This window comes from Bacteroides muris (ex Afrizal et al. 2022) (assembly GCF_004793475.1).
In the GTDB taxonomy this organism is placed as follows: domain Bacteria; phylum Bacteroidota; class Bacteroidia; order Bacteroidales; family Bacteroidaceae; genus Bacteroides; species Bacteroides muris.
Map to the genome: position 1 here is coordinate 1 of NZ_SRYZ01000003.1, position 57,671 is coordinate 57,671.

The 57,671-nt window shown below is 45.0% G+C and carries 51 protein-coding genes, 1 tRNA gene and 1 pseudogene (1 of these 53 running past the window's edge); 23 read left to right on the forward strand and 30 right to left on the reverse strand.

The annotated features are described in order from the left end of the window. Positions 1-83 precede the first annotated feature (83 nt). Positions 84-521, forward strand: a complete 438-nt coding sequence (locus E5355_RS02085; protein WP_136008985.1) for a PepSY-like domain-containing protein — start codon at positions 84-86, stop codon at positions 519-521. A 315-nt stretch (positions 522-836) separates the two neighbouring features. Here the strand turns inward: E5355_RS02085 and E5355_RS02090 are convergent, their stop codons facing one another. The 3 genes and pseudogenes from E5355_RS02090 to E5355_RS02100 all read right to left on the reverse strand — a co-directional run bounded on the left by E5355_RS02090 (position 837) and on the right by E5355_RS02100 (position 1,851). After that, positions 837-1,595 (reverse strand): alpha/beta hydrolase, encoded by a 759-nt coding sequence (locus E5355_RS02090; RefSeq protein WP_246866877.1) that lies wholly within the window; start codon positions 1,593-1,595, stop codon positions 837-839. Next, positions 1,570-1,656: pseudogene (locus E5355_RS19755) on the reverse strand (peptide-methionine (S)-S-oxide reductase); the annotation flags it as partial. The pseudogene E5355_RS19755 and the gene E5355_RS02090, both read right to left, overlap by 26 nt. A 122-nt stretch (positions 1,657-1,778) precedes the next feature. After that, positions 1,779-1,851 (reverse strand) — tRNA-Arg (locus E5355_RS02100). A gap of 212 nt (positions 1,852-2,063) precedes the next feature. Here E5355_RS02100 and asnA point away from each other — a divergent pair. Both asnA and ung read left to right on the forward strand, forming a co-directional pair. Continuing rightward, positions 2,064-3,101 (forward strand): aspartate--ammonia ligase, encoded by a 1,038-nt coding sequence (gene asnA, locus E5355_RS02105; RefSeq protein WP_136008986.1) that lies wholly within the window; start codon positions 2,064-2,066, stop codon positions 3,099-3,101. 104 nt (positions 3,102-3,205) lie between these two features. Then, positions 3,206-3,868 (forward strand): uracil-DNA glycosylase, encoded by a 663-nt coding sequence (gene ung, locus E5355_RS02110; protein ID WP_136008987.1) that lies wholly within the window; start codon positions 3,206-3,208, stop codon positions 3,866-3,868. A 3-nt stretch (positions 3,869-3,871) separates the two neighbouring features. Here ung and E5355_RS02115 read toward each other — a convergent pair whose 3' ends face one another. From E5355_RS02115 to E5355_RS02125, 3 genes are all read right to left on the reverse strand, one after another. Beyond that, positions 3,872-6,649: a putative LPS assembly protein LptD gene (locus E5355_RS02115; protein WP_136008988.1), complete on the reverse strand. Its 2,778-nt coding sequence runs from the start codon at positions 6,647-6,649 to the stop codon at positions 3,872-3,874. 79 nt (positions 6,650-6,728) lie between these two features. Beyond that, on the reverse strand, positions 6,729-7,265 hold the full coding sequence (locus tag E5355_RS02120; protein ID WP_136008989.1) for an HD domain-containing protein: 537 nt from the start codon (positions 7,263-7,265) through the stop codon (positions 6,729-6,731). Between the two features lie 36 nt (positions 7,266-7,301). Next, positions 7,302-9,026, reverse strand: a complete 1,725-nt coding sequence (locus tag E5355_RS02125; protein WP_136008990.1) for an ArnT family glycosyltransferase — start codon at positions 9,024-9,026, stop codon at positions 7,302-7,304. A gap of 186 nt (positions 9,027-9,212) precedes the next feature. Between E5355_RS02125 and E5355_RS02130 the strand changes: the two genes are divergently transcribed. Further along, positions 9,213-9,587 carry a GtrA family protein gene (locus E5355_RS02130; RefSeq protein ID WP_136008991.1) on the forward strand — a complete coding sequence of 125 codons (375 nt, stop codon included), beginning with the start codon at positions 9,213-9,215 and terminating at the stop codon, positions 9,585-9,587. On the opposite strand, the gene lepB is transcribed toward E5355_RS02130, so the two are convergent. The 7 genes from lepB to E5355_RS02170 form a co-directional block, all read right to left on the reverse strand. Then, positions 9,584-10,630: a signal peptidase I gene (lepB, locus tag E5355_RS19625; protein ID WP_210434509.1), complete on the reverse strand. Its 1,047-nt coding sequence runs from the start codon at positions 10,628-10,630 to the stop codon at positions 9,584-9,586. The two genes, E5355_RS02130 and lepB, sit on opposite strands and share 4 nt — an antisense overlap. Before the next feature lie 91 nt (positions 10,631-10,721). Then, complete coding sequence (locus E5355_RS02145; RefSeq protein WP_136008992.1) at positions 10,722-11,360, reverse strand: hypothetical protein; 639 nt, start codon at positions 11,358-11,360, stop codon at positions 10,722-10,724. Between the two features lie 13 nt (positions 11,361-11,373). Beyond that, positions 11,374-12,177: a hypothetical protein gene (locus E5355_RS02150; protein ID WP_136008993.1), complete on the reverse strand. Its 804-nt coding sequence runs from the start codon at positions 12,175-12,177 to the stop codon at positions 11,374-11,376. Beyond that, a complete protein-coding gene (locus E5355_RS02155; protein WP_136008994.1) occupies positions 12,143-12,490 on the reverse strand; it encodes a hypothetical protein in 348 nt (115 codons plus the stop codon). The genes E5355_RS02150 and E5355_RS02155 overlap by 35 nt, the downstream gene beginning before the upstream one ends. Positions 12,491-12,579: 89 nt before the next feature. Beyond that, on the reverse strand, positions 12,580-12,957 hold the full coding sequence (locus E5355_RS02160) for a hypothetical protein (protein ID WP_136008995.1): 378 nt from the start codon (positions 12,955-12,957) through the stop codon (positions 12,580-12,582). A gap of 28 nt (positions 12,958-12,985) precedes the next feature. Further along, positions 12,986-14,182, reverse strand: coding sequence for a 6-bladed beta-propeller (locus E5355_RS02165; RefSeq protein ID WP_168354257.1), 1,197 nt, complete (start codon positions 14,180-14,182; stop codon positions 12,986-12,988). A gap of 14 nt (positions 14,183-14,196) precedes the next feature. Then, the gene (locus tag E5355_RS02170) at positions 14,197-14,655 is read right to left on the reverse strand and encodes a hypothetical protein (protein ID WP_136008997.1); all 459 of its coding nucleotides are present in this window, start codon (positions 14,653-14,655) and stop codon (positions 14,197-14,199) included. Between the two features lie 444 nt (positions 14,656-15,099). On the opposite strand from E5355_RS02170, the gene E5355_RS02175 reads away from it, so the two are divergent. Continuing rightward, entirely contained in the window at positions 15,100-16,071 is a 972-nt protein-coding gene (locus tag E5355_RS02175; RefSeq protein WP_136008998.1) for a glycosyltransferase family 2 protein, read from the forward strand. Positions 16,072-16,293: 222 nt separating this feature from the next. Further along, complete coding sequence (locus E5355_RS02180) at positions 16,294-16,584, forward strand: hypothetical protein (protein ID WP_136008999.1); 291 nt, start codon at positions 16,294-16,296, stop codon at positions 16,582-16,584. 150 nt (positions 16,585-16,734) lie between these two features. Here the strand turns inward: E5355_RS02180 and E5355_RS02185 are convergent, their stop codons facing one another. Then, positions 16,735-17,691 (reverse strand): transporter, encoded by a 957-nt coding sequence (locus tag E5355_RS02185; RefSeq protein WP_136009000.1) that lies wholly within the window; start codon positions 17,689-17,691, stop codon positions 16,735-16,737. Between the two features lie 189 nt (positions 17,692-17,880). Here E5355_RS02185 and E5355_RS02190 point away from each other — a divergent pair, with 189 nt between their 5' ends. The 3 genes from E5355_RS02190 (at position 17,881) to dnaA (ending at position 21,761) form a co-directional block, all read left to right on the forward strand. After that, on the forward strand, positions 17,881-19,116 hold the full coding sequence (locus E5355_RS02190; protein WP_136009001.1) for an N-acetylmuramoyl-L-alanine amidase family protein: 1,236 nt from the start codon (positions 17,881-17,883) through the stop codon (positions 19,114-19,116). Positions 19,117-19,129: 13 nt separating this feature from the next. Beyond that, positions 19,130-20,023 carry an MlaD family protein gene (locus E5355_RS02195; protein ID WP_136009002.1) on the forward strand — a complete coding sequence of 298 codons (894 nt, stop codon included), beginning with the start codon at positions 19,130-19,132 and terminating at the stop codon, positions 20,021-20,023. 349 nt (positions 20,024-20,372) lie between these two features. Continuing rightward, a complete protein-coding gene (dnaA, locus tag E5355_RS02200; protein WP_136009003.1) occupies positions 20,373-21,761 on the forward strand; it encodes a chromosomal replication initiator protein DnaA in 1,389 nt (462 codons plus the stop codon). Between the two features lie 41 nt (positions 21,762-21,802). Here the strand turns inward: dnaA and E5355_RS02205 are convergent, their stop codons facing one another. Beyond that, positions 21,803-22,537, reverse strand: a complete 735-nt coding sequence (locus E5355_RS02205) for an NADPH-dependent oxidoreductase (RefSeq protein ID WP_136009004.1) — start codon at positions 22,535-22,537, stop codon at positions 21,803-21,805. 417 nt (positions 22,538-22,954) lie between these two features. Between E5355_RS02205 and E5355_RS02210 the strand changes: the two genes are divergently transcribed. From E5355_RS02210 to E5355_RS02240, 7 genes are all read left to right on the forward strand, one after another. Further along, the gene (locus tag E5355_RS02210) at positions 22,955-25,492 is read left to right on the forward strand and encodes an adenosylcobalamin-dependent ribonucleoside-diphosphate reductase (protein WP_136009005.1); all 2,538 of its coding nucleotides are present in this window, start codon (positions 22,955-22,957) and stop codon (positions 25,490-25,492) included. A gap of 131 nt (positions 25,493-25,623) precedes the next feature. Then, entirely contained in the window at positions 25,624-28,317 is a 2,694-nt protein-coding gene (locus tag E5355_RS02215; RefSeq protein ID WP_136009006.1) for a 4-alpha-glucanotransferase, read from the forward strand. Positions 28,318-28,530: 213 nt separating this feature from the next. Then, on the forward strand, positions 28,531-28,896 hold the full coding sequence (gene folB / locus E5355_RS02220) for a dihydroneopterin aldolase (RefSeq protein WP_136009007.1): 366 nt from the start codon (positions 28,531-28,533) through the stop codon (positions 28,894-28,896). Between the two features lie 285 nt (positions 28,897-29,181). After that, positions 29,182-30,891: a tetratricopeptide repeat protein gene (locus E5355_RS02225; protein ID WP_168354258.1), complete on the forward strand. Its 1,710-nt coding sequence runs from the start codon at positions 29,182-29,184 to the stop codon at positions 30,889-30,891. Between the two features lie 395 nt (positions 30,892-31,286). Beyond that, entirely contained in the window at positions 31,287-32,366 is a 1,080-nt protein-coding gene (locus tag E5355_RS02230) for a DNA cytosine methyltransferase (RefSeq protein ID WP_136009009.1), read from the forward strand. Between the two features lie 2 nt (positions 32,367-32,368). Then, positions 32,369-33,406, forward strand: a complete 1,038-nt coding sequence (locus tag E5355_RS02235; RefSeq protein ID WP_136009010.1) for a restriction endonuclease PLD domain-containing protein — start codon at positions 32,369-32,371, stop codon at positions 33,404-33,406. A 3-nt stretch (positions 33,407-33,409) separates the two neighbouring features. Next, complete coding sequence (locus tag E5355_RS02240) at positions 33,410-35,311, forward strand: Z1 domain-containing protein (RefSeq protein ID WP_118408973.1); 1,902 nt, start codon at positions 33,410-33,412, stop codon at positions 35,309-35,311. Between the two features lie 65 nt (positions 35,312-35,376). Here E5355_RS02240 and mobV read toward each other — a convergent pair whose 3' ends face one another. From mobV to E5355_RS02270, 5 genes are all read right to left on the reverse strand, one after another. Further along, on the reverse strand, positions 35,377-36,684 hold the full coding sequence (gene mobV / locus E5355_RS02245) for a MobV family relaxase (RefSeq protein ID WP_136009011.1): 1,308 nt from the start codon (positions 36,682-36,684) through the stop codon (positions 35,377-35,379). 267 nt (positions 36,685-36,951) lie between these two features. Beyond that, positions 36,952-37,923 (reverse strand): toprim domain-containing protein, encoded by a 972-nt coding sequence (locus E5355_RS02250; protein ID WP_136009012.1) that lies wholly within the window; start codon positions 37,921-37,923, stop codon positions 36,952-36,954. A 251-nt stretch (positions 37,924-38,174) separates the two neighbouring features. Continuing rightward, positions 38,175-39,416: a primase-helicase family protein gene (locus tag E5355_RS02260; protein WP_124076355.1), complete on the reverse strand. Its 1,242-nt coding sequence runs from the start codon at positions 39,414-39,416 to the stop codon at positions 38,175-38,177. Positions 39,417-39,693: 277 nt separating this feature from the next. Next, positions 39,694-40,077 (reverse strand): hypothetical protein, encoded by a 384-nt coding sequence (locus tag E5355_RS02265; protein ID WP_124076353.1) that lies wholly within the window; start codon positions 40,075-40,077, stop codon positions 39,694-39,696. 12 nt (positions 40,078-40,089) lie between these two features. Next, complete coding sequence (locus E5355_RS02270) at positions 40,090-41,310, reverse strand: site-specific integrase (RefSeq protein WP_124076351.1); 1,221 nt, start codon at positions 41,308-41,310, stop codon at positions 40,090-40,092. Positions 41,311-41,574: 264 nt separating this feature from the next. Between E5355_RS02270 and E5355_RS02275 the strand changes: the two genes are divergently transcribed. Continuing rightward, positions 41,575-42,183: a hypothetical protein gene (locus E5355_RS02275; RefSeq protein WP_136009013.1), complete on the forward strand. Its 609-nt coding sequence runs from the start codon at positions 41,575-41,577 to the stop codon at positions 42,181-42,183. A 55-nt stretch (positions 42,184-42,238) separates the two neighbouring features. Beyond that, positions 42,239-42,934 (forward strand): porin family protein, encoded by a 696-nt coding sequence (locus tag E5355_RS02280; RefSeq protein ID WP_136009014.1) that lies wholly within the window; start codon positions 42,239-42,241, stop codon positions 42,932-42,934. 193 nt (positions 42,935-43,127) lie between these two features. Here E5355_RS02280 and E5355_RS02285 read toward each other — a convergent pair whose 3' ends face one another. From E5355_RS02285 to mtaB, 4 genes are all read right to left on the reverse strand, one after another. Continuing rightward, the gene (locus E5355_RS02285; protein WP_136009015.1) at positions 43,128-43,646 is read right to left on the reverse strand and encodes a methylglyoxal synthase; all 519 of its coding nucleotides are present in this window, start codon (positions 43,644-43,646) and stop codon (positions 43,128-43,130) included. 203 nt (positions 43,647-43,849) lie between these two features. After that, positions 43,850-44,866, reverse strand: coding sequence for a glycosyltransferase family 2 protein (locus E5355_RS02290; RefSeq protein WP_136009016.1), 1,017 nt, complete (start codon positions 44,864-44,866; stop codon positions 43,850-43,852). After that, complete coding sequence (locus E5355_RS02295) at positions 44,859-45,758, reverse strand: lysophospholipid acyltransferase family protein (RefSeq protein ID WP_136009017.1); 900 nt, start codon at positions 45,756-45,758, stop codon at positions 44,859-44,861. The genes E5355_RS02290 and E5355_RS02295 overlap by 8 nt, the downstream gene beginning before the upstream one ends. A 44-nt stretch (positions 45,759-45,802) precedes the next feature. Then, the gene (mtaB, locus tag E5355_RS02300; protein ID WP_136009018.1) at positions 45,803-47,119 is read right to left on the reverse strand and encodes a tRNA (N(6)-L-threonylcarbamoyladenosine(37)-C(2))-methylthiotransferase MtaB; all 1,317 of its coding nucleotides are present in this window, start codon (positions 47,117-47,119) and stop codon (positions 45,803-45,805) included. Between the two features lie 85 nt (positions 47,120-47,204). On the opposite strand from mtaB, the gene E5355_RS02305 reads away from it, so the two are divergent. Continuing rightward, positions 47,205-48,878, forward strand: a complete 1,674-nt coding sequence (locus tag E5355_RS02305) for a long-chain fatty acid--CoA ligase (protein WP_136009019.1) — start codon at positions 47,205-47,207, stop codon at positions 48,876-48,878. A 157-nt stretch (positions 48,879-49,035) separates the two neighbouring features. Continuing rightward, a complete protein-coding gene (locus E5355_RS02310) occupies positions 49,036-49,248 on the forward strand; it encodes a hypothetical protein (RefSeq protein ID WP_136009020.1) in 213 nt (70 codons plus the stop codon). A 268-nt stretch (positions 49,249-49,516) separates the two neighbouring features. Here E5355_RS02310 and rplI read toward each other — a convergent pair whose 3' ends face one another. Genes rplI through rpsF form a run of 3 tightly spaced genes read right to left on the reverse strand, consistent with a single transcriptional unit; the run spans position 49,517 to position 50,598 of the window. After that, complete coding sequence (gene rplI, locus E5355_RS02315) at positions 49,517-49,963, reverse strand: 50S ribosomal protein L9 (protein ID WP_136009021.1); 447 nt, start codon at positions 49,961-49,963, stop codon at positions 49,517-49,519. A 15-nt stretch (positions 49,964-49,978) separates the two neighbouring features. Next, on the reverse strand, positions 49,979-50,251 hold the full coding sequence (rpsR, locus tag E5355_RS02320; protein WP_004288442.1) for a 30S ribosomal protein S18: 273 nt from the start codon (positions 50,249-50,251) through the stop codon (positions 49,979-49,981). Positions 50,252-50,253: 2 nt separating this feature from the next. Next, the gene (rpsF, locus tag E5355_RS02325) at positions 50,254-50,598 is read right to left on the reverse strand and encodes a 30S ribosomal protein S6 (protein ID WP_005657357.1); all 345 of its coding nucleotides are present in this window, start codon (positions 50,596-50,598) and stop codon (positions 50,254-50,256) included. A 159-nt stretch (positions 50,599-50,757) separates the two neighbouring features. Between rpsF and E5355_RS02330 the strand changes: the two genes are divergently transcribed. Together E5355_RS02330 and E5355_RS19305 are read left to right on the forward strand one after the other, a co-directional pair. Next, on the forward strand, positions 50,758-51,204 hold the full coding sequence (locus E5355_RS02330; RefSeq protein WP_005830183.1) for a MarR family winged helix-turn-helix transcriptional regulator: 447 nt from the start codon (positions 50,758-50,760) through the stop codon (positions 51,202-51,204). A gap of 191 nt (positions 51,205-51,395) precedes the next feature. Further along, on the forward strand, positions 51,396-51,572 hold the full coding sequence (locus E5355_RS19305) for a hypothetical protein (protein ID WP_168354259.1): 177 nt from the start codon (positions 51,396-51,398) through the stop codon (positions 51,570-51,572). Between the two features lie 91 nt (positions 51,573-51,663). Here E5355_RS19305 and E5355_RS02335 read toward each other — a convergent pair whose 3' ends face one another. The 3 genes from E5355_RS02335 to E5355_RS02345 form a co-directional block, all read right to left on the reverse strand. Continuing rightward, positions 51,664-52,365: a response regulator transcription factor gene (locus E5355_RS02335; RefSeq protein ID WP_005830176.1), complete on the reverse strand. Its 702-nt coding sequence runs from the start codon at positions 52,363-52,365 to the stop codon at positions 51,664-51,666. A 1-nt stretch (position 52,366) separates the two neighbouring features. Further along, positions 52,367-53,914 (reverse strand): sensor histidine kinase, encoded by a 1,548-nt coding sequence (locus tag E5355_RS02340; RefSeq protein ID WP_136009022.1) that lies wholly within the window; start codon positions 53,912-53,914, stop codon positions 52,367-52,369. A gap of 300 nt (positions 53,915-54,214) precedes the next feature. Beyond that, on the reverse strand, positions 54,215-56,371 hold the full coding sequence (locus tag E5355_RS02345) for an elongation factor G (RefSeq protein ID WP_136009023.1): 2,157 nt from the start codon (positions 56,369-56,371) through the stop codon (positions 54,215-54,217). A gap of 312 nt (positions 56,372-56,683) precedes the next feature. Here E5355_RS02345 and E5355_RS02350 point away from each other — a divergent pair, with 312 nt between their 5' ends. Further along, positions 56,684-57,671, forward strand: the start of a protein-coding gene (locus E5355_RS02350) for a beta-galactosidase (RefSeq protein ID WP_136009024.1). The gene runs 2,333 nt beyond the window's last position; only the first 988 of its 3,321 coding nucleotides appear in the window; its start codon is at positions 56,684-56,686; its stop codon lies off the right edge, out of view.

The window sequence follows — 57,671 nt, forward strand, 5'->3', positions numbered from 1 at the left end:
GCGTCCGACTTATACCCCAAAATTCGATGTTTTCAAATTTTTGTCATGTACTTAAGTATTTATTATTAAAAAAATAGAGAAGTATGAAAAAGTTAGTTATAATGTTGGTTTGCATGTTTGCAGTGCACACAATGGTAATGGCGGATAATGATAAGCCGATAGAGGTGAGCCAGTTACCGGCGAAGGCGCAGACATTTATCAAGACTTACTTTAAAGACCATAAGGTGGCAATGGCTAAATTAGAGTCGGGAATGTTTTATAAAAGCTATGATGTGGTGTTTACGAATGGGGAGAAGGTAGAATTTGATAAATCGGGAGAATGGAAGGAGGTACGATGCAGACAAAGTGGAGTTCCTGCACAGATTGTACCGGAAGCGATACGTAACTATGTAAAGACCAATTATCCGGATGCAAGAATTCTTCAGATTGAGTACGATGACAATGAGTATGAGATAAAGTTGTCTAATCGTTGGGAAATTACATTTGACTCTAAAATGAGGGTGATTGACATTGACGATTGATGACAAGAAAGATTTAGAATATGTAGATTATAAAGTATCAAGAAGCTGAAAACAGTGGCTGTACTATATTTCAATTGCCCGGAGTCAACGAAGCCCCGGCTGCACTTTTGCAGTTTTTTAATCAGTGTGTCCGGAGAAGGACGCTCAACCTTCTCCGGAGCTGAAAATACTGATTTATAAGGAAACGGCGCTTCCTGCCGAAAGGCGACTCAGGCTATGACGCTTTCAGGATTTTGGCAGACCTCACCATGGTATAGGTAGTCCTCTTAGTAGAATGGCGCATATCATTCAGCTTACTGAAAAATAGAGTTTTTTTCAGAGAGGTTTGTTCGGCAGAGAAATTCCAACCGCAGAACGGAAGAACAACGTTTTCAGTCCGTCATAAAATCCCGGAAGAGCAACCGTTCCATGCGTCTCTTCCGGGAACTTTTTTGATACCACCCGCAAATGCCGCTTCTCCATACGAGGAACTGCACTCCCTATAAAATCATCTGTCAGGGGAAAGTGAATCAGCTTCCTATCAGGACGCGGCTGAGTGGCAAACGCAACATACAGTTGCTTTCCTGAAAAGTCAACCTTATCTACCTGCCGTTCTACCTGTTTCTGAAAATATCCTTTATCCCACCATAAACTGGGGTCTATGGCAATGTATGTATCAAATGCACCGGGATAATTCAGCAAAACATGCAGCGTGAACAACCCGGCATAAGAATGTCCGGCCAACAAGTGTTGTCCATTCACCGGCAAGTTTTGTTCCACTGCGGGGCGTAGCTCCTCCGTCAGAAAACGGCAAAATTGTCCTGCCCCACCCCCTTCCGGTTTATCGCCCGGACGGACAGTTCCGTCACGCCGGGCAGCAGAACAGGTTGGCGTTAAGTCTCTGGTTCTGTTTGTATTCAGGACAGCCACAACGATACAGGGCGGTAAGGAAGAAACTTTGGAGGTGGAAAACAAGCGAGTAAAACCTACCACCGAATGAAAAAAAGAATCACCGTCCAGCAAATAAAGAACCGGATAACTTTCCTCTTTTTCACCCGGGCGGGTTGCAGGTACATACCTGCTGATAGGTAGGATTGGCTATATTTCCATTGACATATCCCACCTGAGTAGCCTCCACACCTTCTATTTGTTTCATACCTCTAACTCTATGGAAATTATAACAAGAAAGAGAACCGTATGGTTGACTTTTCTGGATGTATTGTATAAAAAAGAACTCCCTTTGCAAAGTATTCATGCAAAGGGAGTTCCTTTCTTGTGTGACCCCGGTGCGATTCAAACGCACGACCTTCAGAACCGGAATCTGACGCTCTATTCACTAAGCTACGGAGCCAAATGTGGATGCAAAAGTATAAAAAAATTAGCTAATTCCTAACATTCAAACGCTTTTTATATCAAATCAAGGAATATCTTCATTATTACTTTGAGAAGAGCAACCGCAATTATACAAACATTTTGTTCTTTTTTTCCGCAAAATAAAAACAAGTATCAATATTATTTCTATCTTTGCCAAACAATTTAACAGAAGTTACACTAAATAAATTTATGAGTTACCTGATAACACCTGAAGGTTACAAACCTTTATTGGACTTAAAACAGACTGAATTAGGGATTAAACAAATTAAAGAGTTCTTCCAATTGAACCTTTCTTCCGAACTGCGTTTGCGACGCGTGACAGCTCCACTGTTCGTATTGAAAGGAATGGGTATCAATGACGACCTCAATGGAGTGGAACGTGCTGTGACTTTCCCTATCAAAGATTTGGGCGACGCCAAGGCTGAAGTGGTGCACTCTCTCGCCAAATGGAAACGCCTCACGCTTGCCGAATATCATATCGAACCGGGATATGGCATATACACAGACATGAATGCCATCCGTGCCGATGAAGAACTGGGCAATCTGCATTCCCTTTATGTAGACCAGTGGGACTGGGAACGCGTCATTACTGCCGAAGACCGCAATGTGGAATTCCTCAAGGAGATAGTAAACCGCATCTATGCAGCCATGGTGCGCACAGAATATATGGTATATGAAATGTATCCGCAAATCAAGCCTTGCCTGCCCCGGAAACTTCACTTCATTCATGCCGAAGAACTGCGCCAATTGTATCCGGACTTGAAACCCAAATGCCGCGAACATGCCATTTGCAGAAAATACGGTGCAGTGTTCATCATCGGTATCGGATGCAAGCTGAGTGACGGAAAGAAGCATGACGGACGTGCTCCGGACTACGACGACTATACCAGCAAAGGGCTGAACGACCTCCCCGGACTGAATGGCGACCTCTTGCTATGGGACCACATCCTGCAACGCAGCATCGAACTTTCCTCCATGGGTATCCGTGTAGACAAGGAAGCCTTGCTTCGCCAGCTCAAAGAGGAAGGAGAAGAGGAACGCCTGGAACTTTACTTCCACAAACGCTTGATGAATGATACACTGCCGCTTTCCATCGGTGGCGGTATAGGACAGTCCCGCCTCTGCATGTTCTATCTGCGCAAGGCGCATATAGGTGAAATACAAGCCAGTATCTGGCCGGAGGATATGCGCAAAGAGTGCAAAGAACACAATATACACCTGATTTGATATGCATTTATCCCGTCATATAATGTAAAGTTCAACCCGTCAAAAGGTTGGACTTTATTTTTTATTTTGTACTTTAGCATCCTAAACTACTAACAGTTCCAATTATGAATGTTCAAATAGAAGAAAGCTGGAAAGCACATCTGCAATCAGAATTTGAGAAAGATTATTTCCGTACATTGACTGATTTTGTACGGGACGAATATGGAAAATATGCAATATATCCTCCGGGAAAGCTGATATTCAACGCATTCAATCTATGCCCTTTCGACAAAGTGAAAGTCGTAATAATCGGTCAAGACCCCTATCATGGTCCGGGACAAGCACACGGACTTTGTTTCTCCGTAAATGACGGTGTCCCCTTCCCACCTTCCCTACTCAATATTTTCAAGGAAATAAAAAATGACATTGGCACTGATGCCCCCACTACCGGCAATCTGACACGCTGGGCAGAGCAAGGCATATTGCTGCTCAATGCTACCCTCACAGTACGTGCACACCAGGCCGGTTCTCATCAAAACCGCGGTTGGGAAACATTTACAGATGCGGCCATCCGCATTCTCGCCGAAGAAAAAGAGCATCTTGTATTCATTCTTTGGGGGGCCTATGCCCAACGCAAAGGAGCATTCATCGACCGCAACAGACATCTGGTACTTACCTCCGCACATCCGTCTCCCCTATCCGCCTATAACGGTTTCTTCGGGAACAAGCATTTCAGCAAAACAAATGACTACCTGAGAGAGCACGGAGAAAAGGAAATCGTTTGGTAAGGATTAATACCATTGAATGTTACTTTGAGTCTGACTTCTCTGTTCCCATTTCAAATCCTGCAGAATGCTTGCATTGGCACGGATAGTAAAGTTATAGTACTTCCAGCGTCCGAAAGGTGATAGGGCAGCCGTCATACTGAAACAGTGCAGGTCACGTGTGATGTTGAAAGCGGTCTGCGTTATCTCCTTCGCATTGAAGTCATAACCGGAATTGAAGCTGACAGCCCATTTGTTGGTAAGCTTGACGTTACCGTTTATATTAAGGGAGTTCAGGCTGAATTTGTACGGATAGCGCATGTTCTTACGATTAATGGGCTTACTAGTATCTTCCGTAATATTAAAACCGGTACTGAAATTGATTGACCAAGGCATCTTGAACACCTGATAGCCATCAGCATCGGCAGCAGCCTTTTCCTTCTTCTTCTTCGGAGTGCCATCTTCAGTAGTTTCTCCCTCCATGTCACTGTCTCCCTCCGCCGAGGCATTCTGGTCTTGGTCCTGCTCCTCGTCATCCTTCTGACCGGTGAAGAAGTTCCTTATTTTCTTCCACGAATCATTGTTCACAGTCCAACTGAACGACGTACCATATCCAGACCAACGGCCAAAACGACCATAAGACCATTCCGTACGGTTACCGGGCACTACCCTTCCGTTCTCGTCAAACTCGTAAGCATAGGTAGCAAAGGTAGAGCTCATGCTCAACGTATAGCTCTTGCTCAACTTCAGACGGAGATTAAAACTCAAGTCACTCCAAGGACGCACCTGGGCGGCCGTGTTGTAACTGATGCCCATACTCAAATCGTCAATCAGACTCACCTTGCGGATAGAGTCATTCTTATCCTTGAACTTCATTTCAAGGTTGTTGGAAACATTGAAGCTGATAAGCCCCTGCTTTCCCCCACTTGGCGGACTGAACACCTGACCGGCATAATAGGAATACTGCACGGTATCACGAATACCGTTCTGGTCTTTTATATAAGAGTCATAATAGCCAAAACGGGAGGAAGTGAAATCGGGCGCAGCGCTGAAACTGACGGAGGGAGTGATGACGTGACGTATCTGTATCTCCTTCTTCTTCATAAACAATGGCTTGTACATACCATAAACTTTGGTATTGATGCCCAGACTGGCACTGTAGTCGTATACACGGTGAAAGCCGTAGGTTGTATCATTCACCTCCTTACCTTGCTCACCGTCCCAGTCCTTCTTCACCTTGCGGGTGTACCAACGCTCCGTATAGTTTACGGTAGGTGTCACATTGAAGTACTTGAACAAGGTAAATGTGGCACTTACCGGAATCTCATGCTGCATACCGTTCTCCCAATCGCGTATCAGGTTCTTCTTGAACAACAGATTGTCCTTCGTCTTGATGCTGTTCTTCACACGGCCGGTATAGCGAACGGAAATCTTCTCATACCACTTTTCATCTCCCACTGCATGCTTACGTTTGAAAGGGAAAATGGTACTCAAGGAAATGGTCATGTCCGGCAAAGTCACCGCGATAGAAGAGTCACGCATGGTCTGGGCAATATTACCTGAAGCGGAGATGCTCAGATGCTGGTCGGGAAAGTTACGCGAATAGCTGACACTGGAAGTCTTGGTATTCTGTGACATTGCCTGGGAGTTGTACATATTGCCGATATTGGTACGCTCATAACTACTGGTAGCAAAGTTGACACTGGCGGAAAAAGTAGAATTGGGGCTCGCTTTCGGATCCTGCCGATGAGACCACACCACCTTGAAGTCTTTGGCAACGGAGTAGTCGGGCAAGCCTTTGTCACCTGTCTTGGTCACCTGATAGCTTGCCTGTAGCAAACCGGAATATTTGTAACGCTTCGCATAGTTCGACTCCATATTCAGCGCCCAAGAACCTTTCGTAAAGATGTCCGCCCTCAGTTTCAAATCCATTTGGTCACTGATGGCGAAGTAGTATCCGCCATCCGTCAGACCGAAGCCACGATTGGAATCATCCATATAGGTAGGCATCAGAAAACCGGACTGGTAACTGCTCGAGAAAGGGAAAAAGAAAAACGGCACGGCAAGAGGAAGGGGTACATCCTCTACTACCAGATAGGCTGGTCCCGTCACCACATTCTTTTTCGGACGTACCTTGGCGTATGTCATCTGCATATAAAAGTGGGGGTGGTCATGATGGTCACAAGTCGTATAACGACCGCTTTTCATATAGAGTTCATCATTATTCCCCTTCTTGGCATTATTACCGGTCACATATCCCTCGCCCTGCTGGCTGACAACATTGCTGATAAGACCTCTTTTACTCTTGAAGTTATAGCGGATAGTATCGGTTTCGTAGGAGGTGTCTCCGTCTTTGAAGACCGGTCTTCCCTTGGATGTTCCCACTGAATCTACCACACCACGGGCAAAAACCGTACTGTTGTCCATATCCATGGAGATGATATCAGCCTCCAGGTCAGCACCCGGATAGCTAACCTTTCCCTGACCGTAAAGATGGGCAAACCCACTCTGTGTAAATACAATGGAGTCATTGGCTTCATAGGCTACGGGAGCATCCAATGCATCCTTCTTGGGAGGCTCAGCCGCTACCGTATCTTGTTGCAACGAATCGGCAGGAAGCCCCTTTCCCCCTTGCAGGGAGTCTCCCATCTGCAAACTATCCCCTACTTGCAACGTATCTGTCCGCTGAATATTCGGAAGGACTACCTTCCCTCTACGATGCTGAGAAACAGCCCCACCGGAGAAAAGAAGTAAGACGAATAGTAGTATGAATGATATGAATGTATTTGCTTTCAATGGCGTCATTAACTAATAGTTTACGCTTGGAGGGGCAAAAGTACGTAATTTATACGGATAATTTCCCTTTTTAAAGAAATTTAGATTGCTACAAGAACAGTTCGCACCAATTATCAAAGCGACGTACCCCTTTTTCACCATAACGTTCCAAACTTTTACGGGCTTTTTCCACACTTTTCTCCTTTTCCAAATGAGTTTTTGAATAAAACTTATCGGCAAAACAGATAACTTGTTCTTCCAAACTAACCGGAACCATTTCGCGATGCGGCACAGGTAAATCCTGTGCAATGATTCCCTCCAATGAAAGTCCGGCACCCGTATGACGTTCACAAACCAAAGCATGGCGGGGATAGCCTTCACCACGCATCAAGTCGGCTCCCAAATAACCGTGACAAATATAAGGCTTGTCACCAAAACAATAAATGCCTGGCGCATCTGTAAGAAAAATGCCTATATCGTGCAACATGGCAGCCTCATACAGAAAATCCTTATCCAATGAAAGTTCCGGATGGCGATTGGCAATCCACAACGACTTGTCGGCTACGGAACGGCTGTGCGTCAACAGTATATGCCGCAACTCATTCTCTTCCAGATAATATTTGTTAATGATATCTATCGGATTCATTTTAAATTATAAGTTGTAATTATGAGTTATAAATCGTCAATTATCAAACGCCCTGAATTTATACATGCAGATTTCATTACGTATATCACAACTGCGTCTGTCTGTACGGAATATCTTTTCCAGATTATACGCCTGCTCCAACTCTTTCAACATATTCTCCTCCTCTTTTACGGGAACCAACAAATATCCCTCCCCACTGGCCGGATGTTCCTTTTCAATATGCCGCATGCGGTCATTCAGATAAAAGTTGACGCCATAGAAACTCATTTTCGAGTAAGAATAGACCACACCTTCCGGAACATACGCATTGACCCTCTCAGCCAGATGTTTATCTGATTTCACAGCCAGCACCGTAGGCTGATAAACCGAATCCAATGATACGAAAAGGCAAAGCATACATCCTGCTATAGCATATAATAATGACCGGCTATCCGCACGCTTTATCACCATGCGTAATGTGCAGACAGTGGCTACTACGGGAAGTGCCACCAGGAGCCACTTTGGAACAGACAAAGCCACATCCTCCAACGCATGCATAAAGGCTACATTCTCAGCGGCATGGCGTCCGCTTCCAAAAATACTGTCGGGAACCAGGCCCAGACGAACTACGACAAAAACAAGCGTAAGCAACAAGCCCAAAGAAACAAAGATGATTGCACAAATCCTAAGAGCCCGTGCCCCCTTTTGTACTAAAGCCAACAGATACTCAGCTATCAGCACTGCCATAAACGGATAGATGGGAAGTAGATAAACACTCCGCTTACTCTTGGGGATGCAGTAGAAGACAAAGATTATCAGAATGACCAACCACGTGAACAGTTGTACCGGAGACTGGTTGCGGAAAGCAGTCCAGCCCTTCTTCAACCGCAACAGCAGGGTCTCCCCTTCCGGCAGGCAACGCATGTTTTTCCACTTCAAGCCAAACAAGGAAATTACCAAGACCAACGTCCAGGGAATCCATCCCCAAATCAAAGTCAGGAAATTATACCATATAGGATTTTCATGGGACTCGTAGGACATTTTGCCCATAAACCGCCCGGTATTCTCCTCCAGAACCAAATCGAGGAACGGTTGTCCACCTTGTCTGTAAGCTACGTATACCCAAGCAAAATAAGGAACAAAAGAAAGCAGGCCGATACCTGCCAACGAGAAAAACGCTTTCCAGAAGGAACGTCCGCGCAACAACTGATAAACGCCGATACATGCACAAGGGAATATGAAACCTACCGGTCCTTTGGTCAACGTAGCACATCCCATCAGCAGTACCGCAAGCCAGGGCACTCCGCGGCATCCCTTCTCATCCCAGCGGAACAGCAGGCAAAGGGAAATAACGATGAAGGCGACCTGAACCATATCGACCCGGCAAGCGACAGCAGCCCGATGCACCTCGAAAGAAGACAAAAGAAGGATAGAAGTCAGAAACGCCGTTTGGAGGTTTTTACGTTTTGCCACAAAGGCAAAGAACACCAACTGCATGGCTAAAAAAGCCAATGCAGACGGGAAACGGGCGGAAAACTCCGTCACTTCTCCAAAAAGGGAAGAGATGGCAGCTATTGACCAGTAGAAGAAAGGGGGTTTATAAGCAATATCAGTACCATAGTTCACCGGAAGTATCCAATTTCCACTCTCCAGCATAGAAAAGGCAACAATCGCCTCTCGCGGTTCTCCCTTGGAATAAAAAATGGTTTCTCCCAAAAAGGGAACAACCACAAGCACACTCAGCAGCGCAATAAACCAGAACGCCTTCTTTCTGTCCGACATACCTTATTTGTTTTTTATGTTTTCTGGGCGCAAAGATAGCGCAAACCGAAAGCAGATGCAAATTTATTTGCAATTTGCTAAGATGCAACTTATTTCATACGGCAAAATTACAAATAATTCGGAGACAATACCTAACTTTGCTCCCCTAATGATAATAGTAACAGAGAGTAGATATTTAATGTCAAGATGAAGCAGCTGAAACAACTACCGGAATTTGTACGCTTCGTAATGGTGGGCATCCTTGCAACAACTCTGCACTACGGATTGTATTTTGTGTTGCAACAGGTTATCAATGTAAATATAGCCTATACACTGGGATATGCCCTCAGCTTCATCGCCAATTTCTATCTGACCGCTTACTTTACCTTCGGCCGCAAGCCTTCATGGAGAAAAGCGTTCGGATTCGGAGGAGCACATCTGTTCAACTATCTGTTGCACATAGGATTATTAAATGCCTTTCTCTGGATGGAGCTCCCCAAGCCCTTAGCCCCCGTTCCGGTTTTCGCCATTGTCATTCCGGTCAACTTCCTGCTGGTGCGGTTTGTTTTCAAGCCCCGCTAGTCGGAAGCCATTCTCCCCACAATATCTTCCCAGCAGATGCATCCGAACCTCCGGCTATCATAAGAATTGCTTCTGAAATCTCCCATGACAAAATAGTGTTTGGGAGCAACCACTATATCCGAAAAAACATCATAAGAAGAATACTTTGAACCGGTATCTTTCAAGGCCTGCCCATTGACGTACACTTTTCCATCCTGCATTCTTAAAGTATCTCCGGGCATACCGATAATCCGCTTTATATACAAGTTATTCCCTTTTCCGCGCTTAAAGATAACAACATCCAGCCTTTCCGGTTCTCTAAATCCGACCATGCGTCTATACCCCCAGTCCCTAACGGTATCTTTCTGCATCACGCCAGGTATAAAGCAGAGCAGGTTCAGTAAAGGAGTTTCAATAAATCTTCTGGGCATCAACGCGCCATACGAAGCTTTGTCGCACCATATCCATTCCTGAGGTTTCAGAGTGGGCAACATACTGCAAGAAGCTACCTTGACAGGTTCCCCGACAAGCATCTTTATCAACAGTACCAACAGCAAAGCCACGACAAAATATCGTGAAAAATGCCGGGCGGACATATTCTTTTGTTCAAAGTATAATCCTGACAATAAGCGGAAATGCCTGTACCCGTCCCTCCAGGAACGAAGGTGGGGATGTCGTTCCCGTCCGTCAGGATATAATATGGTGGGGACTTCGCATAGGGAATGACGGCAGAGCGCAGCCTTCACCACCATTTCGGATGCAAATTCCATTCCTGTTGCAGTGACACCCCACTGCTCATAGGCACTTCTTCTGAAGCCACGCAAGCCGCAATGAAAATCCTGTATCGGGATATGGAACAAGACACGCCCCATGAAAGAGAGGACCGGATTTCCCAGATAACGGTGAAGAAAAGGCATGGCATCCGGCTTTATGCCTCCGGAAAAACGGTTTCCCATCACCAAATCGTACCCTTCCGACAATTTTTCGGTGAACAGGGAGAGGGCGGAGAAATCATAGCTGTCGTCCGAATCTCCCATAATGACATAAGTTCCAGAAGAACTCATGCGCCTTTCTTATGCAAGAGCCCAAAGTCTTTTCTTCATTCAGGCAGGGCATTACGACAGAAAAATCCACATTCTTCATAGGGTACTATTTTCAAGGTTTTACAATTCTGTAAACGGCAAAAGTATTGTTTTGCAACACCTTCTCGAAGCGGTACCTGTTTTCTCTGAAAGTGGAGTGAGGATATTGCAGGTAAGTCTGGCGAAAAAGAAACTCGACATACCAATCTGCAGTAGCCTGCATATCATCCAACTTCCCGGACAGATTGCACGACAGACGTCCGGTATATAGATAAATGGCGCGACTTTCTCCACAGGCCACCACATCATCGGGAGATGAATGAAGGTTCAGATATCCGAACACCTCGCGGGCATCTTCCGATTCTATGTCGGGATTAAGGGAAGTATAAACAGGCGCTTCCGCCTTGACCACAGTCGCCACATTGCATAGCATGTTCACACACAAGAGGCCCGAAACAACCGCAAAGGCCCGCTTCCCCCAGCAGGCTCCGCCATATTCCACAGCCCATTCCATTCCCTTCAGGAAGAAGAGAAGGGCGAACGGAAAGACATGTGTCCAATAGCGTATCTCATTATAGGGCCACACAATCAGGAGAAGGCATACGGGCAGGAAATAAGCAATCTCCACCGGATAGCGGCGTATGCAGCAAGCAAGCCCCACTCCCGTGAAGAGCCAGAAAGCGATACAAAAAGAGAAGTGAGGAAAGGCCATCAATATGCCGGGATTAAAGAAGAAGCTTTGCAAATTCTGCCATATCACCGCCAGTGTGACATACTCCAAGTGATGAAAGTGGCTGAGATAGCCGCTGGGGAAACAATAATTCCAACATAAAAAAAAACAGCGCAGCAGAGAGATATGGCAGCATAAGCCTCCGGCCGCGGCACCCGCTCCGGAGCTGCGCCACCATCAAGGAGGCGAACAAGACATATCCTTCAGTGCGTATCTGTGCCGTAAAGAGTAGCAGCACTCCCAACAGCAGAGGAAGTGCACCGGAACGGCATTGCCCGTTGCCATAGCAACGATGTATGCCCCAAAGCGAAGCGGCGATAAAAAACAAGAAAAACAGTTCGCACGATACATAATTGCAAAAGTACAGGTAGAAAGTATTGAACCCCAACAAAATGACGGCAGCCAAAGGCAGCAGCCCATTCTTCTCCCTTTGCCTGAACAGCAAATAGAAAACCGCCAACGCACCTATAAAGAAAACGGTTTCTGTGATTTTGAACGCTTGATAGTCCATCCCGAAACATTTCAAAGGTACAGACAGAAGAAGGGGACTTCCCCAAGGATAAAGCACCGGAGAATAGCGTTGGTAGGTAGACATATCTATCATCTGCTGCATGTCATGCAGCACTTTTTCCGCATCTCCCTGCCACACGCACAAGGCCTGACGGAGATAAAGCGGAAAATCTCCATTGAACACACATCCCGCCGTAATGAAGCGGGACGTGCAGTACACAAGGGCCACGGCCACCGGCACAAGCAGCAAGCACTCAATCGATCTCTTTCGGGATAAGCCTGTAATCATAATCGGCATTCTTGAGTTTTTCTATGGAATAGAACTTGATTCCGCTGTCCTTGTTCCCAAGGAACAAGAAGGTGTACACCGGCACTCTTCCGTCACACGCCTCCTTGGTCAGCGACAAGTTTCCACCCAAACAGAATACCAACGTATTGTCTTTGGTATATTCCGGATTCAGCAACATGGTTTGCAGTTTGTTGTAGGTCTTCAGCTTGGGATTTGCCGGCATGGCTATCACGTACTTATAGCTGTCTTTCCATACGGCATCCAAGTCCACGGATTCAACATGCGTCTCGGTGGCAGTCGCGGCTATCAGCATGGTGTAATCCCTCTTTGGCCGATTTTGTGAAAACATGCACACACTGCACAACATAAAAACACAACTCATAATGATTCTTTTCTTCGTCTTCATAATTCGTCTGAATAATAATGGTTAATAATTGATTTAAAATATTCTTCCGACAGCATCGGAACCACCTTGTCGGGAATAAACAGATGCTTCACTTCCAGGTTCTCTTCGAGCACGAAACAATAAGGAAAATGCACATGCTCGGCAGGCAAGCCGATTGCATCTTGCGGCACATTGCAAAAGGCCAACGGCACCTCCAGCCTTTGCAGCAAAATCTTCAGGGCATTGTTGTTGTCATACGAGCCCATCACCAATATGTGATCCTTCCACTTACCTCCTTCTTTGCTGTGCTTTCTCCACAAATGCCGCAGAGGTTCTAAGTTTGCCCACCAACCATACGTTAGTACCCAGCAAAAACAGAATGACAATCCATCCAATCCATTTATAAAATGTACTATTCATGTATCAATGTCTCAAATGATAAAAAAACAACACAGGATTGCTATCTTCTGTCAATCCATCATATAGTTTTTCCAATGTTTCATCCTGTATCAACGGACTATTATATACTCTCTTTTTCAATGATAAAACCCTATTAGCAGACTGTTGAACCACATAGGTGTTATCTCCCAGACGGGCCAAGGGTGTATTCAGAGTAGAATAAAATTCAAACAGCGGATTCGTGTACTTTCCCGAGCATCTAAGCATAGAGCCCGTCTTACGATTATGAACGACAAAAGGATGCCAATAGATTTTAGGAACGGAGAAAAAGAACACTGACACATCTTTACAGAAAACGTAATCGCCAAGGGTGACTGTCCTATTTAAAAGTTCTATATAAGTATTATCATTTATATCCTTGGTTATTTCCAGATACCCTCCTCCCACAATATCAAGCTGATAGAGTTTCGTACAACCGTTTGTTCCTACTTTATAGAATGATTCCGTCCAAGGTCTATTCAAATAAACATCATCCCCATATTTTCGGAACGGGAACATTCCATTGTTTATCCGAAACAATTTGGTTTGATAAGTGGGAAGTGCCCTATATTGGATTTCCTGCTTCTCCGAATTAGTGGCAACGTACAGCATCGGACGCGTTTCTTCCTCACTCAAACCGCTGTTAGTAAAACCTGCAATCAGCTGTTCATCGACTTCCTCAATGGCTTCAAAATGATTCGTACCCGTTCCTAAACGAACCGTCTTTTTCAAATCGCCAACAAAATCATAGTACAGCAACTTAGCGGCCCAATCCACTATAACCAGATGCTTCTTGTCGGCAGACAAAGCTATGTTGCATAATCGTATATACTCTTCCGGTCCTTCCCCCTCCTGTCCTATTTTCCGGACAAAGCGCCCTTGCATATCAAAGCAAAAGACACTCTTTGCCATTTCCCTATCCATTACAAAAATGTAATCGTCCGTACAAACCATTTGATTGACAACACCAATCAAGCACCTTTCATCTGTCTGCAAACGGACAAACTTCACATCATCCATCAGGCTGTCAAAAGGAACAGCCGGAATTTTATTGAGGTCGATAGTCAATTCTATGGCTGTGGTATCTTCCACATGCTCCATCGGCTCTTCAGAAAGATTACGGCCTCTTTTTTGGCATCCTATAAGGGTTGCCAAAAGCAATATATAAATAACTGTCCTCATAGCTCTTACAACGGTTATTGCACACAGGGGTTGGTAATGGAGCATACAACAACATAAGCAGGATCTCCACAATAATATTTCGTTGCCTCAAATTCTTCTGTCACTTCGATATACTCTTCACTGAAAGAACCAGAATAATTCGTAGTATCGGCAGTAATTGTCGCACCGAAATTTGCTCCCCATCCGGGACTACCAACCTCAATCCCCGCACCGGCAGAACCTCCTACATTGCTACCGGATCCACTTGCATCCCCTTTCTTAATATAAGTCTTTCGGGTGCATTTAACCTTTGTCTGCTCCTGTTTCCCAAATCCGGTCGTTGTTCCATCCACTCCTCCCACCTGTGCCTGCACACTGGGATGCAATGAAGCGGTAAGCAACCCATGTCCTTCCAAGGCATTCTTCACATTCATTACAACTCCACCCATCAACAGAAAGGCACCTGCTGCTACAAGCATTTTTTTCGTTTTCATAACTTTAGATTTTTAGTTAATTAAAAATGTTTATAAAGCCCAGCCAGCCTCAAATCTCAGGCCCCAGCTGCTGTTTTTCTCTTTGTTTCAAAATATCACTTACATCCTGCTTCAGCACTGTGGAGTTTCTCCAGTTCAAGGAATAACTCCGGGTATAGCAAGCCAAATAGCCGAAATAGAATACGAACAGCACCCATGCCCACCTCCAGCAGGATTCAGATACCTCCCTCCGCAAATATAACTCCTTTTTTTCATTCGCAACTGAAACGGCTCATAAATCAACCAACAATCTATGTTTTTTTCATTTGAGGAAGTTAGAGGGAGTTATAGCCCAATAAACACTTGCAAAAATTCACTTTTTATTGCATGTTCTTTCTATTTTCAACATCCAATAATTTGCTTTTCTTCCGATTTCTTACGAATATTGCAAAAAGATTTATTTTTATGATGGAAAACTCACCCATACTTGCCGTTGTCGTGCCTTGCTACAAAGAAGAGGCAGTGCTACACGAAACCCATAAACGATTGAGCCAATTGTTCGACCAAATGATACAAGCCGGACAGATTTCCCCGGAAAGCTACATATTATATGTAAATGACGGAAGTACCGACCGGACCTGGACCATCATCAAAGAGCTACACGGAAGCAGCGCATACGCCTGCGGGCTGAACCTCGCAGGAAACGTAGGCCACCAGAATGCCCTGCTTGCCGGACTCAATGCCGTAAAAGACCGTTGCGAGATAGCCATTTCCATTGATGCAGACTTGCAAGACGACATCCGGGTGATTCCGGACATGATAAACAGCTATGAAGCGGGCAATGACATCGTCTATGGCGTACGTAAAGAACGGAAGACCGACACTTTCTTCAAACGCAACACCGCTTTGGTCTTTTATCGGCTGATGAAGGCAATGGGAGTAAAATCCGTCTATAATCATGCCGACTACCGCCTGATGAGCCGGAGGGCTGTGCAGCACTTATGCCGTTTCCGGGAACGCAACCTCTTTCTTCGGGGGCTGGTTCCCCTCATCGGTTACCGAACGGACTGTGTGTACTACAACCGCGACAAGCGCTTTGCCGGAGAGTCAAAGTATCCTTTCCGTAAGATGCTCAACTTTGCCATCGACGGCATCACTTCCTTTTCCGTAAAACCCGTCCGTATGATTTTCTGGATAGGTTGCATATTCGTCCTTGTCGCGCTGTGCGTCACCGGATGGACGCTTTACTCATACATACAGCACAACACCGTTCCCGGATGGTCATCACTGATAATTTCCGTCTGGCTGGTAGGAGGCGTGATACTTGTGTCGCTGGGGATTGTGGGCGAATACATCGGCAAAATATACATTGAGGTGAAGGACCGACCGCGCTACAATGAAGAAGAACTGCTGATGCCGGGCAACAAAGAGACATAATCCCAGCACCTCCTTGAAACTTCATATACGTTTCAGGATGTATAAAGAGACTATGGAATGGATGCAAAACTTTGGTATGTGGGGCATATTTCTTAAAAGCCCCGATGAAATGACAGGACAATACGGGATATCACTATGCAGGAATACAAGCAAGTCTTGACAAAAAGAAAATAACTACAATTGAATTAGAGGAAATAGATTGAACATTAAATAAAGGGAAGAATGGGAACATTAGGCTGTGTAAATGATATGCTACAACGAGACAAAGAGAACCGTGAGCTTCGCAAACTAAATAGACAAAGGATGAAAGAACATCATAAATACCTTGCAAACAAAGGGGGAAATACTGATTTATCCAATGTCTCCATTGAAAAGATGGAAGAAATCCGTAAAAACTCCATAGAAAAAGAACAGTCTGACCGAATCTACCTGTTTAAGGCATATATAATTCTCACAATATGCTTTTTAGGGTTATTTTTATTAGGCTTACTTTGTTGCAAATTATTCTTCTAAACACCCAACAGTACAACAACCTACAAATTAAAAATCTTGAGATGGCTACCTATGTTTCCGACTCCAGTATCAATAAAAGCGAAGCGTATTGGCTAAACAAAGAGAAAAGGAAATTATACAAAACAAATATCAAATATAAACATCTCATATTTAATATTTTATCTCATTTTTCCTTTTCTTCCACAGCTGATAACTATTGATGATGTTTTGCCACAACACATACGAACCCGGCCCCACAGAAGATAACGGATTAAGATAAGTATATGCCATCCAGATGGCAAGCACCGTATTCTTTTGCCCCAGCGCCTGCCCTCCGCTGATGCGCTCACCATAATGACCGCCGATTCTCTTTCCCAAATAGAATTGTATACAGCAGGTTATCAGTCCCGCCAAGGCTATCAGCAGTTCAACAAATATCGGTGCATCACTATTGACCAACGAACGCACCGTCTGCCCTGAGACAATGGCAAGAGCCACTGCCCACAAATAGAAGGCGGCATCGTGGAACCCCAACAGACAGTGATGCGCCTTCGGCACAAACGCGCGCAGGAAGCATGCCAGCAAGAAAGGACAAAGCAACAATGGAAAAACCTTACTCAGGATTTTCAGGAATGCAACAAAAAAAGCAATGTCAGCATGAGGCTCCACCAACGGGAAAAACAAAGGAACAGCCACAGCCGCCAAAAGATTGGATAACAACGTATAGGTCGTCAGGCTGGATGCGCTTCCACCCAGTTTACCGGTAATGACAGCCGCAGCGGTTGCAGTGGGACAAATGAGGCAGACCATCGCACCTTCAAACACTTCCCGGTAGACCTCCTCCATAGGGCAACACACCAACAACACCGCAACAATCAAGCAAGAAACCGTCTGGAACAGCAGTAACCATCCATGCCACGATTTGGGTTTCAGTTCATGCACCTCCACCTTGCAGAAGGTGAGCAGAAGTTGGGAAAAAATCAAAAGCGGAGTCAGGAAAGCCACTAACCCATTCACATAAGGCTTGGCAGGCGCCACAAAAGAAATGTCTGCAAAAAAGAAATATCCCAAAGTACCGGCAAGCATTGCCAAAGGCAATGCCCAGTTCTTTATAAAACGAACCAGCATACTTGATTTGCTATTTTAATTATCTGCCGCAAAGTTACGTATATTATCGAAACATTGAACCACACACAGACATTAATTCCATTAAAAATGAGAGGTAGAACAATAAAACCGAACATAAACCTTTAGTTTTCTATAAATTTCCACTACATTTGCCAAGCAAAAAAGAAAGCATTGTCTTTGCACAATTATATGAAACTATACAGAGGATATATATTATATATGAGTATATGCTTAGGGATGCTTATCTCTCCCTTTTGCTGTGGCAGCGCTGAAGCGAAAGACTTCGTTGTCGTTATAGACCCCGGACACGGCGGACACGATCCGGGTGCAGTGGGAAAAATTTCCAAAGAGAAGAATATCAATCTGAATGTCGCACTCAAACTTGGCAAACAAATCAAGAAGAACTGTCCCGACGTAAAAGTTATCTATACGCGAGACCGGGACATATTCATTCCTCTGGACCGACGCGCCGAAATTGCCAATAATGCCAAAGCAGACTTGTTCATCTCCATACATACCAATGCCTTGGCCAAAAACCGGACAGCTAAAGGAGCCTCCACCTGGACACTAGGTCTGGCAAAATCGGATGCCAACCTGGAAGTAGCCAAACGCGAGAATGCCGTTATCCTTTACGAAAGCGATTACAAGACACGGTATGCCGGCTTTAATCCCAACTCGGCAGAGTCTTACATCATCTTCGAATTCATGCAGGACAAATACATGTCACAGAGTGTGCATCTCGCATCCCTCGTACAAAAGCATTTCCGTCAAACCTGCAAACGTACGGACCGGGGCGTACACCAGGCAGGTTTTCTGGTGCTGAAAGCCAGTGCCATGCCAAGCATACTGGTAGAGCTCGGATTCATCTCCACACCGGAAGAGGAGCGATACCTTAATACTGAAACAGGCACTACCACACTTGCCAACGGTATCTTCCGCGCTTTCCTCACCTATAAGCGCGAGCAGGAAATCCGGTTGAACGGAAGCAGCAATACCATTCTTCCGGAAGATGTACCCGAGCCCGCTCAAACAGAAGGTAGCGCAACCACAGCTATACCTGAAAAGAGAAATGCGCCTCAAGCAGAGAGCAGCCAAGCCGCTCAACGTCCGCAAAGGTCAGAAAATGCAGCCGTTTCCCAAACAGAGCAGAGTGGTATTGTGTTTAAGATACAGATACTCACATCTTCACGTCCTTTAGCCAAGAATGATAAAAGGCTGAAAGGGCTGAAAAACGTGGATTATTATAAAGAAGGCGGAATTTACAAATACACGTACAGTGCATCACCCGATTACAACAAGGTGTTACGCAGCAAACGTAGCATTACGGACAAATTCAAGGACGCATTCATCATAGCATTCAAGAATGGAGAAAAGATAAACATCAACACAGCCATCAACGAATTTAAAAAGAACAGGAATAAATAACAAAAGATACATCATGAAGTATATTACAAAAGAAGTTAGAATAGGAATAGCAGGTATAGCCGCACTTTGCATATTGGTATACGGCATCAACTACCTGAAAGGCATAAACATGTTCAAGCCCTCCAGCTATTTCTACGTGAAGTTCGAGAATGTCAATGGACTGACAAAATCCAGCCCCGTCTTTGCCGACGGCTTCCGCGTAGGTATTGTCCGCGATTTATACTACGATTATACCCAACCGGGCAAAGTTGTTGCCGAAATAGATGTCAATCCCGAGCTGCGTATTCCCAAAGGAAGTACGGCAGAGCTAGCAGCCGAAATGCTTGGCGGTGTGAAAATGAACCTGCTGCTTGCCAATAACCCACGGGAGAAATACCAGATTGGAGACACAATCCCCGGCGTGCTGAACAACGGAATGATGGAAAAAGTTGCCACCATGATGCCGCAAGTAGAAAAGATGCTGCCCAAGCTGGATTCCATCCTCGCATCCTTAAATGTCATACTGGCCGACCCCGCCATCCCTGCAACCCTGCATAATGTGCAAGATTTAACAGCAAGCATGGCCGCCACAAGCCGCCAGTTGCAAACTCTAATGAAGGATGATATTCCACAACTGACTGGCAAGCTCAATACGATTGGAGACAACTTTGCACTCATTTCCAACAATTTAAAGGAGATAGATTATGCTGCCGCCATGCAAAAGGTGGACGCAACTTTAAACAATGTAAAAATGGTTACAGACAAGTTGAACCAGAAAGACAATACCGTCGGACTTTTGCTAAACGACCCTTCGCTATATAATAATCTGAATGCCACAACTGCCAACGCGGCGAGTTTATTGGAGGACTTGAAATCGCATCCGAAACGATATGTCCATTTCTCCCTATTCGGCAAGAAAGACAAGTAAAAGACAAATATTATATAGATTTTGTCTAAATAATAAGCCAATAAAGGAATTAAAAGAAAAGCCCTCATTTGCTCTATACAAGGAGTGAAAAAGGGCTTTTTCCTGCTCCGGACATAGAAGGGAAACAAGAGATGCAAATCCAGATAAGACACTATATAACAAAGCATTAGAAAAATGCAATACACCTTATATAAGGAACACACCCACAGTAACCGATAAGTAGCTGAAAGTAAAGTCCTTATTACTTTCCCTAAAAACGCAAGAAAAAAAGAATTTGTTTTTCTCGAATAAGATTGCCAATTTTGCAATCGTAGAAGTTATGCTTAATTAATAAATGTATTTAGCCGTTATGAGTGAAATAAATCATGTCGGGCTGTGGAATCGCTGTCTTGAAATCATCAGAGACAATGTTCCGGAGCAGACATACAAAACATGGTTTCTTCCCATCATACCTTTAAAATATGAAGACAAAACGCTGGTCGTACAAGTGCCCAGCCAGTTCTTTTATGAGTTTTTGGAGGACAAATTTGTTGATTTGTTGCGCAAGACTCTCTATAAGGTCATTGGCGAGGGAACTAAATTGATGTACAACGTAATGGTAGACAAGAGCTCACGGAAAACCGTCGACTTGGAGTCTACACAGCGTACCATCATTCCACTGAAACAAGTGATGGACAAAAGGATTCCGCAAATTCCCGTTCCTGAACTTGACCCGCACCTCAACCCAGAATACAACTTCGAAACCTTCATCGAAGGTTACAGCAACAAGCTGTCACGCAGTGTTGCAGAAGCTGTCGCTCTCAATCCGGCTAAGACAATCTTCAATCCGCTGTTCCTATACGGAGCATCAGGTGTAGGCAAGACCCACCTTGCCAATGCCATCGGAACCAAAATCAAGGAACTATACCCGGAAAAAAGAGTGTTGTATGTATCTGCGCACCTATTCCAAGTGCAATACACCGATTCCGTACGTAACAACACGACTAACGACTTCATAAACTTCTACCAAACCATTGATATTCTAATCATTGACGATATTCAGGAATTTGCCGGCGTAACCAAGACTCAGAATACATTCTTCCATATCTTCAACCATCTGCATCAAAACGGCAAGCAGCTTATCCTTACCTCCGACCGTGCACCGGTATTGTTGCAAGGCATGGAAGAACGTCTGATTACGCGTTTCAAATGGGGAATGGTGGCTGAGCTGGAAAAACCTACCGTAGAGCTCCGCAAAAACATTCTTCGTAACAAGATACACCGTGACGGGCTGCAGTTCCCCCAAGAAGTGATTGACTATATTGCAGAGAACGTGGGAGACAGCGTACGTGACCTGGAGGGTATCGTTATTTCCATTATGGCGCATTCCACCATATACAATAAAGAAATAGACCTGGAACTGACGCAACGTATCGTCCGCAAAGTGGTGAACAGCGAAAGCAAGGCGGTGACTGTCGATGAAATCATCAACACCGTATGCAAGCATTTCGGATTGGAAACCGCCACTATCCACACAAAATCCAGAAAGCGGGAAGTAGTGCAAGCACGGCAAATAGCCATGTATTTAGCCAAAAACTATACAGACTTCTCTACTGCAAAAATCGGTGCGTTAATTGGGCATAAAGACCATGCCACCGTATTGCATGCATGCAAAACCATCAAGGAGCTGAAAGAGGTAGACAAATCATTCCGCGCGGAAATCGACGAGATTCAGTCTGCGCTGAAAAAGCAAAACTAAAAGAAAATACAATTTACCTGACAGAATAAAAGAGCAGGGCACTAAAAGCCCTGCTCTTTCATTACCTTCCAAAGATTCTCCGACATTGCCTCATTGTCTTTCTTTGTATAACGCACATCTGTAAAGACCTGCGCCAGCGTTTCCTTGTTGTTCTCCAAGACAAACTGCTTGTTTTCGGAAAGCGACTCCTTATAGGCATACAACCGGTCAATATCCTGAGAGGTATAATCGTGATAAAACTCCTCGTGCACAATAGCCTCCAGAGGCAAACGATCCACCTGTTCCGGCTGTTCGGCAGGCCATCCTACTGTGACTGTCGTGATAGGAAACACCAATTCCGGCAATTCCAATGCTTCGACAATCATCTGAGGGTTGTAAGTGGTAGTTCCCAGATAACAGATGCCCAGTCCCTTCTTCTCGGCAGCCACACAAAAAGTCTGTGCCACCAGCAAAGTATCGATAGCCCCCGTCACAAACCACTCAAAGTTGTTATATCCCGGCTCAGCCTTACGCTGCTTACACCACTTGCTGAAACGGCGCAAATCTATGCAGAAAGTAAGCAATACCGGTGCCGTCCGAACCATCGGCTGATTGAAATGTGCAGGCGCCAGTTTGGCTTTACGCTCTGCATCACGCGTCACAATCACGCTATAAACCTGCATGTTTCCGACCGTAGAAGCCCGGAAAGAGGTTTCAAGCAAATCATTTAACAAATCAACAGAAATATCTTTCTGCTGATATTTTCGGATTGTTCTCCTTTGTTTCAAGCTTTCCATACTTTCTTTTTTTGCAAAGATAATGTAATCCATGAACAATCCGCTCAAGAGTTCACACTTTTTTTATTGTCATATATCCTGAAGAAAAGCCATCTTTTCAACAAGAAATGAACAATTATCATCTTTATGGCAGACAAAATTAATCTCATGTTTGCCAAAACCGACAACCTTTCAGATTAATAAGCTGTTAATAAATTCCATTTTGGAAAACTTATCTATCCATTCAAAAAAAACAAAAATCTATAAACCAACACATTAACGCCTGTTCACAGAAAGCCGTTCATCGGTTAATAAAAACATTCATTTTAATTTTGCCAAGTTGAAAAACATTCATAGCTTTGCACTCACATTTGTTAACAAAAAGTACAACTTCTACAACTTTACTTTTTTGTTACTAATCCTAAGAGATACAACATTGTGGAAAAGAAAAATTATTCTTATGACGAAGCCTACGGAGAATCTTTAAAATACTTCCAAGGCGACGAATTGGCTGCCAGAGTTTGGGTAAACAAATATGCGGTCAAAGATTCTTTCGGAAATATTTACGAAAAGTCTCCGGAAGACATGCATTGGCGAATAGCCAATGAGGTAGCCCGCATTGAAGCCAAGTACCCCAATCCATTAAGTTCAGAGGAACTTTTCGGCTTGCTCGACCACTTCAAGTACATTGTTCCGCAAGGAAGCCCTATGACCGGAATCGGGAACAACTATCAGGTAGCCTCTCTGTCCAACTGCTTTGTCATCGGCGTGGACGGCGAAGCTGATTCTTATGGCGGCATCTTCAAGATAGACGAAGAACAAGTACAGCTGATGAAACGCCGTGGCGGTGTGGGACACGACTTATCCCATATCCGTCCGAAAGGTTCACCGGTAAAGAATTCGGCACTCACCTCTACCGGCTTGGTTCCCTTCATGGAACGCTATTCAAACTCTACACGCGAAGTAGCTCAGGATGGACGCCGCGGCGCACTGATGCTTAGCGTATCTATCCAACACCCCGACTCGGAAGCCTTCATCGATGCCAAAATGACCGAGGGCAAGGTGACCGGAGCCAACGTTTCCGTGAAACTGACCGACGATTTCATGCAGGCCGCCATCGAGGGCAAACCATATACACAGCAATATCCGATTGACGCCACAGAGCCGGTATTCCAAAAAGAGATTGACGCATCCGCATTATGGAAAAAGATTGTGCACAATGCGTGGAAATCGGCAGAACCCGGTGTGTTGTTCTGGGATACCATATTAAAGGAGTCCGTGCCCGACTGCTATGCAGATTTGGGCTACCGTACCGTATCCACCAATCCATGCGGCGAAATCCCACTGTGCCCGTACGACTCCTGCCGTCTGCTCGCCATCAACCTTTACTCATACGTGGTTAATCCGTTCAAGCCGGACGCCTACTTTGACTTTGAGCTATTCAAGAAGCATGTAACTTTGGCACAACGCATCATGGACGACATCATCGACCTTGAGCTGGAAAAGATAGAGCGTATCATGAGCAAGATAGATGCCGACCCTGAAAGCGAAGACGTGAAGCACACAGAACGCGTTTTGTGGCAGAAGATTTACAAGAAAAGCGCCCAAGGCCGCCGTACCGGTGTAGGAATCACAGCAGAAGGCGACATGCTTGCCGCTCTGGGACTGCGTTATGGTACTGAAGAGGCAACCGAGTTCTCGGAGAAAGTACACAAGACGGTGGCACTCAACGCCTATCGCTCGTCCATAGAAATGGCCAAAGAACGCGGTGCATTCGAGGTATACGATACAGAACGCGAAAAGAACAACCCGTTCATCAACCGCCTGCGCGAAGCCGATCCGGAAATGTACGAGGAGATGAAGAAGTACGGACGCCGCAACATTGCTTGTCTGACCATCGCCCCGACCGGCACCACCAGCCTGATGACTCAAACCACCTCCGGTATAGAACCCGTATTCCTGCCCGTGTACAAGCGCCGCCGCAAAGTGAATCCCAACGATACGAACGTTCATGTGGACTTCATCGACGAAACCGGAGATGCCTTTGAAGAATATATCGTGTTCCACCCCAAGTTCGTGACTTGGATGGAAGCACAAGGGTACAATCCCGCCAAACGCTACACGCAAGCAGAAGTGGATGCCATGGTAGAGAAATCACCCTATTATAAAGCAACCTCCAACGACGTGGACTGGCTGATGAAAGTCAAGATGCAGGGACGTATCCAGAAATGGGTAGACCACTCCATCAGCGTAACCATCAACCTGCCGAACGACGTGGACGAAAACCTCGTGAACCGCTTGTATGTAGAAGCATGGAAATCAGGATGCAAGGGCTGCACTGTCTACCGTGACGGGTCACGTTCTGGTGTGCTCATCTCTACCAAGAGCAACAAAAAGTCCGAGTTTCCTCCGTGCAAACCGCCTACAATCGTTGAAACACGACCCAAAATATTGGATGCAGATGTTGTCCGCTTCCAGAACAACAAGGAGAAATGGGTGGCATTCGTCGGCTTGCTGGACAATCATCCCTACGAGATATTCACCGGTGTGCTGGACGATGATGAAGGCATCATCCTGCCGAAGAATGTGGTGTCAGGCCACATCATCAAGAATGTGGATGAGCACGGAAACAAGCGTTACGACTTCCAGTTCGAGAACAAGCGCGGATACAAAGTCACCATCGAGGGTCTGTCCGAGAAGTTCAACAAGGAGTATTGGAACTATGCCAAACTGATTTCCGGTGTATTGCGCTATCGCATGCCTATCGAGCAAGTCATCAAGCTGGTAGGTTCACTGCAACTGGACCGCGAAAACATCAACACCTGGAAGAACGGTGTGGAACGTGCCCTGAAGAAATACGTTCAGGACGGTACGGAAGCCAAAGGCAAGAAATGCCCGAACTGCGGCAACGAGACACTAGTCTACCAGGAAGGTTGCCTCATCTGCACAACGTGCGGAACTTCCCGTTGCGGATAGCCCCACGGCAAGCACAAACGTTTGCATAGTAATTTAAATGAGTTAGATAACGGTAGCTGCATGATTGTGAAGAATAATTTCTATACTTGCATAATCATTGCAGCTATTGCTATTTCTAAATCTAATATAATATGACACTATTATTCAATATCGAGTATCGCACCAGCTGGGGTGAAGAGGTCAGAGTCTTGGGTTCCATCCCGGAACTTGGCAACAACCGACCCGATAAAGCCACCCCCTTGCATACCGTAGACGGCATCCACTGGACTGCAGAAGTGGATATTCAGATTCCCGGCAATGAAATCGTCGAGTACAGTTACCACATCTATCGAGACGGGAAAACCATACGGACGGAATGGAACAGCCTGCCGCGCATCCTGCATGTGGCAGACAATCCGAAGAAAGCCTACCGCATAGAAGATTGCTGGAAGAATCTGCCCGAACAGCAGTATTTTTATACATCCGCCTTCACTGAATCACTGCTGGCGCATCGCGAACGCGATACCGCCCCTAAAAGCTACAAGAAGGGCTTGCTGATAAAGGCGTATGCCCCCTGCATAGACGAAGACCATTGTCTGGCACTTTGCGGAAACCAGAAAGCACTGGGCAACTGGAACCCGGACAAAGCCGCCCTCATGAGCGACGCCGACTTCCCCGAATGGCAAGCGGAAGTGGATGCCGGCAAAATCAGCTTCCCACTGGAATACAAGTTCGTACTTTACAATAAAAAAGAACACCGCGCCGTGGCTTGGGAAAACAACCCCAACCGCTACATGGCCGACCCGCAGATAGCCGCCAACGAAACGCTGGCCATCGGCGACCGTCATGTATATTTCGACCTTCCTGCATGGAAAGGTGCCGGAGTAGCCGTTCCCGTATTCTCCCTGCGCTCCGAGAAAAGTTTCGGTGTAGGCGATTTCGGCGACCTGAAGCGCATGATTGACTGGGCAGTTGCCACCAATCAGAAGGCGGTGCAGATTCTGCCCATCAACGACACTACCATGACGCATACCTGGACAGACTCCTACCCTTACAGCAGCATCTCCATCTATGCCTTCCACCCCATGTACACCGACCTGAAGCAGTTGGGCAGCCTGAAGGACAAGAAGGCGATGGCCGAATTCGACAAACGCCGGAAAGAGCTGAACGCACTGCCTGTCGTAGACTACGAGGCTGTGAACAAGGCAAAGTGGGAATATTTCCACCTCATCTTCAGGCAAGAAGGGGAAAAAGTACTGGCATCGGATACTTTCCGCAACTTCTACGAAGCCAACAAAGAGTGGCTGCAGCCGTATGCCGTCTTCAGCTACCTGCGTGACGCCTACAAGACCCCGAATTTCCGCGAGTGGCCCAAGTATGCCACCTACGATGCCAAAGAGATAGAGACATTGTGCCGGCCGGACTCCGCCGACTATCCGCACATAGCCATCTATTATTACATCCAGTTCAACCTGCACCTGCAACTGCTTGCCGCCACCGAGCATGCGCGCGCCAACGGCGTAGTGCTGAAAGGCGACATTCCCATCGGCATCAGCCGCAACAGTGTGGAAGCCTGGAAGGAACCCCACTACTTCAACCTGAACGGCCAGGCCGGCGCACCACCCGACGACTTCTCCGTGAACGGGCAGAACTGGGGCCTTCCCACCTACAACTGGGATGTCATGGAGAAAGACGGCTATGCCTGGTGGATGAAGCGTTTCCGCAAAATGTCGGAATACTTCGATGCCTACCGCATAGACCACATCCTCGGCTTCTTCCGCATCTGGGAGATACCGATGCACGCCGTACACGGCCTGTTGGGACAATTCGTCCCCGCCCTGCCCATGACGCGCGAGGAGATAGAGAGCTACGGGCTGGCATTCCGCGAAGACTTCTTCCTGAAGCCCTATATCCATGAGTACTTCCTCGGACAAATCTTCGGCCCGCATACAGCCCATGTGAAGCAGACCTTCATAGAGCCGACAGACACGTGGGAGGTTTACCGCATGCGTCCCGAGTTCGACACCCAGCGCAAGGTGGAAGCCTACTTTGCCGGAAAGACGGACGATGACAGCATCTGGATTCGCGACGGGCTTTACGCCCTTATCAGCGATGTGCTGTTCGTGCCCGACCGCAACAATCCGCACGAATACCATCCGCGCATCGGCGTGCAGCACGACTACATCTACCGCGCACTGAACGACTGGGAGAAGGCCGCCTTCAACCGGCTGTATGACCAGTACTACTATCATCGCCACAACGACTTTTGGGGCCGGCAAGCCATGAAGAAACTGCCGCAACTCACGCAGTCCACGCGCATGCTGGTATGCGGTGAAGACTTGGGCATGATTCCCGACTGCGTGGCATGGGTGATGAACGACCTGCGTATCCTTTCTCTGGAGATACAACGCATGCCGAAAGACCCGCAACAAGAATTCGGACACCCCGACTGGTACCCCTACCGTTCAGTCTGCACCATCTCCACGCACGACATGTCTACCCTGCGCGGCTGGTGGGAAGAGGACTTCCAGCAGACACAACGTTACTACAACACCATGCTTGGGCACTATGGCACCGCACCGGCAACGGCCACGCCGGAACTCTGCGAAGAAGTGGTTCGCAACCACCTCTGCAGCAACTCCATCCTCTGCATCCTCTCCCTGCAAGACTGGATGTCCATGGACGGCAAATGGCGTAACCCGAACGTGCAGGAAGAGCGCATCAACATTCCTGCCAACCCGCGGCACTACTGGCGCTGGCGCATGCACCTGACACTGGAACAACTGATGAAGGCGGAAAGCCTGAACGAGAAAATCAGAAGCATGATAGAAAGTACCGGAAGATAACAAAGATTTGAGTAACTCAAAACATGAAGAAGCGGCGGAAAGCATAATAACTTTCCTCCGCTTCTTCATGTTCCATTATATGCTCCAAGAAACAATTCCTCCGCATTTTTGTGTCCTGCAGAATACAATTCACACAAAAAGCTACAACAATCGGATTCTGATTTGCCCGTCCCACAAAATATCAGTAAGTTTGCAGCAAACAATCCATAAGCGATGACCAGTTACATTTTTCTCGACAACCTCCGCTTCTTCGCCCATCACGGGGTGGCCCGACAAGAGACTTTGGTGGGCAACGAGTTTACCGTCAGCCTGCGCCTGCAAGTCGACATCCGGCGTGCGGCAGAGACGGACGACGTAGCCAACACCGTGAGCTATGCAGATGTGCATGAGGCCGTGAAAGCAGAAATGGACATTCCTTCCCAACTGTTGGAACATGTATGCGGGCGAATCACGAACCGACTGTTCCGCGACTTCCCGCAGATAGAGGAAATAACCCTCAAGCTGGCAAAGCGCAATCCGCCGATGGGCGCGGACATAGAGACGGCAGGAGTGGAAATATGCCAACGCCGCGGAGAATGACACTTTGCAGAACCGTTTCATTCATTATTGATACACAGAGACTTCCCACTGCAAAGACACTGCATCCTTTTTGCAGTGGCGCTGCAAACGGTTTGCAGTGACGCTGCACATATATTTGCAGCAGTACTGCAACTGCTTTGCAGTGACGCTGCAACAGCTTTGCAGTGGCGCTGCAAAAGGCTTGCAGTGACTTTGCAGCAAGCGTGCAGCAACTTTCCGCCCATGAGTTACGGCCATTGACACAAATATTCCGTACCTTTGCCCCCCACTCTCAACAAGAAGTCAATGAGAAACGCTATACAACGCCTGGCATTGTTCCCCCTCGTCGCCCTGTTCCTGCTATCGGCTGCTTGCCACCGGACAGACGGACGGGCAGAAGCTTTATTGAGCAACGCCGACTCATTGCTGACAGCAAATCCCGACAGCGCCCTGCGGCTGCTGGAGGCACTGCCTGCAACCATCGAACTTACACGTCGGGAGTCTGCCCGATACGCCCTGCTGCTGGCACAAGCCACGGACAAATGCGAAAAACCACTGCTTCCCTGCGACTCGTTGCTGGATGTGGCACTGGATTATTATGACGATGACGAACGCGAACGGGCGGTGGCACTACTCTATAAAGGAAGGCTGGAAGTGGAAATGGAACAAAGCGAACGGGCCATCGGATTCTTGCTGGAAGGACTGGAAATCATTGAAAAGTTTCCGGAAGATGTAGAGACAAAAAGGCATCTGCTCAGCTCATTGGGGAACGAATATTATGATGCACAGCTGTATGAGAAAGCAAAAAAGGCATATAATGAATTGTACGAGTACTGCTTCACGGATAAGGATAAGGCAATAGCATTAAGCGGACTCGGTTCCTACTATTCTATAATTGAAAAAGAAGACTCTGCGCTTTTTTATAGAAAAAAGGCTTTAGATTATGCCCAAATATCAGGTGATTCCACCATCATTGAAATGTATGCAAGCAGTCTGAGTAGAGAATACTGTTGGAAAGAAAAATATGACACGGCGCTGTACTATGCTAAAATATCCCTGCAATGGCTTCCTAAAAATGCAAAAAGATATATACACTATAGCAATATAGGAAACATTTTCTATTATAAAGACAACTTGGATTCTGCTGTATATTATATGAACAAGAGTCTGGAGGATAGCATATATTTTAAATCAAAACAAAAAGCAAGCATTCTATTTGATTTAGCTAATATAAAAGAAGAGCAAAAAGACTATCAAGCAACAGTCGAACTACTGTATCAATTCATAGAGATTGCAGACTCCACTTACTTCAGTGAACAATCCACCAAAATACAACAACTAATTCATCAATACGACATCAAGCGAAAGGTTGACCAAGAACAAAGGAGAAGCAAGTATCTGTTGAAAAACGTAATCGGAATCTTCCTTATTCTCTGCCTTGTCCTTATTGTGTTTTTCCAATATCGCATCAATAAACGAGACAAGCAACGAGCCATCAACGAACAAAAATTAGCGCAAGCCCAAGAGAAATACAACAACCTGAGGTATTCCATCAACGAAAGCCAGCGCATCATCACTCTGCTGCGGAAAGAACAATCCGACTTCTCGCAAGAGGCAGAAAAGTACAGACAAGAAATAACCGAACGGGAAACCGCCATCGAAAGACTGAAAACAGAAAAGGAAGGCCTGCGCACTTGGCTGTTCAAGCAAAGCAGTATCTATCAAAAAGTAGAAAAGCTCTCCAAACAAAAAGTAACCAATAAAAAAGAACTAACCGTGCTGACAAACCACGAACAGAAAGTTCTCAAAGAAGTTGTCATGGAACTTTATGCCGACTATATATCTGATACAAAAAACCAATATCCTCTACTGACAGACGAAGACTTGCTCTGCCTCTGTTTAGAGAAAGTCGGCTTCTCCAATCAAACCATCGCCCTTTGCTTCGGCAATACCGACGCACATGTAGTAGCCCAAAGAAAATACCGCATGAAAGAGCGCATGAAAGAAAGCAAATAATCCAATTGTGACTTATCAAAACCGTATCACACTATAAATCTGCATATTGCATTTTTATAGTGTGATTCTTTTTATGCCTCCATTCCATCATTATCCTCTAACTTTGCCGCTGTTAAACCAATAAAAATTAAAAGGAATGAAAGCAAAGTTTTTCAGTAATTCTGGAAAACTTCTGTTAGTGCCTTATACAAAGAACTTTGGGAGAATTACCCGTCTTTGAGGTAATGACTTGGCAACTGTACTATTTGCAATGCTTTGTCTTGATTTGCGTTTTAAGCAACTCATTTCATATGCAAAAGTACTTCTTTTTCTCGAAACATCCAATAAAATTATGTATCTTTGCAAATTGATTTGTATATGGCGTATTTGAAATACATATAAAAAAGAACAAGAAAATGGCAAATATAATATCTCTATTCTCAGGCTGTGGTGGATTGGATTTAGGTTTCGAGCAGGTTGGGGATTATACTACTGTGTGGGCAAATGATTTTAAGCATGAAGCTTGTGTGACTTTTAGAAATCATTTTGGGGATATTATAGTTGAAGGGGATATAGAACAAATTGACCCATATAATAATCCTACTATACCAGACTGTGATTTGATCTTAGGTGGATTCCCATGCCAAGACTTTAGTATCATATGGAAACAGCCAGGTTTGAATGGAGAACGTGGTAATTTATACAAGAGTTTTTTGCGTTTTGTGGATGCAAAGAAACCAAAGGCTTTTGTTGCCGAAAATGTCAAGGGCATTTTAACTGCGAATAAGAAAAAAGCAATAGAGCAAATAATTAAAGACTTTCAAGATATTGAGCCTGGTTATATAGTAAAGCCACGTCTTTATAATTTTGCAGAATATGGAGTTCCAGAATACAGAGAACGTGTCTTAATTGTCGGCATTAGAGTTGATACAGGATTTAATTTTGAACATCCAAAGCCTACTCATGGAGCAACGGAAGGACTAAAACCATTAGTAACTGTAGGGGATGCTTTTAAGGGCGTTGAAGATGTTGATGCAAATAATGAACCTATTCGTTGTACAGAAAGGACAAAAAAGATTATCAGTCTAATTTCCGAAGGTGGTAATTTTACTGATATACCACAAGATAGCCCATACTATGTAAAAGGCATGATTAGCCATGTTTATAGGCGCGTGCATTTGGGAGAACCATCAAAAACTATAATTGCTGCTGGTGGCGGGGGAACTTGGGGATATCATTATCCAGAGAACAGACCACTAACCAATAGAGAACGCGCAAGAATACAGTCATTTCCTGATGACTTTGTTTTTTATGGAAACACAACTGAGGTTCGTAGACAAATAGGAAATGCAGTACCTCCTGTTGGCGTTCATGCAATAGCAGAAGCTCTTAAACCTCTTTTTTTAGGGGAATATGAAAGGGGTGATTTAGAGAGAGAATTAGAAACTTTGAGAAATATGTCATTCAGTGAAAGATATCAATTAATACTACAATAGTGATGGACTTACTTTTAACTAAAAATCCTATCATTAATTCGTTACATGCTAATTGTATTAATGATTATACCTCAAAATATTTTGAGACTGCTACTCAATTGAATATAGCAACAGGTTTCATATCTAATGAATCCATTGCCGAATTAAGGCGATTGATTGAATATAGAAAACATACATTGAATCTGTCGTTATTTATTGGTATGAATTACATTGATGGTTTTACCAAATTGCAATATGATGCAGTTAAAGAACTTGGAGAAAAGCTAATAAAGAATGACTTGGGTAATGTGTATGTTTCCCCTAAAGCAATGTTTCATGGTAAAATGTATTCTTTCTTAAAAGATGGTGAATGTTTAGGTGCTTTTGTTGGTTCGTCAAATTTGGGCAGTTTTATTGGAACATCTCAAAATCTAATAGAATCAGACGTGTTTTTTGAGGCTGACAGTGGTATGGGCATTCATAACAGAATAATAGAGATAACCAACATTTTAGGAGAATCAATATCTGATGCTAAACCAATAGAAAATTTTAAAGAACCTACAACTGCACTATTGGATGGTTTTGAGTATGTAGAAAAATTGAATAGAGAAGAAACAGCACAGTGCCTATTGAAAGGTTCTCAGAATGTAGTGAGAATTCCTTTGAAAACTGAAGATAAATCCAATCTTAACGCATATTTTGGAGCAGGAAAAGTGAAGGGTAGATTCAGTAGAAGAGATTATTATGAAGTTGAAATAATTATTAGCACTAAGATTCCAAATCGCTCGCTTCTGCCAAATAAAGAAGATGGAAATTTCACCGTTATAACAAATGATGGTTATAAATTTGAATGTGCTCGTCAAGGAGATTATGGAAAAAATTTCCGCTCTGCTCACGATTTGAAAATATTGGGTCGATGGATAAAAGGACAAATGGAGAATGCTGGTGCTCTCAAATTAGGAGATAAGGTAACAGAAGAAACTTTAAGAAAGTTCGGTAAAAGTTCTTTGGTCCTAACTCAATCTGTAGATAAAGATTTTTGGATTTTAACTCTTGAGTAAAATATGACTTATCTCGAAACATATACAAGTTCTCTGAATAATTCATCGCTATCAGATTCTATTACGACTACAGCCAAATCTGTTGTAAGTAATATAGAAAGCAGATTCGATTTTACAGAGCCATTAACTGGATTGTTATTGGGTAATGTACAAAGTGGGAAAACAGGTCAAATGTTGGGTGTAATTTCTCATTTAGCAGATAAAGGTTATCGTATATTTCTACTTCTGACAACAGATAACATTGATTTGCAGAGACAAACGTATAATAGAGTAAAGAGTGCTTTGACATCATTTACTGTACTATCAGAAAGTGATGTTGTATTATTTAATCCACATAATCTCATTAAGCCAATAGTCATTGTCCTTAAAAAGAACGCAAGTGTATTACGGAAATGGGGGAATCTATTAATGACATATCAACTTAATACAGGGTTGTGTTTAACAATATTTGATGATGAAGCAGATGCAGCAAGTTTAAATACTTTAGTAAACAGAAACAGAACAAGTACCATAAATAAACATTTGCAAAAAATAAAAGACACCGCTTCGTCTTCACTGTATTTAGAAGTTACAGCTACGCCACAATCAATTATATTACAAACTGTAATGTCTGGTTGGAAACCTGCATTCATTAATTATTTTAAACCTGGCAAAGATTATTTGGGTGGAAATTTCTTTTACTCAAATCCGACCTCGTATTGCATAAGATTCACATCTGAGAATGAATTAGACGAAATTAGCGAAGATGGGGATATTTTATGTCCAGAAGGCTTGAGAAAAGGTATAGTTTCTTTCTTAGTCGTATGTGCGTATAAGAAAATCAAAGGTGAAACTAATTGCAACTTTATGATTCATCCTAGTGTACGAATATCCATTCATAAGAAATTTGTGGAATGCGTGCAAGAGTATTTGAATTTATTACAACAATCTACCTCAGATAAGGGATTCCTTGAGCAGTTAAAAGAAACATGGACTGATTTACAACAAACAAAACCAGATTTACCACATTATGACGATATATATGAGCAAATTGTTGAGATTTTAGATAATACGCTGATTTGTGTCATCCCTCTCAACTCTAAAAGTTTTATCTGTAGAGATTCTAACAATCCAGACGCATTAGATTTATCAAAAGGATTCAATATCGTTGTTGGAGGTAATACTTTAGGACGTGGAATCACATTTCCTCATTTACAGACCGTGTATTATTGTCGTTCATCCAAAATGCCACAAGCTGATACATTTTGGCAGCATTCGAGAATTTTTGGGTATGATAGAGAAAAAGAATTAGTTAGAATTTATATACCAAGAACATTACATTCTTTATTTGTTTCATTGAATGAAGCTAATGAAATTCTAATCAAGCAAATAGAAAACGGGATAGAAAACATACAAGTTATTTATCCAAATGGAATAAAGCCTACAAGAAAGAATGTACTTGATAACCAGTATTTAAACATGATAGTGGGAGGTGCTAATATGTTTGCTAACAATCCCATATCTCAATACACTAAAGATATTGATAGTATAGTGGAGCAATATATTAACACAGAATATTCAGATGTTTCAGCAGAAATACTAATCAAAATATTAAAACTGACAGGCAGTTCAGTGCATTCGGATTTTGATAGCAACAAATATATTGCTTGTATCAAAGCCCTTCAAGAAAAACGACCAACGATAAAGTACCGTCTAATTGTTAGAACTAATCGTGACATAAGTAAAGGTACAGGAACTTTGTTATCCCCTACTGACAGACGGTTAGGAGATAGCTTTAAAAACGATATAACATTGACTATTTATCGTGTAAATGGTTCTACTGATAAAGGATGGGATGGTTCTCCTCTTTGGATTCCTAATATAAAATTTCCAGACGGTATATGTTTTTATAACATTGATGAGTAATAACTTTTAGAAAAAATCGCCCTTGCAATATATACTATGGTAAGGGCGATTTTATTATATCTGATTTACAGTTTAATACTCCGATTTTGTTTTCTTTTTGGCACACTCAGAGCTTCCATAAACTCTTCTTTCTTTCGTCTGAACCAATTGATGTGTGAAACACCGTCTATGTTGAGTTCAAATCTTCCCTCTGTGTCCTGTTTGAGAGAGCAAACCGTACCGTTTGCTTTGAAGTGCTGGTTAAATTCACGAGAATAGAGTTCACCTTTTATTCCGACCTCCTTGAACTCGCACAGTCTTCTGATTATTCTGTCATTGAAGCCCAAACGTTCACGTAGGAAGTTTACCACGGGCATCAGCTTCTCCACATACGGGAAATAGCGTCTGACAAAATCCGTAAACTCCGACAGCTTGCGGTGCTGTTGCTCGTAAGCGTTTCTTATCTCCTGTATCTGTTCGGCTTGTTGCCGTTCCCGTTGTCGGGCTTCGTCTTCAAGTTCAAGGATGCGGTCTTGCAAGTCCTCGTTCCTGCGTTCCAACGATTTCATTCTTCCACTTCCGAAAAGAGAACCCACACTGCTTGCAAGGGCGGTTGCCGTATCGGTGGCTGCACATTTGAGCTTGTCAGTACGGATTTCTGCTTTTACCTGTCTCAATTCCTCCTGCGCTTCGGTCTTCTTTTCCTGCAACAGTCTGGTTTCGGTTTCGAGGACTTCATTCTTCTTTTTCAAGTCCCTATAATACTGCATGGTGGTGGTGTGCCGTGCTTCCGAACCCCGTACCCCACGCTGCAATCCGTATTTCGCCATCACCCTTGCGTAATTGTCGTGGTAGGCGACCAAGGTCTGGCGGTTGAACAGGTCATCGGCACACAAACGGACGGAATTTGTTTTCTTGCGGTACTTGCGCTTACCGTCCGTCTGCTCTTTCTTGGCTTTGCGCCTTTCACCCGTCACGATGGGAACAACGGCTGCATGTATGTGCGGAGTCTTCTCGTCCATGTGCAGATGTGCGGCAACCACATTGTCTTTGCCGAATGTGGCTTGCAGCCATTGGATGCTGTCGCTGCACCATTCATCGAGTTCTCCTTTTTCCTGTATGTTCATCATGTCCTCGTGCGTACCCGACAAGACCACCCGAACGACACGGACTTGGTCGTGTGTGATTTTCCGTCTGATGCCTGCCGTGTTCAGCCTGTGGGCAATCGCTTCATCCCTGCCGTGAACGCCATCGGGGTATTCGACAAGTACCCTGTTCAGATGCGTTCTTGTCGGGTCTGCGTTTTTAGGTATTATCTTTCTCTCTATATGGTCGGACTGCGTGGTGTCCGATGTACCCTTTGCTTTCTTTATGTCTAATGAAAAATATCCCATATTATTCCTATTTTTGCGGTTATCGTTATGTTTCTTCTCTCTGCCTGTGACATCGGCTCACAGGGTTTATTATGCAAATGACCCATTGCTGCACTCGGCATAATCCAAACGAGTTTGGCTTCTGCTCTCGTTTGCACAGGGTTTACAAAGGGATTTCCCTTTGGCTCGATAGGGTGTTTTTAGCGTTACGGAGTAATGCGTGAAGAAAACGCCCTATTGAGCTATGGTATTTCTGTCTAAATACCTTTGGGAAAGCGAACATGTTTATTACAGATGAAATCCCCCTTTCTTTTTCGGTGGCTGCATCATCCGCCTTGCGGATTGGACTTGCTTCTTCTCCTTTATCGGCTCTGCCGATTGGGACAAGGGCTTACCGCACAGGTAGTCGTTCAAGTCCTTATACTCACGATAGTACATTGACTTGTCAAGCAGCCGTTCCCCAAACTTCTCTTTCAGCTTCTTGCAGGTGTTCCGTCCTGCCGTGTCGTTGTCAAGGAAACAGCCGACTTGGGTGTAGGTCTCCAATATGCTTTCCGCTTTTGCAAGATTGGAAACGGAGTTCAATATGACATAGTCCTGTGTGTCCAATCGCGGGTGTTGCGGATTGTTTCCCACTCGGATGGTAAGGAATGAAAGGTAATCCATGAACCCCTCGAACAGGTAACACATACATCGTTGTCCGCCCTGCTGTCGGATATGGGTGATGTCTTTCGGGGCGACACATCCCTTGAAGTATCTGTTGCGCACTTCATATCCTCCTGCCATGTTCGGAAAGCCGATGGCAAAATAGGGTTTGTCGGCATTCATAAACCGAAGCTCCCTGCATTCTCTTTTGGCAAGTCCGATGTTTATTCCCCTTTCTTGCAGATAGGCTATAAGAGCAGGAGAGGACAACTCACCAACCCTTAATCCCTGATAAGGCTGATTGTCGGAATGCTGTCTGCCAAAAGAGAACGATGCAGGGCGGATGTATGCTGTCCGCTCCTCTATGCGTTTCAGCAGATAGGCTACATCTTCCGAATGGTAGAGTTCCGCTGCCAATGCAATGATATTACCGCCTTTGCCACTGCCGAAGTCGTACCATTTTTCAAGCTCGGTGTTTACCTTGAACGATGCGTCCGTTTCTTCCCGTAACGGTGATTTGTACCACTGGTTCCTGCCTTGTTGCTTTACAGGCGTATAGCCCAGACTTTGCAGATAGTCTGCCAGTTTGATTTGCTTTACATCTTGGATTGTCATATTACATACGGTTTTGAAGTTGATGAAAATTTGTTGATTTGATGAACTGTTGATGTAATATGTTTATATACAGACCTGTAAACTTTCAACATCTTCTCAACAAACCGCTCGCCAAAAGAGAAATCCACAAACGGGTATCGGTGGTCTCTCAACTTCTCTTTTGGCTTGTTGAGATTTTGTTGAGAATGTATATCGTTTATTGTCATTGTATTTATACCCATATTCAACAATTCAACAGAAAAATGATAGTATTACAGGGATTCGAGTTGCTCCCTTGTGACGGTGTAGAAGCGTCCCACCCTCTTTATCGGCTCATAGTGACAACTTCTGTTGTAATTGCCCTGATAGGTGGTGTAGGTAAGCCCGTTTGGTGCAGGTGTCAGTTTCCAGCACTCCTGCACCACCTTACGCACTTGGTGCTTTTCCGCCTTTACCTGCGAGTGTACCAGCAGTACGACAAGGTCGTTAAGGCAGAATGAAACGCTATCCACATCCATTGCAACCATAATGTCAAGCAGCAGTTCCGACATCTCTATCTCCAGCCGGTTGCGGTTGCTACGGATAATCTTCTGCAAGGCTTCTGTATGCAGCAATGTGGGGTTGAACCACATCCGGCTTTCCTTTTCGGTGGATAGCTGTCTGTGTTGCAGGAAATGAAGAAAGGCGGGTATCTCCGCTTTCAGCTTTTGCAGGAAGTCGGTATCATCGGACTGCAAGCGGTCTATCTTGCGCACCCAATAGCGTGTTTCCCCTGCGTCTATGATTACGGGTAGATACTCGTTGTTGGAACACAGCACGAATTTGGCGAAGAACGCAATCTCGTCACGGTCTTTGCCTTTGGCTTCCACCTTATAGGAAAGTGTGGTGCTGAGGTTCTTCAACCGCTCGCTATCCTCCCTGCGGTTGAGCAGCACCTCATCCACCACGATAAGCAACTTGCCAGCCCAGTCGGAATTGAATTGGCTGCGGAAATCCTCGTTGGTGTTGAAAGTCACATTGTTCTGAAAAAGGGCTTTCAGAAAGTTTAGGAAGGTGCTTTTGCCCGTGTTGCGTTCTTCCGACACCAACAGCAGGATAGGCAACTTCTGAATCGGTTGCAGGTAGAGCAGTTGCAGATAGTCCATCCCCAACTCGTACTGTTCCCCGAAGATGTGCCGTACCAAAGATTGGATATGCGATAAATCGCCCTCCTGCGGTCGGTGGTCTATCGGTTCGTAGAGGTTAAGGAACTTGCCGACCACGGAACGGTAGCCGATGTGTTCGGGTACGGTGCAGAAGCCGTCATACTTGGGAACGCTGCCGATGTAATCCTTGCCGTAATCCTGTCGCAGGGTCTCGTTGTTCCATGCGATGCGTTTCTTCATATACCCTCCGTTCAGTCTCGGTTGCTCCACAATCTTGTAGAGCGTTGTCCCGACACGGATAAATTCTTCCTTTGCCATGCCGCCATCCGATGGCGGTCTGTGGCTGTCCTGTTGTTCGATAGCTGACATAATCAAATGGTTTTAAGTTTGAAAATTACCAGCTGCAAAAATATAATCAATTATCGGATAGGTTGTTATGCAAAATACAGCAGAATGGTGACAAATAGCCCCCGAAACAAAAACTTTCAATGGTTTGGGGCAGGAAACGGGTTGTGCAAACGGAAAAACTCCCGAAAAGCGAATGTCGGATTACGCTTTTCGGGAGAAAAAATCAGAGCGTCTGTCGTTCTGTCGTACTGACTTAATGAATTACTGACTTACCGAGTGAATTATGTCAGGCATTCAGCTACGAGAAGTATTCGGATTTGGATATACCGTTGGTATTCAGCGAGAAGAAGATGCTTGTTTTCTCTTTTCGCAGGTACAGTCTTTCAAGAATGGCATTGCGTACCCTTTCCGCTCCGAATGTGCCGATATGGAAAGCGAGGGCAACTATCGCTTCAAGGTTGTAAACCTCCATACAGCAATTATCGGATACCCGTATGCTTCGCCTTATCCCGTATTCCCTTAAAACTCCGCTCTTGCAAAGAGCCTTCAGCCCTGCACGGAATGTCGGGGCAGTTACTCCGAACAGGTCGCAAAGTTCCCATTCGCTCATGGCGGTTGCGCTAATGTCGGTCGGCATGATGATGTTGCCGTTACCGTCTGTTGTTATGATGCTTCGTTTCATGGCTATGCTTGGTTATGGAGTTACACTTCCGAACGATGCGTTCAGCTTGTTGCCGAACATCGTCAGGTCATTGTCAAGTTTCTGCGTGGTTATCTTCGCATAGATTTGAGTCGTGACAATGTTCGTGTGTCCCAGAACACGGCTCACGCTTTCAATGGGCATCCCCTTGCTAAGAGCCAGTGTTCCAAACGTATGACGAGCGCAATGGTAGGAGATTTGCTTCTCTATTCCGCATTCCGCCATTACCTTTTTCAGCTGTTTGCACATCGTCCAATAGTTGATTTTCCCGAAAACCAGCTTGTCTTCCGACAGATACTTGTACCGTTCGATTATCTGCAAGGGAATATCCAGCAGCTTCACTTGGAACGGGACATTTGTCTTGTGCCGTTTCGACAATATCCATTTCTCACCATTCACCTCCACTATTTCATCCGTTGTGAGTTCTTTCATATCCACGAAAGACAAGGCGGTGAAACAGGCGAAAATAAACAGATCCCGCACCAATGCGAGGGTGGGGTTGTCAAACTCGTGCGCCATGATTCTTTTGATTTCGTCCTCTGTCAGATACTCCCGTTCCTTAACATTCGGGCTGATATGGAACTGCGCAAACGGATTTCTCGGTATCAGTCCGTTATAGTGCGCACGCATGACCACCCCTTTCAGCCACATGCAGTTCAGCCAGATGGTGGCGTTTTTCAGTCCCCGTTCAGCCGTAAGATAAGCCGCAAACTCCTTGATGAAGTCGGGTGTAAGTTCCAGCATGGACATATCCGTCCGTCTGTAGGATGACTTGATAAAGGCTGCGACATAGTTCCTTGCCCTTACCATGACCTTGTACGTGCCGATGCTGCGGTCTTTACCGACACGTTTCAGGAAGTTGGCGCAATCCTTGTCAAAAGCCTTTATCAGTGTCTCATACTCGCTTCCTACCCCTTGGTAGGCATTGCGCACCATTTCAGCCGTTACGTATGCCTCTCGGTCGGATATGCGCTGATAGTGCTTGATGATTTGCGCCTTGATGTTGTCCAATGCCAGATTGATGTTCCGTGCTTCGGCACTCTTGCCTTTGGCTCGGTTGCCTTTCGCATCCCAAAGGGTTTTCGGGATGGTCTGCTTGCAACTGAACTGCGCCACAGTACCGTTGATTGTCACTCGTCCCATGATGGGGACAATACCGTCTTTCTCCTTGCTGCCGTTCACGTAGAACAGCACTTTGAATGTACTTCTTGCCATACTCGTTTTTTTTGTTTGCAAAGTTAAATATCAACGAGTTAGACCTTGATACGCAAATCGGTGACAAACGGTGCAATAGCATCTCCCATATGTTAAATCTTACTCTTTCACGGGTAATGATTTGCAAACCATTCTTCTTCTTAAATCCGCTCTTCTTTGCGTTTTCCGATTTTTCGGCTTGTCATCATTTGACACCGTAACAACTCTGATATTAAGTCGTTTAGCGTCATTTCTCCCATTTTTCGAGGTTATTCCAGAGATTTAATGTTACTTTTAGCAGCACTATTCATTTTACCAGTGAGTGAAGCTGCAATAACAAAAAAGAGAAAAATACCCCGATATAAGGAATCAGCATGTGGAGAACGTATAACGACCCGTACTCCCATAGACTATACTAATGAAGCAAGTGGAAAAAACATTCATGGCAAGCAAAAAACGACATACAGTGTAACTCTAAAACAGAATACAATGTTGAATATTCACATTGGATTCCAAAAGAAACTGTGGTATGGCTGGAGGAGAGATAATCATAGAGATGCCTATTACTACTTTGATGCATCTCCATTTCAGTATAATTATTGGCTGAAACCAAATGCAAAAGATGCTCCTCTACTTCAACAGGACATCACGTGTCCAGATATCTATTTCTTTGAAAATGAAGGCACAATAGATTATGAAAGTGGATATATTGTAGGTGGCAGCAAAGTGCTGACTGGAAAATTATATGTATGGACAGACTATACTGTAGAAACAAGCACAAAGCGCTACAAGCAAGTCGTAAAAAAATACAAAATGTTCCCAAATGAAGAAATGCCTATATGTGATAAGAACAAAGCCTACACTTTAGATTTCACATTGAATTATTTATGGTAAAAGACACTCCAAAAGAAGAAAGAAAAAAAAGAATAAAACAAAAACAAAGTTATTTATGAAAAAGAAGTATCTCATTATTACAGTTTTGTTCACCTGCTTCTGCCTGCTTCCAGCCTCTGCCCAACAAGTAAAATTCGGCATTGAAGCCGGCGGAAACTGGTCGCACTACAAAAACGATAAATCGAAAGCCGAACAAGTGGGAAGTATGGGAGGCGGTTTCCAATTGGGCGGAACCGTGGACTACGAGTTCAAACACCACTGGATGCTGATGTCTGGACTCACCTGGATGCAGACCCGAAGCAGCATGGAGCTGTTCAATGCCAGCGTACCTTTCTTCCCTGATACGGAAATAAAGATGAACCACTTGAACATCCCTATAAAAATAGGCTACAACATTCGTATCAGCAAAAGCCTCAGCCTGATACCCTACGTGGGCATCTATGGTTCCATCAACTTCAATGCAGGTAAGTGTGACGTAAAGAACCCTTATTATATGGGAGAAACCAATCATTGGAGACCTATGGACGGGTATTCATACATCGTGCCGACAGAAGCAGACATTCCGTATGAATATGAAGCTACCATAGACGCTTTCCGCCGTTGGAATTATGGCGCGGTGGGAGGCATGAAAGCAGTGATAGCAGGCAGATACACCGTTTCACTCCAATACTACGAATCCATAAAGAAAGTACAGAAACAGTGTAACCTACGCAACTACGGCTATCAGCTTAACGTAGGCTATCAATTCTGACACAAAAACTAAAGTCTATAAGAAAGTTGCACATACCCGACACAAGGGATGTGCAACTTTTATAATCGGTTTAAATTTATCAGCTTCAGCATCATTCACCTTATCTGTTTTTCGTCCAAACATCTTTCACCAGAAAACACTGTCAATCAGCCACTTCTTTGTAAAGGTGAAGGATATGAAGCACGATGAATGCCTATTTCTTCCGTTTCCGCTTCTTTGCCGATTCCACCGCTTCGGCCACCACCGGCTTATTCGCAAACCGTTTGGTATAGTTGCTATAATCGGGAACGGTACGTTCATAAGTCGGGTCGACAAACAACGGGCTGGAAATGATATGGTCTGCCGTACTGCGGTTGCAGCAGAACACGATGTTCTCCACACCGGCAAGGCGGGTCAGCGCCTTCACATCCGTATCGTGCGGCTGAAGGGTCATCGGGTCGGTAAAAAAGAAAAGATAGTCAATCTCTCCGTCCACAATGCGCGAACCCATCTGCTGGTCGCCACCCAAAGGACCGGATTTAAGGATAGTGAAATCCCATTCCACATCAGGATGTTTCTCCCGGAGCGCTGCGAGGATAAGGGTACCCGTCGTACCCGTACAATAGAATTTATGCCCCATCAGCAATTCCGAGTTCCACAGTACCCACTCGATGAGGTCTTTCTTCATGGCGTCGTGTGCCACTAATCCAATCTTTCTAACTAATTTTTCCATAAGCCAAAACCTTTAATTATTTAAGTTTCGCATGTCTTCGGCATGCTTTCAGTGAACAAGTTGACAAGGAGGGATAAACAGTCATCTTGCTTTTTAAAGTGATTACAAGGAAAAGCCTTGTATCCTTATTTACTTGTTCACTGAAAGCTAGTTCTTGAACTTGCGAAACTTGATTAATAAACAATTAGAAACGGCAACAGTTTTTATAATTGCGAAAAGAATTTCTTTCCATGCAGATAAAACTGCGCCAGGATGCTGCCTTTTGTCCGTTCGGGTATGGCGGCAAACGTAGTTTTTTCCAGATTCTCTTTGCGGGACGCTGTAAATGAGGCGCGGAGAGAACTGTAGGCACGGCGAGCACGAAGCACAGCCAAAGCATTGGGAAACTGGCCTTTCAGCATGAAACTGAGAGCTGCCGTATAGTCGAGTACCGCACGCACACGCATCACGGGAACCAAGTCCTCCTGCGGCAGATTCTTATAAAGCATTACAAGGTTATTACGGAAATTGAGGAAAGTCTTGCGCGGATTCTCCTTCTTCAAAGTGGCCCCTCCCACATGAAACACCACGCTCTGCGGTACGCATGCCAACTGCCTGCCGCGGGCACGAAGCCGCCAACATAAATCTATCTCCTCCATGTGGGCAAAAAAACGTCCGTCCAGTCCACCCGCTTCCCGGTAATCTGCCAGACGGATGAACAGAGCCGCCCCCGTAGCCCAGAAAATGGGTATCACCGTGTCGTATTGTCCCTTGTCCTCTTCTACCACGCCCATGATGCGGCCACGACAGAAGGGATAGCCATAGCGGTCGATGAAACCTCCCGCAGCTCCGGCATACTCAAACTGCCCCTTGTTACGCCAACTGCGTATCTTCGGCTGGCAAGCGGCCGTCTCCGGATGGGCATCCATATACCCTGCCAATGGGACAAGCCAGTGTTCGGTAACCTCCACATCGGAGTTGAGCAGCACTACATACTCTGCCTCCACCTGCTTCAATGCCAGGTTGTATCCGTCGGCAAAACCGTGGTTCTCTTCCAGCAGAATCAAGCGCACAGAAGGAAACTCGCGACGGAGCATTGCCACGGAAGCATCCGTGGAACCATTGTCCGCCACATACACCACAGCATCGTCCGCCTCCGAAAATCGGACTACAGAGGGAAGAAAAGAGCGGAGCATGTCGCATCCGTTCCAGTTCAGTATGACAACAGCAATCTTATCCATGTTGCACAGATTCTTTTCGTTTATTTTTCCAGCGTTTATGAGACCAGAACCAATAAGCCGGTTCGCGCCGGATGGTCTGCTCCAGACGACGGGCGAAGCACTCGGTTATCTCGCCATCCGCCGTCTGCTTGGGAGTTTCGGTAACCAGGTCGAAGAGCACTTTGCAATATCCCCTGGATGTCCGTTCCAATTCACAATAAAAGACGGGGAAGTCCATCAGCTTGGCAATGCGCTCGGCACCATCCATGAATACGGTGTCCTGATTCAAGAACGTAGTCCAGTAATGAGCCTCGTTGCGGCTGGGCGACTGGTCCGTAATCAGGCCGATGGCTATCCGCCTGCCTTCACGGCGAAGCTTTATCACTTCGCGTGCCGTGGAATGTTTCGCCACATTGTATCCTCCAAACCGGGCGCGGATATGCTTAAACATCTCGTCCAGATACTTATTGCTTAGCGGTTTGTACACCTGCACTGGGATATCGCCCGGGTGCATGATGGCTCCCATGCCTATAATCCACTCAAAATTGGCATAATGGGGAATCAACAGTACAATGCCTCCATGCTTCTCTATCATGGCAAGGTATTCTTCCTTATTATCATACTTCATCCGGCGGCAGAGCTCCTCGAAAGACATGCGCAGCATCTTCACCTCTTCCAGCATATAGTCGCAGATATAATGGTAGAACTTGCGCTCTATCTCCATCAACTCGGTTTCCGACTTCTCCGGAAAGGAATTGCGAAGGTTGCGGCGAACGACTTGCTTCCGATAATGCACGACGTGGCGCATCAGGAAGTACAGCCCGTCGGACAACGCATAAAGCGCCCGGAAAGGCAGAAGTGCCACAAGCCACATGCCCGCATAAGTCAGCCAATAGACAATTTTTGATTTCACTTCGTCAGTTAGTTATAAGTTATAAGTTGCAAAGGAGGCATTCCTCATTCTATTGTTCCCAAGAGTGCAGTGCCGCCGGCATTGAAATCGCCCAAGCGCACAGACACGAGCCGGTTATCCAATGCGGCATCATGGGGGACTTCCACACGGATATAATTGGGAGTGAAGCCGTGCATCGGCAGTCCGGGTTTGGGACGCTCCAGCAACACCGGCATAGTCTGCCCGATATGGCGCGCATAGAAAGCACGGATCTTTTCGTCCGAAAGCTCCAGCAATTGCTGGCTCCTGCGGTGCTTTTCTTCGGGTGCCACCACGTGGTCTATCTTCAAGGCCTGCGTGCCGGGACGCTCCGAATAGCTGAAGACATGAAGCTGCGTCACGTCCAGGCTCTTGATAAACTCATAAGCCTGCCCGAAATACTCCTCCGTCTCTCCACGGGTACCCACAATAACGTCCACCCCTATAAAGGAGTCGGGCATCACTTCCTTTATCTTCTTTATCTTCGAGGCAAACAAGGCGGTATCGTAACGGCGTCGCATCAGCTTCAGCACCTCGTCACTGCCCGACTGCAACGGTATATGGAAATGAGGCATGAAACGCCGGGAACGGGACACGTATTCTATGATTTCATCCGTCAGCAGATTCGGCTCGATAGAGGATATGCGGTAACGCTCAATGCCTTCCACATCGTCCAACGCTTTCACCAGGTCGAAGAAAGTCTCACCGGTAGATTTGCCGAAGTCTCCTATATTGACACCGGTCAATACTATTTCCTTTCCACCTTCGGCAGCTGCCCGGCTGGCCTGCTCCACCATAGAAGCAATGCTGCCGTTACGGCTACGTCCGCGGGCAAAGGGAATGGTGCAATAGGAACAATAATAATCGCAACCGTCCTGCACTTTCAGGAAGAAACGGGTACGGTCGCCACGCGAACAAGACGGGGCAAACGAACGTATATCCTTCAAAGCAGAAGTATAGGCCTCGCCGGTCTCGTGCTTCTGCAGATTACCCAAGTACTGGAGCAGGTCTTTCTTCTGCTCAGCTCCCAGCACCACGTCCACACCTTCTATCTTTGCCACCGTGTCCGGTTTCAACTGGGCATAGCAACCGGTCACCACGACAAACGCGCCCGGATGTTGCTTCACCAGCTTGTGGATGACCTGGCGGCACTTCTTGTCCGCCACTTCTGTCACCGAGCAGGTATTCACTACGCAAATATCCGCTTTCTCACCCTTGCGCGCCGTACGCACACCCGCTTCCCGCAAAATTCTACCGATAGTAGAGGTCTCCGAGAAGTTCAGTTTGCACCCCAACGTATAGTAAACCGCCGTCTTATCTTGAAATATATTGGTATCTATCATGAGCTTATAAACACATTTATGCTGCAAAGATATACATTATTAATCTATTTTCCCTACTTTTGCACACTCAACTAAAATTTGTGCAATGATACAAGAGAACTTTATCAAACTATACGAGCATAGTTTCCGCGAAAATTGGGAACTCCCCTGCTATACCAACTATGGAGAAAACGAGAGTTATACTTATGGCGAAGTGGCACAAGAAATTGCGAAACTGCACCTTCTCTTCAAACACTGCCAACTGCGCCGCGGTGACAAGATATCCATCATCGGCAAGAACAATGCACGCTGGTGTATCGCCTACATGGCTACCATTACATACGGCGGCATCGTAGTCCCCATCCTGCAAGATTTCAACCCCAATGACGTACATCATATTGTAAACCACTCCGAATCAACGTTCCTCTTTACCAGCGACACCATTTGGGAACATCTGGAAGAAGAACGCCTCACCGGCCTGCGTGGCGTATTCTCATTAAACGACTTCCGCTGTCTGTATCAGCGGGACGGAGAAACCATCCAGCGTTTCCTCAAGCATGTGGACGACGAAATGAAAGTAACCTACCCAAACGGTTTTCGTAAGGAAGACATCGCTTATGCAGACCTTTCCAACGACAAGGTCATGCTGTTGAATTATACCTCGGGTACTACCGGATTCAGCAAGGGAGTGATGCTGATGGGAAACAATCTGGCCGGCAACGTCACCTTTGGTATACGTACCGAGTTACTGAAAAAAGGGGATAAAGTGCTCTCTTTCCTGCCTCTGGCACATGCTTACGGCTGCGCTTTCGACTTCCTTACTGCTACTGCCGTCGGCACACACGTCACATTATTAGGAAAAGTGCCTTCCCCAAAAATCCTGATGAAAGCTTTTGAGGAAGTAAAACCCAACCTGATTATCACTGTACCCCTTGTCATTGAAAAGATATACAAGAACGTAATACAGCCCATCATCAACAAAAAGGCCATGAAATGGGCACTCAACATTCCCTTGCTCGACGGACAGATATACGGGCAAATCCGCAAGAAACTAATTGATGCACTGGGCGGACGTTTCAAGGAAGTTATCATAGGAGGGGCGGCGATGAATCCGGAAGTAGAAGAGTTTTTCCACCGCATCAAGTTCCCCTTCACCATTGGCTATGGCATGACCGAATGTGCTCCCCTCATCAGCTATGCTCCCTGGAATGAATTCGTCCCGACTTCTTCCGGACGGGTACTCGACATCATGGAAGCCCGTATTTACAAGGAAAACCCGGACGACAAACTCGGTGAAATACAAGTACGCGGCGAGAACGTAATGACCGGTTACTATAAGAACCCCGAAGCCACCAAAGAAGTCTTCACCGAAGACGGATGGCTTCGCACCGGCGACCTGGGCACACTGGACGCAAACAACAATCTTTATATCCGCGGACGCAGCAAGACCATGATTCTCAGTTCCAGCGGACAGAATATCTTTCCCGAAGAAATAGAAGCACGGCTCAACAACATGCCTTTCGTCCTGGAAAGTCTTGTTATCGAACGGAATAAAAGACTGGTAGCACTGGTCTATGCCGACTATGAAGCCTTGGATTCCTTAGGGTTGAACCAACCGGACAACCTCAAAACTATTATGGACGAGAATCTCAAAAATCTGAATAATAGCGTGGCAGCCTATGAAAAAGTAAGCCAAATCCAACTTTATCCGACAGAATTTGAGAAAACGCCTAAAAGAAGTATCAAGAGATATTTATACAACAGCATTGCCGAAGATTAATATGTTGTAAAACATGTAGATAGGGATGAAAACAGCCGAACCTCCAAAAAAAATATAAAAAAAGTTGGGGTTTCGAGAACAACATATCCAAAAAGTACATACCTTTGCAGCGTTTTAATAAAGCAACTGATTGTATTACGTTTTAAAAGTAAAGAAAATGAAAAAATTAGTTTTGATGGCTGCAGCTATCGTAGCAGTATCTTTCGCATCTTGTGGTAACAAAGCAGCTAATGCTGAACAAGCAACTGCAGATTCTATCCGTATCGCTGACTCAATCGCAGCTGTAGAAGCAGCAGCAGCTGAAGCAGCAGCAGCCGCAGCAGCAGCTGACACTGCAGCAGTAGATAGCGCAGCTGTTGTAGCTGAATAATGTCAGTTACAACACTCGAGAGAATTGAAAGTCTGACGTGCATAAAAGCACACCAGACTTTTTTTATGCCCTATACCCTCCTCGATTAACCTTGAGAATTATTCATTTCCGACCACAATTTCCCCATACAACCTATTTATCTAGCAGATTGATAAAACAGTATCTGCCATTGGCAAATTCTACAAATAGCAGCCAATTCAAACGAATAAAAATAAAAAGCCCGATTCCTGTAAGGAACCGGGCTTTCCATTAATTATAGCATACTTATTTATTCTTCTGCAACCACTTCAAAAGGAACTTCTACAGAAACTTCCTTGTGCAACTTAACGATAGCCTTGTAATTGCCAACTTCTTTCACAGCATCCTTCACAACGATAATCTTACGATCGATGCTGTGACCCAATTTAGCCAACTCTTCAGCAATCTGGATGTTACCAACAGAACCGAAGATAGTACCAGTAGAGCTAACCTTAGTAGCAATCTTCAATGATACGCCTTCCAACTTAGCAGCCAGTTCTTCAGCATCCTTTTTGATTTTTTCCAGCTTGTGAGCACGTTGTTTCAACTCTTCAGCCAACATTTTCTTTGCAGACGGAGAAGCAATGACAGCTTTACCAGTCGGAATGAGGTAGTTACGACCGTAACCAGACTTTACTGTTACGATGTCGTTCTTATAACCCAAGTTTACAATGTCTTCTTTCAATATAATTTCCATACTTTCCTCCTCCTATTATTTCATCATGTCAGTTACATAGGGCAGCAACGCCAAATGACGCGCTCTCTTCACAGCTTGAGCTACACGACGTTGGAACTTCAAAGAAGTACCGGTAATACGACGCGGAAGAATCTTTCCTTGCTCATTCAAGAATTTCTTCAAGAATTCAGGATCTTTGTAGTCAATGTACTTAATACCGCTCTTCTTAAAACGGCAGTATTTTTTCTTCTTAACGTCTACTGAGGGTGGAGTTAAATATCTGATTTCTGATTGAACTTGTTGTGCCATGATTAATCCTCCTTTTTAGTTGATTTAACACTTCTTCTCTTCGCAGCATATTCAGCAGCGTACTTATCTTGTTTGAAAGTCAAGAAACGGATAACGCGCTCGTCACGACGGAAGTTTATTTCCAATTTTTCAATAACAGTAGGTTCTGCATTGAACTCAATCAGCTGATAGAAACCGGTTGACTTCTTCTGGATAGGATATGCCAGCTTCTTCAGTCCCCAGTTTTCTTCATTTACAATCTCAGCACCTTCAGCAGTAAGGATGCCTTTGAATTTTTCTACCGCTTCCTTCATCTGAACATCAGACAAAACGGGAGTCAAAATGAAAACGGTTTCGTATTGATTCATACTCGTTTAATTAAATAAATAAATTATTCGTTTTAAAAATGCGGTGCAAAGGTAGACATTTTATTTTGAACTACAAACATTTAATGTTTTTTTGTGTAGGGATATAGGAATTGTCTTTAGCTTGCCTTATCTTTGCAAAGTTGTTTAAACAATAATTTCATGATAGAGCAATTCAACTTTGATATCCGCCTTATCTTTGCCATACTGAACGGCAAGGTGTCGGCTGCCATTAATCGCAAACTGTCCCGCAACTTCCGTCAAAACGGTCTGGAGATTACTCCGGAACAGTGGACTGTCCTCATTTTCTTATGGGAAAAGGACGGGGTGACGCAACAAGAGTTGTGTAATGCAACTTTCAAAGACAAACCCAGCATGACGCGCCTCATCGACAACATGGAGCGACAACATCTTGTTGTACGCATATCGGATAAAAAAGACCGCCGCACCAATCTGATACACCTGACCAAAGATGGCAAAGAACTGGAAGAACGTGCGCGCGTCATTGCCAACCAAACCCTCAAAGAAGCCTTGAAAGGCATCACCATCGAAGAGCTCAGTGTGAGCCAGGAGGTACTGAGGAAGATTTTTTTCAATACCAAGGATTAAATTAAGAAATAAGGGTTAGGGATTAAGGGAAGGGAAAATAGGACTTGAATGCTTCATTTTTTATTCCTCATTCTTCATTCTTTATTAAAATATGGATTTTTTGCAAAAATAATTTCGCTTGTTAAAGAATTATGCTTTTCTTTGTGACAAGAATACGAAAGAATATAATAATCTAATTAAAATACACACACATGAAAGGCTTATTAAAAAATCTGGGATTGATATTAGTCGTAATAGGAGCTGTAATCTTGGTTGCATGTTCTTTTACCGGAAATGTTAACAACAACACCATCTTAGGCAGTTCTGCCGTTTTGGTTGTAGTGGGATTGATTTCCTACATTGTCATCAACAAAAGAATAGCCGACTGATATCAAAAGGAAAAAAATAAAGAAGGCGGTTAGCATATAATGCAGACCGCCTTTTTTATTGTCTCTCTCCTCCTAGAGAAGCAGAGTCTCGTCAAGACTCAGCTTCCGGAGTAATCAGTTTATATCCCTTTCCGTGAATATTGATGATTTCAATCGAATCATCCTCTTTCAGGTGCTTACGCAACTTCGTAATATATACATCCATACTGCGTGCATTGAAATAGTTATCGTCAATCCAGATAGTCTTCAACGCAAAGTCACGCTGTAAGATTTCGTTGGCATGCGCACAAAGCAAACCCAGTAGTTCGGATTCTTTGGTGGTCAGTTTGGTCTGCTTCTCGGCGGTCGCCAGAATCTGTTTCTGCGTGTCGAATGTAAACTTACCAATTTTATAGATATTGCTTTCCTTGTTCTTCTTTCCGCGAACGCGTCTCAAGATAGCTTCAATTCTGAAAGTCAGCTCTTCCATACTGAAAGGCTTTGTAATGTAGTCATCGGCACCAATCTTGAAGCCTTCCAGAATATCCTCCTTCAACGTCTTTGCCGTCAAGAAGATAATGGGGATTTCAGCGTTGGCCGCACGCACTTCCTGTGCCAGTGTGAATCCGTCTTTTTTCGGCATCATCACATCAAACACACACAAGTCATATTTATTCTTCAAGAAAGCCTTGTAGCCTGCTTCTCCATCGGGATATAACTCGGCAGCATAGCCTTTTGCCTGTAAATATTCTCTTAAAAGCATGCCAAGATTTTCATCATCTTCGCACAATAAAATACGCAGTTTCTCGTCCATATCAATCAATTTTTAATAAAGGTAATGCAATAATAAATTTAGTTCCTACGTTCAGTTCACTTTCCGCCCGGATGATTCCCTTATGATCCATAATAATTTTCTTCACATAAGCCAATCCTAAGCCGAAGCCCTTCACATCGTGCAGATTACCTGTATGCACACGATAGAACTTCTCAAATATCTTTTTCAAATTCTCCTTCTTGATACCGATACCGTTATCCTGAATCGAAATCATCAGTTTGCCCGACTCATTCCAAGTCTTTACCGTCAATTGCAAATCCGTATCCGGGCGTTTATACTTCACTGCATTATCCATGAGGTTGAAAATCACATTGGTGATATGCATCTCATCGGCAAAGATTACGGGATTCGTAGCTTTAAGCTCCGACTCAATCTTTCCATTATAACGCTCCACTTTCAGCGTAAAGGTATTGATGACACCTGTTATCAATTCGTTTGCATCCAGTTCTTTCATCTTCAAAGTGGCCTTCTGCCGATCGAACATTGACATCTGAAGCACTTTCTCAACCTGAAATCTCAAACGCTTCGTTTCATCGTTGATGACACCCGATATATGCTGGAACATAGTCGGAGATTTACCCACAGCCGGGTCTTTCAACATCTGCGCTGCCAGAGAAATAGTCGATATCGGCGTCTTGAACTCGTGCGTCATATTGTTGATGAAATCATTCTTCATCTCCGTCAGCTTCTTCTGGCGGAACACGATGTAAATCGTAAAGATGAACGTCACCAACAGTACAAAAGTAAATATCATCGACGGTATCATAAACCTGACCGAATCGAAGATATAATCCTTCTTTCCGGGAAAGTGTATCTTGACGATACTCATACGGGCAGGCGGATCATTCAAAAACAATGGCTGCGAATAAGAGCTTTCACTCCCAACATCGCTATAATCCGAACAACGGTATACTTCTCTGCCCTCCCGGTCTATCACCTTGAAGTGATAATCCATATCACCAAGACCATTCTCTATCAAACCTGCTTTAAGATACTGGTCCAAACTTTTGAAATTAACACGTTCCTCAATCGGCTTGTCGCTGGCATTGTATACCATCTGCAACACTACCTCGTCCACCAACGCACGCTGATAAAGATAGCGGTTTTTAAGCATCTCTATCTGCGAGCGTGAAGTCTGAGGAATGGTTCTTGCCCCATGCTTGCGTGAAATCATCGCTCTTGGCAATGCAGAAGGCTCGTTGCTGAAAGTCTTCAATTCCACCGAAGAACGGACACTGCCGTCCGGAGCCGTCATCACAAACCGCTGGGTCCGCATCACCCCGCTACTGCCTTGCGACTGTTCCCACGCCTTCTTTTCCGCTTCGGTAATATCCTCATTCAGCCAACGCACAACCTCTGCAGACTCTGCCTGTTTCGAAGCAGCCATCAACGCGCGCTTCACCGATTCTTCAAATTGTCCGTTACGCATCTTTACCATTTCCTCAATATAGCCTATCTGCAGATACAGCAAACTGAGAAAGGAAAGCCCCATAACGATACCTAATATCCATATAGTTGACTTTTTCATAGTCACAAAATTAACACTCCCTAATTAACATTCCTAACCAATTAACCTGATTTAACCGGATGTTCTCGTAAATTAACCGAAGACCATTTTTTAGGTGGTATTATGAACATTATAACAAAAACACAACTCTTTGGTTTGCAAATTTAATAAAAAATTAATCATTCAATTCACAATTCCACATGTTCTTAATCTACATTAATGAAAAAAGCCGTCATTACTTGCCATGAAGTAATAACGGCTTTAACAAATGTTATATTAGCAGCCGGTAGTTACAACAACAAAACTACCAACCACCAAGAATCATTCTTCAGCTTGCTTGGCCTCAAATTCCTTGATCAGCTTATCTTGTACATCACTCGGAACGAGTTCATAGCTGGCAAACTTCATGATGAACGAAGCACGTCCGCCAGTCAGCGAACTAAGTGCCGTAGAGTAAGATGACATTTCCTTCAAAGGCACCTTGGCGCTCAGTTTCTCGTAACCTGCCTCACTGCTCATACCCATAATCATGGCACGGCGTCCCTGTAAGTCACCCATCACGTCACCCATCTTGTCCGACGGAACGAATACCTCCACGTCATAAATGGGTTCCAGAATCTTCGGACCTGCATTCTTGAATGCTTCGCTAAACGCATTTCGTCCTGCCAGCATGAAAGAAATTTCATTGGAATCCACCGGGTGCATCTTTCCATCATATACGATGACGCGTACATCGCGGGCATACGAACCTGTCAACGGTCCCTGCTCCATACGCGACATGATACCTTTCAGGATAGCCGGCATGAAGCGTGCATCAATGGAGCCCCCCACGATACTGTTGACAAACACCAGCTTGCCACCCCATTCCAATGACACTTCTTCGGTACCCTTGACATTCATCTTGAACTCCTGCCCATTAAACTTATAGGTTTCGGGCATCGGCATACCTTCATAGTAAGGCTCAACAATCAGATGAACTTCACCGAACTGGCCTGCACCGCCCGACTGTTTTTTATGGCGATAATCCGCACGCGCAGCTTTCGTAATCGTTTCACGATATGGTATTCTCGGTTCTTCAAACTTGACTTGCAGCTTCTCGTTGTTTTCCAGACGCCACTTCAAGGTACGCAAGTGGAATTCACCCTGTCCATGTACAATAGTCTGACGCAGTTCCTTAGACTGGTCTATCACCCATGTCGGGTCTTCCTCGCGCATACGGTTCAAAGCAACCATCATCTTTTCCGTATCCGACTCGTTCAACGGTTTGATGGCACGTGAATATTTTGAGTTCGGGTATTTAATGAAGTTGAAACGGCTTTCAGAACCCTTTCCATTCAAAGTATTACCGGTATGCACGTCCTTCAGCTTCACCGTACAGCCGATGTCACCGGCTACCATTTCCTCTACCTTGATGCGGTTTGCACCGGCACAAGCATAAATCTGGGCGATACGCTCCTTGGAACCACGGTCTGCATTGGTAAAGTCATCACCTTCGTGCACCTTGCCACTCATCACCTTGAAGTACTGAACATCACCGATATGCGGTTCAACGGCAGTCTTGAAGAAATACAGGGAAGTCGGTCCGTTGGAATCCGGTTGCACCACTTCACCGCGTGTATTATGCACCGGCGGCATTTCGTCCACAAACGGTACCACATTACCCAAGAATTCCATCAGACGGCGTACGCCCATATCCTTGCCGGCGCAGACACAGAATACCGGGAACATACCGCGTGAAGCCAATCCCTTGCGGATACCTTCGCGCATTTCATCTTCGGTCAAAGAATCCTGCTCAAAGAATTTCTCCATAAGGCCTTCGTCATGTTCGGCAGCAGCCTCCACCAATGCCTTGTGCAGTTCTGTCGCCTTCTCCATTTCTTCGGCAGGAATATCTTCGATAGTGGGAGCACCGCCATCGGGTCCCCACGAATATTTTTTCATCAAAAGTACATCAATCAACGAATTGAAACTCGGTCCGGTAGCCAAAGGATATTGCACCGGCACAACCTTCGGGCCGTATATGGATTGCAACTGCTCAAGCACCATGTCATAATCGCACTTCTCATTATCGAGCTGGTTTACCAGGAAGATGACCGGTTTACCCAGTTTCTCTGTGTAACGGAAATGGTTCTGCGTACCTACCTCGGGACCGTATTGCCCGTTCAGCAGCAGAATGGCAGTATCAGTAACGTTGAGTGCCGTCATGGCAGCTCCTACAAAGTCATCACTACCCGGACAGTCGATGATATTCAGTTTCTTGCCGTTCCACTCCACATGGAAAACGGTGGAAAACACAGAATAGCCGTATTCCTGTTCCACCGGGAAGTAATCGCTGACTGTATTCTTGGCAGTAATTCTGCCGCGACGTTTTATAATACCACTCTCAAAGAGCAGCGCTTCCGTGAGAGTGGTTTTACCCGAGCCGTCATTGCCAAGGAGGGCAATGTTCTTAATTTCATTCGTCTGATATACTTTCATGATATATTAAGATTTTAAGTGAATAACCTGACATACGATGATGCCGTTAACTTTTGTGAGGCGCAAATTAGGCATTAATTAAAAGAAAAACAACAGAGGGAAGCATGTTATAAAACACAATACCCCCTACCTATAACTTAAGAAACAAATACAAACTCAATAAAAAAGACAGAAAAACATCACAAAAAGGAGAGATTAGAACTATAATCTCTCCTTTTTGACATATTTACCTACCTTCCATTTCTCAACTTTCGCATATCTTTGCCGCAAACATAAAAATGATTTATTAATTATCTAATACCAAATTCTTAAATGAAAAAGAAAATTATTTGGAGTTTTGCATTATTGGTCTGCCTTTGCTGCCTGCCATCTGCAAAAACAAAAGCACAAACGAAAAGTGCCGCAATCATACCCGGGGATATCTGGAAGGACACGGACGGCAATCCCATCAACGCTCATGGCGGCGGCCTTCTTTATCATGAAGGAACCTACTATTGGTACGGTGAATACAAAAAAGGGGAAACTATCCTGCCCGAATGGGCCACATGGGAATGCTACCGCACCGACGTAACCGGTGTAAGCTGCTACTCTTCAAAAGACCTGCTGAACTGGAAGTTCGAAGGTATCGTACTACCTGCAGTGAAAGACGACGAGAAACACGACCTACACCCCAGTAAGGTGCTGGAACGTCCTAAAGTGATTTACAACGAAAAGACAAAGAAATTCGTCATGTGGGCACATGTGGAAAGCGCCGACTATAGTAAGGCGTGTGCCGGTGTAGCGGTCAGCGATTCTCCTACCGGGACATTCACCTATGTAGGTAGTTTCCGTCCCAACGGTGCGATGAGCCGCGACCAGACAGTGTTTGTTGATGATAACGGCAAGGCATATCAGTTCTACTCTTCGGAAAACAACGCCACCTTATATATAAGCGAGCTGACGGACGACTACCTGAAACCCAGCGGCCGCTATACACGCAACTTCGTAAAGCAAAGCCGCGAAGCACCGGCTGTATTCAAATACAACGGCAAGTACTATATGCTCTCTTCCGGTTGCACCGGCTGGGACCCCAATGTGGCCGAATTGGCAGTGGCAGACTCCATCATGGGGCAATGGACTATCATCGGCAATCCGTGTACCGGTCTTGATGCAGACAAGACCTTCTACGCGCAAAGCACCTACGTACAGCAAGTCTATGGAAAAGGAAACGCCTACATCGCCATGTTCGACCGTTGGAAGAAGAAAGATCTTGAGGATTCACGCTACGTATGGCTCCCGCTTGAATTCAGCAAAGACGGAA

Coding starts and splice junctions, on each gene's coding strand:
- E5355_RS02305 (WP_136009019.1), top strand. CDS start 47,205: ATGATACAAGAGAACTTTATCAAACTATACGAGCATAGTTTCCGCGAA.
- ung (WP_136008987.1), top strand. CDS start 3,206: ATGAATGTTCAAATAGAAGAAAGCTGGAAAGCACATCTGCAATCAGAA.
- E5355_RS19305 (WP_168354259.1), top strand. CDS start 51,396: ATGAAAGGCTTATTAAAAAATCTGGGATTGATATTAGTCGTAATAGGA.
- E5355_RS02165 (WP_168354257.1), bottom strand. CDS start 14,182: ATGAGGACAGTTATTTATATATTGCTTTTGGCAACCCTTATAGGATGC.
- E5355_RS02280 (WP_136009014.1), top strand. CDS start 42,239: ATGAAAAAGAAGTATCTCATTATTACAGTTTTGTTCACCTGCTTCTGC.
- E5355_RS02310 (WP_136009020.1), top strand. CDS start 49,036: ATGAAAAAATTAGTTTTGATGGCTGCAGCTATCGTAGCAGTATCTTTC.
- E5355_RS02170 (WP_136008997.1), bottom strand. CDS start 14,655: ATGAAAACGAAAAAAATGCTTGTAGCAGCAGGTGCCTTTCTGTTGATG.
- E5355_RS02250 (WP_136009012.1), bottom strand. CDS start 37,923: ATGACAATCCAAGATGTAAAGCAAATCAAACTGGCAGACTATCTGCAA.
- folB (WP_136009007.1), top strand. CDS start 28,531: ATGACCAGTTACATTTTTCTCGACAACCTCCGCTTCTTCGCCCATCAC.
- E5355_RS02345 (WP_136009023.1), bottom strand. CDS start 56,371: ATGAAAGTATATCAGACGAATGAAATTAAGAACATTGCCCTCCTTGGC.
- E5355_RS02145 (WP_136008992.1), bottom strand. CDS start 11,360: ATGGCCTTTCCTCACTTCTCTTTTTGTATCGCTTTCTGGCTCTTCACG.
- E5355_RS02205 (WP_136009004.1), bottom strand. CDS start 22,537: ATGGAAAGCTTGAAACAAAGGAGAACAATCCGAAAATATCAGCAGAAA.
- E5355_RS02180 (WP_136008999.1), top strand. CDS start 16,294: ATGGGAACATTAGGCTGTGTAAATGATATGCTACAACGAGACAAAGAG.
- E5355_RS02290 (WP_136009016.1), bottom strand. CDS start 44,866: ATGGATAAGATTGCTGTTGTCATACTGAACTGGAACGGATGCGACATG.
- rplI (WP_136009021.1), bottom strand. CDS start 49,963: ATGGAAATTATATTGAAAGAAGACATTGTAAACTTGGGTTATAAGAAC.
- E5355_RS02275 (WP_136009013.1), top strand. CDS start 41,575: ATGTTACTTTTAGCAGCACTATTCATTTTACCAGTGAGTGAAGCTGCA.
- E5355_RS02225 (WP_168354258.1), top strand. CDS start 29,182: ATGAGAAACGCTATACAACGCCTGGCATTGTTCCCCCTCGTCGCCCTG.
- E5355_RS02265 (WP_124076353.1), bottom strand. CDS start 40,077: ATGAAACGAAGCATCATAACAACAGACGGTAACGGCAACATCATCATG.
- E5355_RS02120 (WP_136008989.1), bottom strand. CDS start 7,265: ATGAATCCGATAGATATCATTAACAAATATTATCTGGAAGAGAATGAG.
- E5355_RS02175 (WP_136008998.1), top strand. CDS start 15,100: ATGATGGAAAACTCACCCATACTTGCCGTTGTCGTGCCTTGCTACAAA.
- E5355_RS02150 (WP_136008993.1), bottom strand. CDS start 12,177: ATGATTACAGGCTTATCCCGAAAGAGATCGATTGAGTGCTTGCTGCTT.
- E5355_RS02125 (WP_136008990.1), bottom strand. CDS start 9,026: ATGTCGGACAGAAAGAAGGCGTTCTGGTTTATTGCGCTGCTGAGTGTG.
- E5355_RS02270 (WP_124076351.1), bottom strand. CDS start 41,310: ATGGCAAGAAGTACATTCAAAGTGCTGTTCTACGTGAACGGCAGCAAG.
- E5355_RS02335 (WP_005830176.1), bottom strand. CDS start 52,365: ATGGACGAGAAACTGCGTATTTTATTGTGCGAAGATGATGAAAATCTT.
- dnaA (WP_136009003.1), top strand. CDS start 20,373: ATGAGTGAAATAAATCATGTCGGGCTGTGGAATCGCTGTCTTGAAATC.
- E5355_RS02230 (WP_136009009.1), top strand. CDS start 31,287: ATGGCAAATATAATATCTCTATTCTCAGGCTGTGGTGGATTGGATTTA.
- E5355_RS02330 (WP_005830183.1), top strand. CDS start 50,758: ATGATAGAGCAATTCAACTTTGATATCCGCCTTATCTTTGCCATACTG.
- E5355_RS02190 (WP_136009001.1), top strand. CDS start 17,881: ATGAAACTATACAGAGGATATATATTATATATGAGTATATGCTTAGGG.
- mobV (WP_136009011.1), bottom strand. CDS start 36,684: ATGGGATATTTTTCATTAGACATAAAGAAAGCAAAGGGTACATCGGAC.
- E5355_RS02185 (WP_136009000.1), bottom strand. CDS start 17,691: ATGCTGGTTCGTTTTATAAAGAACTGGGCATTGCCTTTGGCAATGCTT.
- E5355_RS02215 (WP_136009006.1), top strand. CDS start 25,624: ATGACACTATTATTCAATATCGAGTATCGCACCAGCTGGGGTGAAGAG.
- E5355_RS02260 (WP_124076355.1), bottom strand. CDS start 39,416: ATGTCAGCTATCGAACAACAGGACAGCCACAGACCGCCATCGGATGGC.
- asnA (WP_136008986.1), top strand. CDS start 2,064: ATGAGTTACCTGATAACACCTGAAGGTTACAAACCTTTATTGGACTTA.
- E5355_RS02340 (WP_136009022.1), bottom strand. CDS start 53,914: ATGAAAAAGTCAACTATATGGATATTAGGTATCGTTATGGGGCTTTCC.
- rpsF (WP_005657357.1), bottom strand. CDS start 50,598: ATGAATCAATACGAAACCGTTTTCATTTTGACTCCCGTTTTGTCTGAT.
- E5355_RS02240 (WP_118408973.1), top strand. CDS start 33,410: ATGACTTATCTCGAAACATATACAAGTTCTCTGAATAATTCATCGCTA.
- mtaB (WP_136009018.1), bottom strand. CDS start 47,119: ATGATAGATACCAATATATTTCAAGATAAGACGGCGGTTTACTATACG.
- E5355_RS02195 (WP_136009002.1), top strand. CDS start 19,130: ATGAAGTATATTACAAAAGAAGTTAGAATAGGAATAGCAGGTATAGCC.
- lepB (WP_210434509.1), bottom strand. CDS start 10,630: ATGAGTTCTTCTGGAACTTATGTCATTATGGGAGATTCGGACGACAGC.
- E5355_RS02085 (WP_136008985.1), top strand. CDS start 84: ATGAAAAAGTTAGTTATAATGTTGGTTTGCATGTTTGCAGTGCACACA.
- E5355_RS02285 (WP_136009015.1), bottom strand. CDS start 43,646: ATGGAAAAATTAGTTAGAAAGATTGGATTAGTGGCACACGACGCCATG.
- E5355_RS02235 (WP_136009010.1), top strand. CDS start 32,369: ATGGACTTACTTTTAACTAAAAATCCTATCATTAATTCGTTACATGCT.
- E5355_RS02130 (WP_136008991.1), top strand. CDS start 9,213: ATGAAGCAGCTGAAACAACTACCGGAATTTGTACGCTTCGTAATGGTG.
- E5355_RS02155 (WP_136008994.1), bottom strand. CDS start 12,490: ATGCTGATAGCCGCGACTGCCACCGAGACGCATGTTGAATCCGTGGAC.
- rpsR (WP_004288442.1), bottom strand. CDS start 50,251: ATGGCACAACAAGTTCAATCAGAAATCAGATATTTAACTCCACCCTCA.
- E5355_RS02115 (WP_136008988.1), bottom strand. CDS start 6,649: ATGACGCCATTGAAAGCAAATACATTCATATCATTCATACTACTATTC.